The sequence below is a fragment of the Mesorhizobium sp. WSM4808 genome (genome assembly GCF_055811675.1).
On record NZ_JBVVQX010000026.1, the window covers coordinates 1 to 54,751 of the forward strand.

A 54,751-nucleotide genomic window follows, 5' to 3' on the forward strand; every position below is an offset into this window, starting at 1 on the left:
GGTCCTCCCGGCGGACAAGAAAACTGTCACCCATCTAATCAGTCCATTCTGTTACCTATCTATCCGGTTCGGACAACAACGTCTTTCTCCCCGTCACTATACGGGGAGAAATGCCCGGCAGGGCAATGAGGGGCGGCGCCGCGATTGACAATGAAGGCGCTTTCCATGGCGTATTGAGATCACGGTCAGGCCGAGTTTTGGTTCGTCCCACACTTTCGGGGCTTGCGCCGCCCCTCATCCGCCTGCCGGCACCTTCTCCCCGTATAGTGACGGGGAGAAGGGTCCTCAATTCCGGTAGGCCGGTTCCTGCTCGTCGAGGATCGCCTTCAACTCGCTGAGATGGCGTTCGGCCTGGCCGGGATAGTCGTCCATCTCGCTCGCGGCCTTTTCGGCGATCGCATCGGAAAGCGTGCGCAGCGGGCGGCCGGTCCACAGCGCCTTGATGTAGGTCTCGGCGGCGCGTTCGAAATAGAACATGCGGTTGAAGGCATCGGCGACCGTGTCGCCGATGACCAGCACGCCGTGATTGCCCATCACCATCACCTTGACCTTGGGATCGACGAGAAGCTGCGAGCAGCGCTCGCCCTCCTCCTCGAAGGCCAGCCCGCCATAATGCGCGTCCACGACATGGCGATTGAAGAACATCGCCGAATTCTGGTCGATCGGCGGCAGTGTCGAGTCAGCGAGCGATGCCAGCACCGTGGCGTGGATCGAATGGACATGCATGACACAGCGCGCGTGGCGCACATTGCGATGGATGGCGCCATGCAGTCCCCACGCCGTCGGGTCGGGCGCATTGGGGCCGGAGAGCGTTTCTGGGTCGTTGGCATCGATCATCAGAAGGTCGCTCGCCTTGATGCGCGAGAAATGCACCTGGTTGGGGTTCATCAGGAACTGTGTGCCGTCGTCATTGACGGCCAGCGAGAAATGATTGGCGACCGCCTCGTGCATATTGAGCCGTGCCGTCCAGCGGAAGGCGCAGGCGAGATCGACGCGCTCCTCATAGAAGGGCAGGTTGGTCAGCATTTCCTTTTGCAGGCGGGCGATGCTCATCCTAAAATCCTCCGGTTTCGGCAAGAATGCCGTGGCCAGTCGCTCCCCGCAACCGGTTTTGGTTGGTGCAGGGATAGCTGTCTCACGCCGCCGTGCTGGCAGCGGCAGCGCCGGTCCGCAGACCGCCATGCTCGATGATGAAATCGATCACCTCCTGCAGCCCCTTGCCGCGCGACAGGTCGGTGAAGCCAAACGGCCGTCTTCCGCGCATGCGGCCGGCGTCGCTCTCCATGACATCGAGGTTGACGTTCACGTAAGGAGCAAGATCGCTCTTGTTGATCACCAGGAAATCGGAGCGGGTGATCGCCGGCCCGCCCTTGCGCGGAATCTCCTCGCCCTGGCAAACCGAGATGACATAGAGCGTCAGGTCGGCGAGGTCGGGCGAGAAGGTCGCGGCAAGATTGTCGCCGCCGGATTCGATGAAGACGATGTCGAGATCCGGAAACTTTCGGTTCATCTCGGCGATTGCCTGCAGATTGATCGACGCATCCTCGCGGATGGCGGTGTGCGGGCAGCCGCCGGTCTCGACACCCATGATGCGGTCCTCGGGCAGTGCCTGCAGCCGCGCCAGCATCATGGCGTCTTCCTTGGTGTAGATGTCGTTGGTGACGACGGCGATGGAAAACTCGTCGCGCAACGCCTTGCACAGTTTTTCGGTCAGCGTCGTCTTGCCCGAACCGACCGGGCCGCCAATGCCGATGCGCAGCGGGCCATTTGTCTGTGTCATGTCGGAAACTCCGTGATGGCGAGGATGGCAAAGCCGAGCCCGATCAACAGGCAGAGCGGCGAATAATAGCGGACATCGAGCCGCGCGAAAGGCTGTTCCGGCGCCAGCCGCTGCCACCATGGCGTGAAGCCGGCTATGCCGCGACCCAGGAACACCAGGCCGATGAGCAGCGAAGTGGCGGCGAGCCCCTGCTTTGGGAAGGGTGAAGCAAAGACGCCTTCCAGCGCCAGCGGCCACAGTGTCGCCAGGCACAGGCACGCGGCAACGGCGAAACTGGCGAACGGCGTCGGCATATCATCGACGCCGCGAAAGCCGACCACGGCGCGAGCGCAGGAGGCCGCATCCTGGCCCGGCCAGATGCCGCCAAGGCCCCAATAGACATGCAGCGTGGTGATCAGCAGCAGAACAAGGGATAGCGAGAAGGCGAGAAAAATCATGAGCGGAACAGTCGCGAATACTGGGTTTCATGCTTCATCGCCATGATATCGGAGACGAAGGCGCAGCCGCCGAGATCATCCAGTGTCGCGCGCGCGGCGCGGCTTGCGGTCGCCAGGGCCAGCGGCTCGAAGCCGGCTAACAACTTGGTCGCGCCGCTCTGGCCGACGATGCCAAGCCGGATCGCGGCCTGCACAAGGTTGGAGAAGAAGGCCTGCAGGAAGGCGGACAGCGCGTCCTGAAGGGCGATTGAATTGCCGCCGGCAATGGCGCCGACGGCGACGCAATAGGCGCATTCGGCCGGCAGGCGCGCCAGCACCGGATTAGGCCAGGCCGCCGCCGCTTTGAGGAAGGCCGCACCCTGCAGCATGGTCTCGGTATGGCGTTCGCGCGAGCCGGCGAGCGCCTCGGCAAGTGCCGCTATTTCGTCGAGATCACCGGTGCCGCGTGCCCGGCGCCAGCTCTCGGCGAACAGCACGGCGTCGTTCCAGCCCGAACCGATCTCGACAAGCGTTTCCAGCCAGCCGGTCAGGCTCCCGGCATCGGCAACCAGCCCGTCATGCACCGCGCGCTCGAGACCATGGCTGTAGGAAAAGCCGCCGACCGGAAAGGCAGGCGACAGCCACGCCATCAGCCGCAGCAGGGCGATGTTCGAAGGCTGGTCAGTCATGATCGTGGTGATGGCCGGCGTGACTGTGCGAATGGGAATGCGCTTCGTCATGAGAATGGCTGTGCGCTTCGGCGTGGCTATGCGCATGCGCATGGCCGTGATCGTGGCTTGGCCCACCATGCCCGGAATAGGCGCCGCGCACCGGCTTGAACGGTTCGGAAACGTCGGCCACCGTGGCGCCCAGCCCCTCCAGCATCGCCTTGATAACATGGTCGCGCAGGATGAGGATGCGCCCGGCCTCGATGCTTGCTGCGAGATGGCGGTTGCCGATATGCCAGGCGAGCTCGGCCTGATGCACGGTATCACGAGCGCGGATGTCATAAACCTCTTCCGGCGCCGCGATGATCTCGACATGGCCGCCATCCTCCAGCACCAGCCGGTCGCCATCGTTCAAGGCGACGGGTTCGGGCAGGTCGACCAGCACCTTGCTGCCGTCGGCAAGCTCGATGGCGCGGCGGCGCAGATGCCGCTCGTCATGGGCGAGAATGGCCCGGCCCAACGGTAGGGTGGTTCCGGCATTGCCGGCGGACAGTACGGAGACGGCCCGCGGGAATTTGGTGAAGTCGGTGTTGAGGTTGAGCTTCATTTCATGGATCCCCCATTTGCTTGCGCCCGTGCACGGGCGGGCCGTGCCAGCACGCGGTCGAAATAGGCGTTGACGCGCGGCTGACCCGGGATCCGCGCGATCCGACGGCCTTGTACATGTCGAACCCTGCCTTTCCCCAACAGGCTAGACCATCGCGTTCGTTCAGACGATGGTGTCGAAGAGCCGCAGGATGAACGATATCTGGTAGATAAGCGCCGCCGTGACGAAGGCGATGTGGAAGCGGCGGTCGCGCACCAGGATCGCGACGATACACAGCGCAACGAAGACCGGCGTGCGGAACAGATACTCGCTGCCGAAGCGGGCGAAATGCTCCGGCCCTTTCAGCAGCGTGTCGATCACGTCGAGCAGGTAGGTCGCAGCCAGCAGACCGAAGAACCACGCACGGCGCGAATAGAAGAAATCCTCGTAGCTGGTGTAGTCCAGCATCGAATCGGGAAACAAAAGCGCGCACAGCAGGAACAGCGTGATCGCGTAGAAGATGATGAACAAATATTTGCCGAAGGTCCAGGTTTCGATGGCGTAGAGGCCGAACTCCCACCACCAGAAATGCACCAGCATCAGGAGCACCGAGACGACCCAGGCCAGATGCACGGGATAGAGCTTGTACTGGCCGGGATGCTGGACGATGCGCGCCACCCCCGACAGCAGGCGGGCGACGCCAAGCCCGATCACCATGCCCATGACGATGCGGATATGGGGGAAAATGTCGTGGGCGGAAGCGATTTCGGTGGCCATGCTCGATCACAATGCAACTGTTGGTCGGCCGCATATTGCTGCCTCCCACCAAGGGCTGCAACGGATAATACTCGCCCGGTCGAATCGCCGCTTCAGAACAGAAAGTATCTCTGCGCCATCGGCAGCACCGTCGCCGGCTCGCAGGTCAAAAGCTCGCCGTCGGCACGCACCTCGTAGGTTTCCGGATCGACCTCGACATGCGGCGTGGCGTCGTTGAGCACCATCGAATGCTTGCCGATGCCGCCGCGGGTGTTCTCGACGGCGACGAACTGCTTGTCGACGCCAAGCCTGCCATGCAGGCCTGACTCGAGCGCGGCTTTCGAAACGAAGGTCACCGACGAGTTTGTCCTGGCCTTGCCATAGGCGCCGAACATCGGCCGGTAGTGCATCGGCTGCGGCGTCGGGATCGAGGCGTTGGGGTCGCCCATGGGTGCTGCGGCGATCATGCCGCCGATCAGCACCATGTCCGGCTTGACGCCGAAGAAGGCCGGGTTCCACAGCACCAGGTCGGCGCGCTTGCCGACCGCGATCGAGCCGATGTCTTTCGACAGCCCATGCGCGATGGCCGGGTTGATCGTGTATTTGGCGATGTAGCGGCGGACGCGGAAATTGTCGTTGTTGCCGGTCTCCTGCGGCAGCGAGCCGCGCTGGCGCTTCATCTTGTCGGCGGTCTGCCAGGTGCGGATCGCGACTTCGCCGACGCGGCCCATGGCCTGGCTGTCCGACGAGATGATCGAGAAGGCGCCGATGTCGTGCAAGATGTCTTCGGCCGCGATGGTCTCCTTGCGGATGCGGCTTTCGGCAAAGGCGATGTCTTCGGGGATCGACGGCGACAAATGATGGCAGACCATCAGCATGTCCAGATGCTCGGCCAGGGTGTTGACCGTGTAGGGCCGCGTCGGGTTGGTCGAGGACGGGATGACGTTGGGCAGGCCGCAGACCTTGATGATGTCAGGCGCGTGGCCGCCGCCGGCGCCCTCGGTGTGGAAGGCGTGGATGGTGCGGCCCTTGATCGCCGCGACCGTGTTCTCGACAAAGCCGGATTCGTTCAGCGTGTCGGTGTGGATCATCACCTGCACGTCGTAGTCGTCGGCGACCGACAGGCAGCAGTCGATGGCCGCCGGCGTCGTGCCCCAGTCTTCGTGCAGCTTCAGCGAGCAAGCGCCGCCCAGCACCATCTCCTCGAGTGCTGCGGGCAGCGAAGCATTGCCCTTGCCCGACAGGCCGATGTTCATCGGGAAGGCATCGAAGGACTGGATCATGCGGGCCATGTGCCATGGCCCCGGCGTGCAGGTCGTCGCCAGCGTGCCATGCGCCGGGCCGGTACCGCCGCCGAGCATGGTGGTGATGCCTGACATCAGTGCCTCTTCGATCTGCTGCGGGCAGATGAAGTGGATATGCGCATCGAAGCCGCCTGCCGTCAGGATCTTGCCTTCGCCGGCGATGATCTCGGTGCCGGGACCGATGATGATGGTGACGCCATCCTGGGTGTCCGGATTGCCGGCCTTGCCGATGGCCGCGATACGGCCGTCGCGAAGCCCGATATCGGCCTTGAAGATGCCGGCGCTGGCATCGATCACCAGTGCGTTGGTGATCACCGTGTCGACGGCGCCCCGGGCTCTGGAAACCTGGCTCTGGCCCATGCCGTCGCGGATCACCTTGCCGCCGCCGAATTTCACCTCTTCGCCATGGGTGGTGAGATCCTTCTCGACCTCGATGAACAGTTCGGTGTCGGCAAGGCGCACTTTGTCGCCGACCGTCGGGCCATACATCTGCGCATAGGCGGCGCGGGTAATTCTGGCCATCAGCGATTGCTCCTGAAATGCGGTTGGATTGAAGCGGTGCTGCACATTGCTGCCATCCTATGGTCACGCAATGACCCGCTGGGCGACACCTTCTGATCCCATTTGGCGGTTGAGGTTAGGGGGTCACCCCAGACCGACCGTTTGCCAATCGATGGAAAGGAAAATCCATGCGCAAAACGATAATTCTTGCCGCCGCAGCCAGCCTGATGCTGGCGGGCGCCGCCAGTGCCCAGCAGCAACCCGCGCCACAGCCTGCTCCGGCGCCGGCAACGCCTGCTCCAGCCACGCCCCAGGCTCAGCCTGCGGTGCCGACGATCCAAAGCGTCAACATCGTCGACATCACCGAGTTGCCAAAGGACACCCAGACGCAGGTCAACCAGGTGATCGCCCAGCGCGGCGATGACGGCTTGAAGAAACTGCGCAGCTCGATCGATGCCACACCCAAGGTGAAGTCGGCGCTGGAGGCGAAGGGAATGACCTCTGCGCAGGTGGTCGCGGCCAGTATGGAACCCAATGGCGCACTGACCCTGATCACCAAGAAGGCGAGCTGACGCCACGGCACGGCGGGCCGGCATCCGGCCGGCCGGCCGCATCGGGAAAGGAACCTTCGCCGGGCGGCATTCGTTTTGTTCTTTTCGCGCTAACCCGCGTCCCGAAACGATTTCTCTCAGGAGCGAGCGATGGCGACCAATTCTTTCTCGACCGGAATGCGGGCAATCGCCGCCATGGCGTTCCTGGCGGTGGCCGGTCCTGTTGCCGGATTGAAGGCGCAAGGGCTCGAAAGCACGGAGACCGTCAACCGCATCGTCGGCTCGCAGGTCAAGCAGGAAGAGGCCAAGGCCACCGCTGAGGCCCGCAGCGTCAACACGGCGATCGACCGCACGCGTGAAAACATCGGTACGGTGCGCAAGACGTCCAAGCTCGACAAGGTCGACATCGTGTTCCTCACCGACGCCGCGCGCAGCGAAGGCGGCCCGCCGCCGGAGATCGAAAGCAAGGTCAAGCAGCATCAAGACGACATCACGGAGCTGCGCAAGGAGATCGAGGCCAACGCGCTGCTGTTCAACGCCATCGAATCGCGGCGCGTGCAGGCGCAGGATGTCCTCGCCGTCGAATTCGATGATCCCGGGAAGGTCGTCATCTACGCCGCGGCCAAGCCATCGAACTGAGCTGAGCGCGCTGGAAGATCTCACAGCTTGCCCATCACCTTCTGCTGAAATCCGTAGATCTCGCGCTTGCCGCCGAGCGGCACCAGCGTGACGTCGCGCTCCTGGCCCGGCTCGAAACGCGTGGCCGTGCCTGCGGCAATGTCGAGACGCATGCCCCTGGCGCGCTCGCGGTCGAATTTCAGCCCCTCATTGGTCTCGAAGAAATGGTAGTGGCTGCCGACCTGGACCGGCCGGTCGCCGCTGTTGGCGACTTTCAGGGTGACGGTCGGCAGGCCCTTGTTGAGCTCGATGTCGCCGCTCACCGTGATGATTTCACCGGGGATCATGGTCACCCTCACACGATGCCGAAGGCGAGACCGATGCCGATCGCCGCGCAGGCGGCACCGGCAGCACGGGCCACTCCACGGAACCGGATGCCGAGACTGAGACCGGCAGCGATGCCGGCGGCATGCAGCAACAGCGTGGCGATGGCAAAGCCGGCCATGTATTCAAGCCCGCCGGCATTCTCCGGCACCTCGGTGCCATGCGCGTGGCCGTGGAAAAGTGCGAACAGGCCGATGATGGCGACCCCGGCCGAGACCGGCAGATCGATCGCCAGCGCCACCAGCAGCCCGAGCGTCACGACCGATGCCAGTATGCCCGGTTCGACGAAGGGCAGCGGCATGTGCAGCATGCCCAGCGCGCCGCCGACCAGCATGACGCCGACAAAGGCCGCCGGCCAGGCAAGAACCGCCTTGCCGCCCTTGAGCGCCGCCCACAGCCCGACCGCGACCATCACCGTCATGTGATCGAGCCCGGAAAGCGGGTGCATGAAGCCGGCCGTGAAGGAGGAGGCCGTGCCGATGCCGACATGAGCATAGGCCGGCATGGCAGCGGCCAGCAGCAGGATCGCCGACAGGCAGAGGCGTTTGGCAGGGATCATTCTATTTGCCTTTCGTTTTGCTCGGTCTGGTGTTTACGCCGCCTTGCTGGGACCGCAGCCTTCAGCCTTGAGAACGCGTCTGCTCGACGCCGGATATTTCTTCAGCATCGCTGGCGGGCGGATCGGCCGCGCCGAAAAACCACCGCCGCAATTGGGGCAGATGCCGCCCAACACCTGTTCCACGCATCCGGCGCAAAAGGTGCACTCGAAGGTGCAGATCAGCGCATCCGTCGCCTCCGGCGGCAGGTCCTTGTCGCAGCATTCGCAGTTGGGACGCAGCTCCAGCATCCTGTCCTTCTCAACGGATCGGTTCGTGCACGGTCACCAGCTTGGTGCCGTCGGGAAAAGTCGCCTCGACCTGCACGTCATGGATCATCTCGGCGATGCCTTCCATGACTTGCACGCGGCTGACGACATGAGCGCCGGCTTCCATCAGTTCGGCGACCGGACGGCCGTCGCGGGCGCCTTCGACGACGAAGTCGGTGATCAGCGCGATCGCTTCCGGATGGTTGAGCTTGACGCCGCGTTCGAGCCGCTTGCGCGCCACGATCGCCGCCATGGCGATCAGCAGCTTGTCCTTTTCCCTCGGCGTCAGGTTCATGCGTTTCCCTGGATTGGTAGAGACAGGCCTATAGTGACCATAATTTGGGCAACCCCGCCCTTCCGTTAAGCAATTCGACGAGTGGAACCAGCCGCTGGCGCAGCCGGTAGCCGTCCCCGGCGTAGAGCCTCGCAAGAAGCTTGCCAGATTTCTTCACGCTCCAGACGCTGGCGCCGCCGTGGTCGCCGACGATCTCCAGAACCCGGTCGAGCAGGGCCTCGGCGCGTGGCGACACCAGAAGCAGCGTCGCCACCGCAATCGCGCCGCCGGCAACCGCCGGGCGGTCGAGCGTGGCGGCGATATCGGGTCCGATGCGGAAATCCTCGGCATGAATGAGGGCGCCATCCTGGCGCACACGCCAGCGGTCATGGAAGTCGCCCTGCGTGGCGCGTTCGCCCATCGCCAGGCGGCCGAAGACGGCGGCTTCCAGCACCAGCGCCTCGGCGCCGACGGCAAGCTCGACGTCGAGCGTGCGGGCAAAGGCCGCCCGGTCGAAGACGATGGTTTCTTGCGGCAGCCAGGCGATCCGGCCATTTTCGCCGACCGACAAATTGACTCGCACTTCGGCACGGTTGGATGCCGCCCGGTAGATCTTCTCGCAGGCCTGGGTGGTGATCGATGCCGAAGCGGCCGCGCCGACATCCACCTCCCAGGCGATACGGTCGCCGCCGGTCATCCCGCCGGCGGTGTTGATCAGTACCGCTTCGAGCGGATCGGTCGAGACGGCCGGCATTCTTATCTTGGCGGCGCCGTCCTGATAGAGGCGCCGCAGGCGCGTGCGGCCCTCACTGAGCGCGCAGGAAAGCCGCGCGACGCCTGCAACGCGCTGCGTCGAAATCCCGTCATGTTCGCCGCTAGGTTCGCCCATATCCATGCCTGCACGTTAAGCACTCCGTCGGCTTTGTCGATATGGAGTTCGATATAGCTTGTTGCTTGACAACGTTTCGGTTTCTATAGAGGGAACCACCTTGGTACGGTCATGCTGCGCTTGGCGGGGGTATTAAACGACGACGGCGGCTTGATACCAGGAGAAAAAGGGGCGCTGCTCAGTTGGCGTCGGGAAACGTCGAGATAGTGGGGAAGGAACCGAATGGCCGACCAGCTGGCAACGGATATCATCGCGAAGATCAAGGCTCATGCCGAGCCGGGCGGCGAAGAAATCACCACCACCACCGAATTGACCTCGCTTGGCATCCATTCGCTCGAGCTGACGGAGATTATCTTCGATCTTGAGGAAGAGTATGGCATCGAGATCGAGATGAACACGGTCGACGCCTGGAGCAATCTGAAGAACGTCGGCGACATGGTCGAAGCTGTGCGCGCGCTGATCGCGAAAAAAGCCTGAACTGAATGCGGCAGCGCGTTGTCATCACCGGCATGGGCGGCATTTGCGGGCTCGGCACCAGCGCGCCCGCGATCTGGAACGAGATGCGCGCCGGCCGCTCGGCCATCGGCCAGATCACAAGCCCCCAGTTGCATGATTTGAAGGTCAAGGTCGGCTGCGAAATCAAGGCGCTTCCCGATCACGGAATCGACCGCAAGCAGACCGTGTCGATGGACCGCTTCAGCCTGCTGGCGACCATCGCAGCCAGGGAAGCCATGCAGCAGTCCGGCCTGGTTTCGAACGAGAACACCACCACCTATCGGATGGGCACCGTCGTCGGTGTCGGCGTCTGCGGCTGGGAGGCGATCGAAGAGAGCTATCGCGCCATTTTGGTCGAGGGCAAGAACCGCGCCGGTATCTTCACCGTGCCAAAGGTCATGCCAAGCGCGGCCTCCGGCCATGTCAGCATGAATCTGGGCCTGCGCGGGCCGGTCTTCGGCGTCACCTCTGCCTGCTCCTCCTCCAACCACGCCATTGCCTCGGCCGTCGACCAGATCAGGCTTGGCCGGGCCGATGTGATGGTCGCCGGCGGCACCGATGCGCCGCTGGTCTGGGGCATCCTGAAGGGCTGGGAAGCATTGCGCGTGCTGGCGCCCGATACCTGCCGGCCATTCTCGGCGGATCGCCAGGGCCTGTCGCTCGGCGAGGGGGCCGGCATGGCGGTCCTGGAAACCTACGAGCATGCCATGGCGCGCGGCGCCACCATCCTTGCTGAGGTCGCCGGCGCCGGCCTCTCCGCCGATGCCTCCGACATTGTCGCGCCGACCGTCGAAGGGCCGACAGCGGCCATGCGCGCCTGCCTGGCCGATGCAGGCTTCAATCCCGAGGATGTCGACTACCTCAACGCCCATGGCACCGGCACCAAGGCCAACGACCAGATCGAGACGGCAGCGATCAAGCGCGTCTTCGGCGACCATGCCTACAAGCTTTCGGTGTCGTCGACCAAGTCGATGCACGCTCATTGCCTCGGAGCATCGGGGGCGCTGGAGATGATCGCCTGCGTGATGGCGATCCGCGAAGGCATCGTGCCGCCGACGGCCAATTTTCGAGAGGCCGATCCCGATTGCGACCTCGACGTCACGCCGAACGTGCCGCGCGAGCGCAAGGTGCGCGCCGCGATCAGCAACGGCTTCGCGTTCGGCGGCACCAATGCCGTGCTGGCCTTCAAGGCCGTCTGAACAAGGCCGTCTGATCTAAGGGCGCGCGATCTGCCCCAGGCAGACCATTTCGTTGACTGTTCGTGCACGACGAAACCCTTCACCGCCATATTGATCGTGCCGTGCGCCGCGTCTAATCCTTGGCCGACCCGCCAAAACCGCGCCGCTCGGCGCGAACCCCATTCAGGAGTTTCCATGGCAGACCTGTCCGCCTTTCCGATCGCAACGCGTTGGCCGGCCAAGCATCCGGACCAGGTCCAGCTCTATTCGGCGACAACGCCGAACGGCGTGAAGATATCGATCGCCCTGGAGGAGCTCGGCCTGCCCTATGAGCCGCATCTGGTCAACATCGGCAAGAACGAAAGCTGGACACCGGAATTCCTGTCGCTCAACCCCAACGGCAAGATACCGGCGATCATCGATCCGAACGGTCCGGACGGCAAGCCGATCGGCCTGTTCGAATCCGGCGCCATCCTGCTCTACCTCGCTGAAAAGACCGGCCTGCTTATGCCCGTGGACGCCGCGCGCCGCTACGAGACCATCCAGTGGGTGTTCTTCCAGATGGCTTCGGTCGGGCCGATGTTCGGCCAGGTCGGCTTCTTCCACAAATTCGCCGGTCGCGAGATCGCCGACAAACGCCCGCTGGAGCGTTATCGCGACGAGTCAAAGCGACTGCTCGGTGTGCTCGACGGCAGGCTGAAGGGGCGCAAGTGGATCATGGGCAATGACTACACCATCGCCGACATCTCGCTGCTCGGCTGGGTGCGCAACCTGATCGGCTTCTACGAAGCCCGCGAACTCGTCGGCTTTGACGATTTCGCCAATGTCTCGACCTGGCTGGAGCGCGGCCTGGCGCGGCCAGCGGTGCAGAAAGGCCTGACCATCCCGGCCAAGGGATAGCCAGCCTCCGAAGCGCGGCTATTTCGCCTTCGCTTTGGCCTTCGAACCGCCTTTGCCCATGACGGAAGCGGCGAGCGACGCAGCACCTCGGGCGGCGACCATGACCGCGCCGGCAGCGACGTTGGCCGTCGCCTTGGCCGTGCGCATCGCACTGCCGCTCAGGGAGTCGCTGGAACTCGCGGGCTTCTTCGGCTTTGCGGCTTTCGGCGCGGCTTTCGCTGCGGTCGGCACCACTTTCTTCGGCGCTGCCTTGCCGAAGGCCGGCTTGGCGTCCTTCGAACGGGCTGTCATCGCCGGGCCGGCGCCGGCCTTGGATTGGGTCGCCTTGCCCTTGGCGGGCGCGGGCTTTCTTGCCTTGGTTGCCATTGGACCGAATCCCTCTTCTGGCACAATTGCCGTGTCGGGATAACGGCCTGAAAGTCTTAAGGTTCCCCTTGCGCAATCCGTCGAATCAAGCGGAAAGGCCGATCACCAGATCGGCAGCCCGGCGCCGCGCCAGCACGCGCTCGATGTTGGGCAGGTCGTTGGACGCGATCCAGGCGCGCGCATCTTCATCGGAGCGGCCATGTCCGTGCCAGCGCTCCATCAGCCGGCGCTCAAGTTCGTTGCGCGGCACGTCGACGAAGATCGAGAAATCGAACAGCGGCGCCAGCCGCGACCACGGCTCTTCGTCGAGCAGCAGATAGTTGCCCTCGACCAGGATGAACTTGGTTTGCGTGGCGACGATCGAGGCGGCGGCGCGCGACAGTTCCATGCTGCGGTCGAAGACCGGGATGGCGATGTCGGGTTCGCCGGCCCGGATACGCTTCAGCAGGGCCTCAAACCCGGCAAAGTCGAAGGTTTCCGGCGCGCCCTTGCGCGCGCGCAGGCCGCGCCGCTCGAGCACGGCGTCGTCATAGTGGAAGCCGTCCATCGGCACGACCTCAGCCGCGCCTTCGGGCAGCAGTTCATGCAGCCTTGCCGACAGCGTCGACTTGCCGGAGCCTGGTGGACCGGCAATGGCGACGATGAAGCGGTTTGCCTTGCCGGCGCGTTTGAAGATGGTGGCGGCGAGATGGGCGATTTCGGACATGAGAGCCTCTCTGGCCTGGATGATCGGCACGATAATTTCCGCTGTATCTTGTCGGCAGTTGGCGGAAATTTCAAATCGGGATTTGAGCTATTGGAGGCGGTCTTTTGCCAAAGTTGGCGCCGCCCCTCATCGCCCTGCCGGGCACTTCTCCCCGTATAGTGACGGGGAGAAGGGGCCAGCCGCAATCTCGGCGCCTACTCTGTAACGCTGGTAGTTGGCGAAACCGGTGATGAGAGCACCCCTCTCCCCGTCACTATACGGGGAGAGGTGCCGGCAGGCAGGTGAGGGGCGGCGCCAACTTTGGCAATTGATGGGAACCCTTGAACGAACAGAAGTCAGCTGTGCTGTTCGTTCAGGCAGCCGCTGGCCGGCCAATACGCAGGAAATCGCTGTCGAAGGGAACCTCCCGCGCCGCGCCACTGGCCGTCAGCCGCATGCGGCCATCCGCCGTCGTGACCTCCTGCGGCGGCTCGCCGCCCGACAGCGGCATGACGCCGATGACATGGCGAAAGGAAACGCTTTGGCTTTCGCCCAGCGCAAAGGCGGTCGCTACCCCTTCGCGCTTCAGCCAGTTGTCGCCGATCGAAGCGGCATGGCCGACGGCGGCGCGGCCGTCCTCGATGCCGAGCACGCCCAGGTGGCGACCGCTCCAGGGCGCGTAGTCGCGCCCGCCATTGCTGAACCACAGCATGGTGATCGGCAGCTCGGCAGGGTTCTTCAGCACCAGCACCAGATCGTCCTCGGCCTGGCGCGCAAGCGCGGTCCAGCCCGGTCCGCCATGATCCGTCTCGACCAGCGTGAGGAAATCCTCGCGCAGGTCGCCCATGCGGTATTCCGTCAGGTCGAGCGTACCGCCGCCTGCGGCGGGAAAACGGCCGAGATCGGCGGATCGTGCCGGATAGGCCAGCAGGAAGCGGCCGCGTGCGGGATCCGGCTCCAGCGGGTCGTCCAGCGTCGCGGCAAACCGCTTCGGCGAAAAGGCCAGCCTGCCGCCGCCCGTCATTGCCGTCATCGGGTGATGCGCGACCGAAATCGCACCATGGCCGCCGGAAAACACATGTTCCTGGTAGAGGAAGGGATGGCCGTCGCGCAGCGTCAGGATCTTGTCGACGCTGGCGCCCATCACCTTGTGCCGCAGGCGATAGACCGCGCCCCAGCCATCGTCGGTCGCGACACTTTCGACCACATCCCAGGCGCTGTTGGCCGGCCAGCCATGCAGCGGCGCCTCCTCGACATCGCTGCGCGAAAACGGCGCGCAGAGAAAATCGCCGGACAGCCGAACCGTACCTTCCGGCAGATTGTCCGGCAGCGTCTCGCCCGCATCGACCCAGGGCGCGCGATGCAGCGGCTTCAGCTGTCGTCCGCCACCCTCGACGACCATGTCGGCGATATGGCCGACCGTGAGGTCGAGCGAAACCGAAATGCCCCGGGCCTTGATGGTGTGGATGGTCATTGTGCTCTCACCGATTCTGCAGGCGCAAACTGGCCTGTTCGGCGGCACTTGCGCAAGCATTGCGGCAGGCATTTTGCATCAGCGCCCTTTCACCCTCCCACAAGGGGGAGGGTGAGCGCAGCTACTGCCGCTTGTATTCCCGTATCGGCGACTTGGTGTCGTCGGTGTAGGTGACCTGCACCGACATCGATTTCACGCTGTCGGCGACCTTGAAATAGGGCTGGTAGTCGTAGGGGATGGCGTAAGGGTCCTTCTTGTCGCAGGGCGGCATCTTGATCTCCTTGTCGAGCGCCGCGCCGTTCAGGCTGTAATGCACCTGTTTGATGGCGCAGCGGTAGGACAGCATCTGGGTGAAATAGACCAGCCCATGATTGCCGCTGGCATCGAAGGCGATCCACGAGGTCCAGAACTGGTCGAGGATCTGCTTGTTGCCTTGCTGGAGTGCTGTCTCGGGGTCGAAGCGGATGTCGAACGGGCCGGTCTCACGGCCCCTGATATCGAGATATTTGATCGCGATGATCCCCGCCACGGTGCTGTCGGGCATCTCGAAGCTCGGATTGGCCATCGGCTTGCCGGTCGTCTGGTCGTTCATGGCCAGGAAACCGGTGTCGGTGAACGGACCGCTGTCGCCCATGCGCCAGGAGATGGCGGTCGCCGGCTCCGGCAGCGAGATGGTCATCGACCAGCCCTGGTTGGAGCGCATCGGCGTCAGCGAAGGCACGAAGCGGGCGGGATCGAGCACGTCGCCGAGTGCCGCCAGCCGGCTGCGGCTGCGGTCCAGCCAGTCGGCCAGCTGCGTCTGGTCGACGAAATATTTGAGCAGCCCGCCATCCTTTTCGTAGGACGTGAACTGGGTCAGTGCCTTGGCCTCGTTGCGCTTGTCGGCCAGCGTCTGGGCGCCGAGCCGGTCTTCGGAAAACTCCTGCGCCAGCAGGAAATAGGCCGGCGCGAAATCCGCATTGGCCGCGATGAAGGCGTTGAGCTTGTCGAGGCGCTGGGCGTCGTCGAACTGCTGGATATGCACGAGCTTGATCGACAGCGCCTTGCCCTTGTCGGCAAGCGCGCCGAACACTTCGCGGGCGCCGGCCTTGCCGTCCTGCACCCGAAGCAGCGTGGCAAAGCGGGTGTAGGGATCGATGGCGTCGACATCGAAACCGGCGAAGGCGAGGTAGGAGCGCCGTGCATTGAGCATGTCGCCGGACAACTCGTAGACGCGGGCATTGTGGTAGAATTCGTCCGGCCGCTTCGGCTCGGCAATCGCCCCGCCTTGCGCGGCCAAGGCGGCAAAGCCCTTGGCGATGGTGTCGATCGAGGCGGCGATCTGCTGCGTCGTTTCTTGCAGCTTCTCGGTCTGGGCCTGCTGCTGCGCCTGGCCGGCGGCCAGCGTCTCGGTCTGCTTCTTCACCTCTTCGGTGGTCTTCTGCACTTCCGCCGTCTGCTGCGTCTGCTGCTGCTGGGTCGAGGCGATCTCGTCGGCCTTTTTCGCCACCGTGTCGGTCGTCTGCTTGACCTGTTCGACCGTCTTTTGCGTTTGCGTGACGGTCTGCTCGATCCTGGCCACTTTTTCGGACACGATGCCCATCGACTGCTGCAGCCCGGCAATGGCCGGCACCAGGCTTGCGATCACCCCGTTCTGAGCGTTGGTCTGCTGCTGCAGGCCGTAGACGCCGCCGGCGACGGCCGCCGCTGTTGTGGCGAAGATCAAGGCCGGCAGTGCCTTGGCCGCCAGCACCAGCCTGAGCACGATGGCAATGGCGATGATAGCCGCAGCCACCGCGGCGATCAGCGCGATATAGGCGGCGAACGGCGCCAGCGGATTGAGGATGTCTGATACGGCACCCCCGATAAAGGCGACACTGCCGGCCCATTTGCCGGTGCGGCTGAGCGATGCCCTGATAAGCGAGGGCGCTGCGCCCCCGGCCCCGATATTCGTCATGCCAAGCCCCCAAGCCCTGAGATACCACGCCCCTTCCCACGGGAAACGCGGCCCTGGCAAGGAAAGACACGGGAAAACCGGCGTTTTCGGGGCAGATGCTCGGCGGGGCCGATAGCCGACGCCGGCGCTGCCCCTCATCCGCCTGCCGGCACCTTCTCCCCGTGAACGGGGAGAAGGGAGATGCCGCGGCGTTGGCGTTCACTCTGCGACGCCGGCGGTTGGCGAACCCGTCGAGGAGAGCGTCCTTCTCCCCGTTCACGGGGAGAAGATGGCGGCAGCCAGATGAGGGGTGGCGCCAAGCTCTGAAAATATGCGCAAACCTGGGCAAATGCCTTGCTGCCGCCATTAACCAAATGGACGCATCACATGCGTTACGTTAGCTTCGCCGCATCTCAGCAACAGCCGACCCCAGAACAGACTTGCCCTTGTACAACCCCCTTCCGCTCATCCAGAGATTTTTTGCGGCACTCGCCCTGCTGGTGCTGCTTGCCGGCTGCGCCACGACGCCGCCGGACTCGGTGCTGGCCGTGCCGGCGCCGGCGCAGAAATATGCGGCCATCGTCGTCGACGCCAGGACCGGCAAGCAGCTGTTCGAGGTCAGCTCGACGGCGCAGCGCTACCCGGCCTCGCTGACCAAGATGATGACGCTCTATCTGCTGTTCGAGGCGCTGGAGTCCGGCCGCGTCAGCAAGCAGACGCAGATCCCGGTGTCGGACCATGCCGCCTCGCAGCCGCCGACCAAGATGCGCTTCCGGCGCGGCGAAAGCATCGATGTCGATTCGGCGATCCGCGCCATCGTCGTCAAATCGGCCAACGACGTGGCGGTGGCGGTCGGCGAATATCTCGGCGGCTCGGAGGATCAGTTCGCCGCCATGATGACATCCAGGGCGCGCCAGCTCGGCATGACCAGCACCATTTTCCGCAACGCGTCGGGCCTGCCCGACGGTGGCCAGATGACCACGGCGCGCGACATGGCGGTGCTCGGCATGGCGCTGCGTCAGCGCTTTCCGCAGCAGTTCCACTATTTCTCCGAAAGCGACTTCATGTTCCGCGGCCGGCTGGTGCGCGGCCATAACGACATGCTCGGCCGCGTGCGCGGCGTCGACGGCATCAAGACCGGCTACATCAGGGCCTCGGGCTTTAACATCGTCACCTCCTACAACGCCGACGGCCGCAATTTGATCGTCGTGGTGATGGGCGCCGACTCAGCCCGCCAGCGCAACGACCATGTCGAGGCGCTGATCCAGCGCAGCCTGTCGCCGACCATGGACGGCGCCAAGACCAGGCTGATGTTCGCCGAGCAGTAGTGGGACGCGGGGCGGTTTGCGTCTGGGTGAGCACGGTGACGGATAGGAATTTTTTCTTGACCGATGAGGGCAGTTATGCTACTGTTTTGGGTATGGTGCTGAGTCGCGCCAATTGACCCACTGGAAACGTGACCCGCCCGCAAGGCGGGTTTTTTGTTGCCCGCCGCCGCGCCGCCTTCTCCCGCAGCCCTGGCGCCGTTTAGCGAAGACATCCATCGCTTCGTCATCCTAGGGCGGAGCAAGGAGCGAAGCGACGCGGCGCAGACCCTAGGATCCATGCCGCGACTTCAAAGCGCCGCAGCGGTGCCGAATTCTGCTCCGCTGCACCCTCCACAAACGTCCCGGCATGGATCCTCGGGTCTACGCGTCCGCTTCGCTCCCGCTCCGCCCGTGGATGACGAAGTTGGTGAGGCTTCGGCCAATCTCGAACGTCTCCACACGCCCTGAGGGCGAGCCGCCGCCAGCCACATCGCCTCCCCGATCAAAACCACTTGTCCGGCCCGCGAAATCCGCGCCCAGCGCTGGCTATGGGCCGCCACCTCTGTCTATCGTCGCCCAGCACCCTCAGGAGCCCACCATGAGCACCGTCCCCAAAACGCCCGAGCAACCGGAAGACAACCAGCAAGACAGCGGCGGCGAATATTTCGAGGCCCCGATTATTGGCGAGCTGGAGGCCGATCCGGTATCGGACGAGCACTTCGACACGCCCGAAGTGCCGGACTCCGAACCTGCGGGTCCCGGCGCCCACCGTGGCAAGCCGAAGAAAAAACCGTCGGCGATCTCGGGCCGCAAATTCCGCAAGCGCGACCTGGTGCGCATCGACACGCTGCGCCCGAGCCTCGCCGACCGCATCCGGTCGGACCATCCCGACCTGCCGGCCGGCGCCCGCATCAGCCGCGCCGAGCTCGGCCGCTACCGCATGCGCTACATGGAGGAGCTGCTGCAGCAGGAGCACGGCGAATTTTCCGAGCTCGACCGCCAGGTGGTCGAATCGATCGCCAGGCAGGACACGATTTCCGAAAACTCGGAAGAAGAATTCGAGGAGCACCGCACCTTTGCCGACCGCGTCTCCGACAACATGGCGGCCTTCGGCGGCAGCTGGTGGTTCCTGATCTCGTTCGGCAGCGTGCTGCTGGTGTGGATCGGCATCAACCTGCTCGAAGGCATGAGCGCCGCCTTCGATCCCTATCCCTTCATCCTGCTCAACCTGCTGCTCTCCTGCATCGCCGCCATCCAGGCGCCGATCATCATGATGAGCCAGCGGCGGCAGGAGTCCAAGGACCGCCTGCGCTCCTTCAACGACTACCGCGTCAACCTCAAGGCCGAGCTGGAAGTGCGCCATCTGCACGAAAAACTCGACTACCTCATCTCGCGCCAATGGACCCGCCTGGCCGAAATGCAGCAGATGCAGCTGGATGCGATGCACGAGCTGGCGGGCGCGAAGAAGCCGAAGCGGGCGGTGCGCGGACGGCGGACGGTGAAGGCGGGGGAGTGAAGTGGGCACAGTGCGGGGCTGAGCCCGCTCGATTTCCGCTAAGAAGCCGTGAGTTGCCGGTTCACCGGCTGGTTCGCAGCTTAATTGACCATTCCTACGAACGGTTGCGCAGCTCAATGAAGCTAGTTTAGGAGCAATATGTATGTCTGATAATTGATCCTGTCAGCGAGACAAATACAGCTGGATAATATGCTATTGGTGAACTAAGGCCCGTCCATGGCTGGCTAAGAGCGCATGTTTTGAGGGGATGCATGGGACCAAAAGCGACGACAACCACTGCGGCCTCACATAGTGGGCTTCGCATAGCGATTACTGCCGGAGCGCTTATTGCCATAGTGCTTCGCATAGCGTTCCCAGCACTTTTCGAGCGCATAGATTCGGTTAGCGTTGCTCTGATCATAGTGGCGATCGTCCCATGGCTCTCTCCGATCGTTTCCAAGATATCCATTCCAGGCTTGATTGAAACGGAGTTGCGTGAACTCAAGCAAGAGGTTCAAGAAGCGAAGGACGAGGTCGCGTCCGCGTCCAAGATTGCCCTTCGGTCGCAAGATATGGCGCTTCTTTCCGGAGCTGAACACGGTTTCGAAGCCACAAACCGAGGTGGGTCGGCCCAACGGTTAGTGGACTTGGCGAAGGACTATGCAGCAGTTAGAGGGAGTATGCCGAAAGGGCCGGCTCGGACTGCCGCCATGGACAAGTTGTTTGGTCAGATGCTGCAGGAAGCCAGCAGGCTTGGGAGAAACTGGCCGCAGCACAATGAAGCTCTACGAAGCAAGGAGGCTGGCGAGCAGCTGGGGGCTATTGCATATGCTTTTGCATTTCCAGAGGCGGTTGATATCAGCGGACTGATTGAGGCTGTCGAAATCGCGAAGCAACCTTTTGTCCAATACTGGGGGTTAAGAGCGATCCAGCGGGCCATGGATGTGGGTGTTGCTTACAGCGTTAAGGACGCAGGTCGTCTTCGAATACTTGCCTCCGCGTTTCAAGCTGAAACAGATCGATACTTAATCGCAAGTTCAATTTCCCGTGCTTTGGAAAAGAAGATCCTATAGGCGAGTTGATGCCCCAGTCAGGCTGAATGCGACGGGGTGATCGGAACGCGAACCTAATCAGCCTGTCCCGAGCCACCGATGCCGCCAATCTCCGATTGCCCGTTGAAGCCCGCCCCGGCTTCCGCTAAGAAGCCGTGACTTGCCGGTTCACCGGCTGGTTCGTTTTCCGGATCGTCGATCCTGAAAGCACCCGTAGCTCAGCTGGATAGAGCGCTGCCCTCCGAAGGCAGAGGTCACAGGTTCGAATCCTGTCGGGTGCGCCAGATTACTGACGCTTGCCATCCTTGCGAATGGCTTGGCATATGAACCATGCCGGCTTGGCATCCGCGTGAAATGGCCGCTCAGTGTCAATTTGGTTGCGGACGCTAGTTTCCATAACATCTAACGAAGTCAGTTAGTTGATGGATTTGTAGCTCTGGGGCGCTTTCGCGGCTGAGCTTTAATATTTTCGCGTGGCGACGTGAATTGAAACCTTCAGATCGCTTTGTGATCTCGCCGGTTCGCATGGCTCGCAAATATGTACTTTGTCGGCCTCAGATAAGAAATCTAGTGGAATTGCGGTGCGGGCGACCAAGTCTAACTGGAGGCGAAGCATCGCAATTTAAATGCCATGCTCGACGGTCTTTTTTTAGCGCGCCTATTGATCTGTCAGTCGTCCGAAAACGGGGGGCGCAAAAAAATCGCAGGATGCGCGTCGAATCCTGTGAAGTATCTGTGAAGAGCAAGGATTTGAGATGCTGTAAGTTGGCCAGAACCAGATACCTTGGTTGCAGTGATTCCCCTGCATCAATCTAGCGAGAATTGCATGGCCAAGGGCATGACAGGAAAGACCGGCGGAACCTCCAAGATACGCTTTATAATGGTCGAAGCGGAGATCGCCGACGGAGACATCGGACAGATCACCCAGGCGATCCAAAACGCCCTGAAGACATCCGCTCCCGTGACCACCCAGCGCATCGCCGGTCCGAGCGTCAAGGCGGTCGCCCGAGAGGCCGAGATCGACGCGGAGGACGATATGGAAGAAGCCGAGGTCGTGGAGATCGATACGCCTGTGCGAGCGCTGCGGCCGAAAGTGCAGCGCGCCGCCAAGCCTGCCCCGGAAGTCCTCGAACTCGACATGACATCCGCGACGTCTCTCGCAAGCTATGTGCATGGGGCGAATCCCAAGAGCAACGTTAAGCGTTACCTGCTCATAGCCGCCTGGTTCAAGGAACACCGGGAGACGCCGGCGGTGACGGCCGCACACATCTATACGGGATTTCGGACTCTTAAATGGTCGGTGAACATCCCTGATTTTTCGCAGCCGCTGCGCGATCTGAAGTTCGCGAAATTGATGACCTCGCCCGAGAAGGGACACTACGCCATCAACCATCTGGGCATCGCCGAGGTCGAAACGATGCTCTCGGGCGGCGATTGATGCTCCTTGCTGATTTCGTGCAGCAGGTCGATGGATTCGACGCGCTTTCGGCGAAGGACAAGATCAAGGTCTTCGGATGGTATCTCCACGTCCACAGGACGCTGGCGTCTTTCGACAACGAAGCCATCAGAGCCTGCTTCAAGCAGCTTCATCTGACGTCACCAGACGTTTCGGTGTACCTGCCGCGCATGGCCGCCACGAAGCCGCCGGAGCTCCTCAAGGAGCGAAGCAGATATCGGCTGGCGCGCAACGTGCGTTTCGATCTCGACAAGAAATACGGCGTGCATCAGACCGTCATACAGGTCGGCAAGCTTCTGTCCGATCTTCCTGACCGCTTACCGGATATCGCCGAACGGGCCTTCCTGCGGGAAGCGCTGGCCTGCTACCGAGCGGAGGCGTTCCGCGCCTGCATCGTCATGTCGTGGAACCTCGCGTTCGATCATCTCCTACGATGGATCCTTGCCAACGCGGCACGTCTTACGGACTTCAATGCTGCCATCACTCGGCGCTTCCCTAAGAAGACCGGCATCTCGATCTCATCCATCGAGCATTTCGAGGAGCTGAAGGAGGCAGAGGTTGTCGACATCTGTCAAACGGCCTCGCTGATATCCAAGAACACCACCGAAATCCTTCGAGAGAAGCTGAAGAAGAGGAACATGGCGGCCCACCCCTCACAGGTGACTATCCAGCAATCTCAGGCGGACGACGTCATCACTGATCTGGTCAACAACGTCGTGCTTACCTTGGTATGACAATGAGCGAAGACGCCAAAGTCAACTTCACGAAGGAAGGATTCGGGCAGCCGCCGGATCAGCTTACTGTAAAGCGCGTCGTCTGAATCCGTTTAGCCGCGACGCGCCTTAGAGTTATCTCTGGTGGGCGATAGCGGTCGGGGTTGGCAGTCACTCCCCCACCCCCCGCACACTCTCCCGCTCCACCAGCGGGCACTCCAGCTTCGTGATCGGATAGCGCCCCCGCCCAGCCACGACCGGCGCCTCCAACTGTTCGATCGCCCATTGGCCCATCGCCATGTGCGGCAGGATCGAGGTGGTCAGCGGCGGGAACAAATGCCGGGCGATTTCCTCGTCGTCGTAACCGACGACGGAAATGTCCCCCGGAATGTGCAGGCCGGCTTCCTTCAGCGCCTCGTAGCAGCCGATCGCGGTGCGGTCGTTCTGGCAGAAGATGGCGGTGGGCTTGTCCCTGAGCGCCAAGAGCTTGACGGTCGCGGCGTAGCCGGCGCTGGCCGACCAGTCGCCCTCGACCACCAATTCGCCGTCGAACGGGATGTCGGCGGTGGCGAGCGCGCGGCGGTAGCCCTTTAGCCGGTCCTGTGCCGCCTGCATCCACGGCTCGCCGGTGATGGTGGCGATGCGGCGGTGGCCGTGGCTGATCAGATGGCGGGTCGAACTCTGGCCGCCGGCGATCTCGCTCGGCACCACGGCAGGGAAGGCATAGTCCGCCGTATAGCAGTTGAGCAGGATCACCGGGATGTCGAGACCGTAGAGGTAGTCGGGCGCTGTGATCTCGCGGGTGAAGATGGTCATGTAGATCAGCGCCGAAATGCCCCGCTTGGTCAGCGCCGAAATGGCGCGCGGTTCCATGACGGCATCGCCCAGCGTCTGCGCCACCAGCAGCACGTTGCCGGCATTCCACGAGGCCTGGCGCGCGCCCTCGATGGCGACCACGGCTTCCGGGCTGGTGGCGAGCTGGTCGACGGCAAAGCCGATCACCCCGTCCAGCCCTTCGAAGGCGGGCCCCCCGAAGGCAGGCAACGTCGGGTGAAGGGCCTCGAAAGCGGGCGCGGCGTAGCCAAGCGTCCGCGCGGTTTCGATCACCCGTTCGCGGGTCTGCTGCGACAGCTTGATCCCTGGCGAGTTGTTGAGCACGAAGGAGACGGTCGCCTGCGAGCAGCCGGCCGCCCTGGCGATATCGATCATGGTGACGCGGCCCTTGGCGCCCTTGGCCGGCGCCTTGCGCCGCCTCGCCGTGTCGATTGCCGTATCCGTCGTCTCGCTCATGGCAAATCCCAGTCTGGCAGGCCGGTCAGGCCGGCAAGATGGCGTGACGCCGTCGATGCATAGAGATAACGTCCAGGCCGTTTATAACTATTAGCATTCTGGAGGTCCATCCGCCGTGGATCTCCATACAAGCCAAAACTCAAAGGGCGAAAGGCTTGGGCGGCGGGCTAGCGGTGACCACGGCTCGGCGGCGGGCGCACCGCGAAACCCCGGCATTGGCTCGGAACTAATACTGTTTACTAATACAAAAATGCGCTGTACCGTCAATCCGTCGCGTACGGCCCGGTGGGTTCGGGGCGGCGGGAGAGTGCGAAAAATGGCCCGGTGGCGAGCGGATCCTAGCTCCGCAAGCCTTGTCTCGGATATGTGATATGTCAGACAAATCGGACTATTTACGAACGAAGGATGAGTCTCTAAGGTCCATGATCGTGGCTGGAACGACGCCATTCCTTCGGTGCCGGGAACCCCTTTGAGGAGGAGGTCGTCCACGCTGCAAACGGCAAATCAGGTCAGTGCCAAAATCAGGTTAATGCAAGATCGGCCGGTCCAACGACTGAGCCAAACGGGAGGTTGAACATGAAATCCTTGATACGAACTGCATCCGTAGCCGCGACCGCGCTGCTGCTTGGCCTGTCGGCCACGGCCATCGCGCGCGCGCAAGACAAGCCGACCCTGGCCTTCGTCGTCAACGGCGCTTCCGATTTCTGGAAGGCCGCCGAAGCCGGCGTCAAGAAGGCGCAGGGCGAACTGCCCGACTACACGCTCGAGCTCAAATATCCCGAGCAGTCCTCGGTCGCCATCCAGCAGCGGCTGATGGACGATCTGGTGACCGCAGGCGTCAAGGGCATCATGGTCTCGGCCGTCGATCCCAAGACCTCGACCGATGGGTTGAACAAGATCGCCTCGGAAACGGCGCTGTTCACCACCGACTCGGACGCACCGCAGACCAAGCGCGTCGCCTATATCGGCTCGTCCAATGTCGATGCCGGCAAGCAGGCGGCCGAAATTGCCAAGAAGGCGATGCCCAATGGCGGAAAATGCCTCGGCTTCGTCGGCCTGCTCGGCGCCGACAACGCCAAGGAGCGCATCCAGGGCATGAAGGACGGCCTCGCCGGCACCAAGATCGAGCTGATCGACGTGCGCGGCGACGACATCGACCAGGCGCGCGCCAAGAAGAACGTCGAGGACGCGCTGGTCGCCAGCCCCGACGTCACCTGCATGGTCGGCTTCTACTCCTACAACACGCCGCGCATCTATGAAGCGCTGCGCGATGCCGGCAAGCTCGGCTCGATCACCGTCGTCGGCTTCGATGACGATCCGATCACGCTGGGCGGCGTCAAGGAAGGCACCGTTGCCGCAACCGTCGTTCAGCAGCCCTTCGAATGGGCCTATCAGGGCATGAAGCTGATGGCGGCCTATCTCAAGGGCGACAAGTCGGGCATCCCGGAAGGCAACCTCATCATCATCCCGACCAAGATCATCGGCAAGGATGACGTCGACGCCTACGCCGCCAATCTGAAGGCGATGTCTGGAAACTAAGACTTGAAGCAGTTCAGCCGGCTCAACTTCGCTTGGGCCGGCTGCTCGCATTGACGAACCGCGCGCGGATCGTCAGTCTGAAGATGGACCAAAAACGGCCCGCCGGCTGCTGTCAGGCATGATGAACTATTCCGACACATCCATCGCAGCAACTACGCCGTTCCTCAGCCTCGAGAACGTGCGCAAGACCTATCCCGGCGTCGTCGCGCTCGATGGCTTCTCCATGGAGGTCAGGCCGGGCGAGGTCATCGGCCTCGTCGGCGAAAACGGCGCCGGAAAATCGACCTTGATGAAGATCCTCGGCGGCGTCACCACGCCCGACAGCGGCACCATCACCGTCGACGGCACCGCGCATGACAGGCTCTCCGTCGAGGCCAGCCTGGGTTCGGGCATCGCCTTCGTCCACCAGGAACTCAACCTGTTCGAAAATCTCGACGTCGCCGCCAACATCTTCTTCGGCCGCGAGCCATTGCGCGCCGGGCCGCTGAAACTCGTCGACCGCGCCAGGCTGCGCACCATGGTGGCGCCGCTGTTGAAGCGCGTCGGCGCCAATTTTTCCGCCGACACGCCGGTTGCGACCCTGTCGCTGGCGCAGCAGCAGATGGTCGAGATCGCCAAGGCGCTGTCGATCGAGGCGCGGCTGGTCATCCTCGACGAGCCGACATCGAGCCTGCCGCTCGCCGAGACCGACAAATTGCTCGACGTCATCAAGGCGCTGAAGGCGGACGGCATCAGCGTCATCTTCATTTCGCACCGCCTGCACGAGGTCGAGCGCGTCGCCGACCGCGTCGTCGTGCTGCGCGACGGCATGCTGGCCGGTACGCTGGGCAAGCATGACATCGGCCACGACCAGATGGTCAAGCTGATGATTGGCCGCATGCTGAAGGAGCGCGAAAAGGCCTCGGAAGCGGCGCGGGCGCCCGGCGCCGTAGCGCTTGCGGCCAAAGCCATCCGCACACCGGCCTATCCCGGCCGGCCGGTCGACCTCGACGTCAGGCGCGGCGAAATCCTCGGTCTTGCCGGGCTTGTCGGTTCCGGCCGCACCGAACTGGCGCGGGTGTTCTTCGGCATCGACTCGAAGCTCGGCGGCGCGCTCGAACTCGACGGCAAGCCGCTTGCGCTGGCTTCCGCGGCCGACGCCGTCGCGCATGGCATCTTCCTGGTGCCGGAAGACCGCAAGCTCACCGGCATCCTGCTCGACCTGTCGATCGCCCAGAACATTTCCCTGCCCAATCTGCCGGCGCATGCGCGCCGATCGCTGGTGTCCTCAAGCGCCGAGACCGCCACCGCCGAGAAGCAGAAGAAAGATCTCGGCATCAAGGCGCCTTCGGTGCAGACGCGCACCGGCACGCTGTCGGGCGGCAACCAGCAGAAGGTCGTGCTCGGCAAGTGGCTGGCCATGAACCCCAAAGTGATGATCCTCGACGAGCCGACGCGCGGCATCGACATCGGCGCCAAGGCGGAAATCTACGGCCTGATGCGCGCATTGGCGGATGCCGGCGTCGCCGTGCTGATGATCTCGTCGGACATGGAAGAGGTGATCGGCGTGTCCGACCGCATCGCCGTCATGCATGAGGGCCAGATCTCGGGCATTCTCGACAAGGATCGGTTCAGCCAGGAAAACGTGCTGCTGCTGGCGGTGGGCAAGCAGCCGAAGTAGTTCTTGCCACGGGCCGCGCAAACGCGATCCGTTCAGGCAGGCATTGGGGAGAAGACGATGAGCAAAAAAGATCTCGGCCTGCTGATCCTGATCCTGGTGGTCGGGGCGATCGTGGCGATCATCAATCCGCGCTTCCTGCTGCCGATCAACCTCGCCAACACCTCCAACCTGATCGGCCTGTTCGGCATCCTGTCGATCGGCCAGGCCTTCGTCATCATCACCGGCGGCATCGAATTGTCGGTCGGCTCGGTGGTCGCGCTGCTGGGAACGCTGTTCATCGACTTCATCGCCGTGCGTGGCATGGAATGGCCGCTGGCCTTCGTGCTCATCCTGGTGCTTGGCGCCATCATCGGCCTGGCGCATGGCTGGCTGATCACAAGGCTCAAGCTGCAGCCCTTCGTCGTCACCCTGTGCGGCCTGTTGATCTATCGCGGCGTCGCCCGCTTCTACACCGCCGACGGCACGGCGGGTTTTGCCTTCGGCCAGAATTTCCCCGACCTCGAATTCCTGACCGCCGGGCGCTCTTATGGCGTGCCGAACAGCTTCATCGCCCTGATCGTCATCTCGATCGTCATGTGGGTGGTGCTGCACCGCTCGGTGTTCGGCCGCTACCTCTACGCCATCGGCAAGAACGAGGAGGCGGCGAAATATTCCGGGATCCGCACCGGCCGCGTCGTCATCGCCGCCTACGTCATCTGCGGCGTGCTGACGGCGCTGTCGGCGATCTATTTCGCCATGTACACGCGCTCGATCTCACCGGCCAGCCACGGCCAGTTCTACGAACTCTACGCCATCGCCGCAGCCGTGCTCGGCGGCTTTTCGCTGCGCGGCGGCGAAGGTTCGCTGATCGGCGTCATCCTCGGCACCGTGCTGCTGCAGGAGCTGCAGAACCTCGTCAACCTGCTCGGCATCCCGTCCTCGCTCAACTTCGCGGTGATGGGCGGCGTCATCCTCATCGGCGTGCTGGTCGACCAGCAATGGGGCGTGTTCCGGGAACGGCGGCTGATGGTCGACGCCACCCGCAAAAGCGCCGCCGGCGCGGCCGCGGAATAAGCGCCTCGCGGCGAATGGCGGCGATGGCTGCAATTCCCGAACCATTGACGCTCAGGGCCGGCGCGCTTGAGGTCGCACTGGTGCCGCGTATCGGCGGCAGCGTGAGCGCGCTGCGCTGGCGCGGCATCGATCTCATGCGCCGGATTTCCGATGACGATCGTGAAGCGGGCAACGTGCTTGGCGTCGCCATGTTCCCGATGATGCCCTACGCCAACCGCATCGCCGGAAACACCTTCGAGTTTCGAGCGAAGCGCTGGCGGGTCCAGCCCAACAATCCGCCCGAAACCATCAACGTGCATGGCAGCGGCTGGAAACACCCCTGGACTGTCACTGAGACGGGCGACGCCCAGGCAACGCTGTCGCTGGATATCGCAGCCAGCCTCGAACCCTACTCCTATCACGCGACGCAGGCTTTCGTGCTGTCCGAAGAAGGCCTGGGCGTGACCATGACACTGACCAACACGGGGCCGGTTTCCATGCCGTTTGGTTTCGGCCTGCATCCCTGGTTCGATCGCGACCCGGACGTCACGCTGCAATTCAACGCCACGCGGTTCTATCTGGAAGAGCCGCAAGGTATTTCGGGCGATCCGATCACGCTTGCCCCCGAACTCGACTTCGCCGATGGCCGGCCTTTACCCGCCGGCTGGCGCAACAATGATTATGGCGGCTGGACGGGTGAGGCGACGCTTCGCTTTCCGGCGCGCGGCGCGGGTTTGCGCATCAAGGCCGATCCGATCTTCAAGCACCTGATGCTGTACGCCGACCCGGCCAAGCCTTATTTTTGCGTCGAACCGCAGACCATGGCCTCCGGTGCTTTCAACCGGGGCGGATGGAGCGATCCGGACGAGGGCGCCATCGTGCTCGCCCCAGGTGAAAGTTCGGCCGGCACGGTGTCGCTGATGCCCTTTGCGCTTGGGGCTTAAAGCGCCCATCGCGTGAACGAGGCGTCAGGAGCCGACGATCTAGATCAGGCCCGACATGTCGGAAAAAGCCATCGCCTTGCGCAGCACCTCGGCGAAGCGTTCGCCGGCCGCTTCGCGCGGGCCGCTGTTGTCGATCGAGGTGACGCCGGGCCCGGACAGAGTGACATTGGCGCTGCGCGCCAGCCGCGCCAGCACTTCGCCGCGTGACTCGCGGCCGCGCATCGCCAGACGCTCGGCCAGCACTTCAGGCGAGGCGGTGATCTCGACGATAGCCAGATTGGCATAGCGTTCGCGCAAGGAGGGGATGATCGCGCGCGACACATTGGCGACAGCGACACGGCCATTGGCAACGGACCAGTCGACATCGGCGGGGATGCCGTAGCGCAAGCCGTGCGCTTCCCAGGAGATGGCGAAGGCGCCATCGGCTTCGGCCTCGACGAAGGCGGCATCGGCCAGCGTGTCGTGGTCCTCGCTGGCGACATCGCTCGGCCGCGTGATGACGCGGCGGACGAACTCCAGCCTTGTCTCATCGGCAAAGCGGGCGCGGGCGTAGCCGATCGCTGTGTCCTTGCCGGCGCCGCTAGGGCCGACGACGGCGACGAAAACGCCATCGCGGATCGGAAACGTCTCGGCCGACAATTCCCGCTCGATCGACGCCGACACCATCATGCGACCCGGCTTCCCTGCCGCCACACGGTGCGCACGACCGGGACATGGTCGTCGACGCGCACCCGCACCAGGTCGGCGCGGCGGCCCTGTCCGATGACGCCGCGATCGGTCAGGCCAATCGCATCGGCCGGGTTTTTCGAGACCATGGCGACGGCCTGCGGCAGGGAAATGCCTTCGACGACATCGCCGAGGAAGAACGCCGACTGGATCAGGCTGAAGGGAATGTAGTCGGACGACAAGATGTCGAGCAAGCCGTCGCTGGCCAGGGTACGGGCCGAGACATTGCCCGAATGCGAGGCGCCGCGCATAACGTTGGGCGCGCCCATCAGCACGCCCATCCCGGCCTCTTTCGAGGCCCTGGCGGCCTCTTCCGTGGTCGGGAATTCGGCGACGCGCACGCCCTGCTCGATCGCCTCGTCGACATGGCCTGACGTGGCGTCGTCGTGGCTGGCCAGCACGATGCCGCGCTCCTGGCAGGCGGCTGATATCACCGCCCGGTTCGGCGCCGAATTGCGCGCCGATTCGGCCATCCGCTTTTCGCAGAACAGCTTGAAGTCGCGATCGGTCAGCTTCAGCTTGCGCTGGTAATAGTAGGCATAGGTCTCGAGATCGACGAACTGGCGCTGGCCTGGCGCATGGTCCATCAACGACGCCAGCTTGATCCGCTCGTCGCCGTCGAAATTGGCGAAAGCCCTGAGGCAGTCCGGTGCCGAAACCTCGCAGCGCAGATGGATGAAATGGTCGGCGCGCAGACGGTCCTGCTTCACACTGTCCTCGATCGCGTCGGCCAGCTTGCGGATGTCGGCCGATGTCAGGTCGGCGTCTTCGTCCATGCCGACGCGCAAGGCGTCGAGCACGGTGGTGATGCCGGCGGTCGCCACCTGCGCGTCATGGGCGAGCACGGCGGCGATCGGGTTCCAGCGCACCTTGGGCCGCGGCGCGTAGTGGCCTTCGAGATGGTCGGTGTGCAATTCGACCAGCCCGGGAATGATATAGTCGCCGCCCATATCCTCGCCGATGCGGCTGATGCCGGATTCGATGCCGGCGATAAAGCCGTCGCGCAGCACCAGCGAACCTTCGACGATCTCGTCGGCAAGCACGATGCGGGCATTGTGGAGAACAGTCTCGGCGGTCATTTCAGGCAGTCCTTCAGGCGGTTTTTCTGGCCGGGCGGCGCCCGAGCGCGTGATGCGAGAGCACCATGAACGGTGCACCCGGTTCGGTTTCGACAAACAAGGTCAGCGCATCCACCAGTACCTTCTGTTGCAGCACTTCCGCGAACAGGCTGTCGATCGCTGCGCGCAAACGAGGGCTTTCCTGTGACCCCGCCCGGCCCGACAGCGTCATGTGGAAGCGAAAGGTTTCGAAGACATAGGGGTAACCCCATTGGCAGAGATTGCGGAACTCGGCCGGCTTCAGCGAATCCGGGCTGCGCCGCTCGATTTCCGCTTCGCTCAGCGGTGCGCGAAACCGGTCGAAATCACGCACCACGTCATCGGCGAACCGGTTGAGCGCAGGCACTGGCCCTTCCGGCACCAGTGCGAAGAAGCCGTCGATCTGGCTGACCACGAGACGCGGGATGGTCACCACCGGCGTCGCCTCGGCAAAATGGTCGAGTGCGGCGCGCAGCGAGGCTTCCGTCTCGTTGGCAGCCAGGCGGAAGGGGGCTTTCAGCGTTGCGTGAAAGCCATAGCGGCGCGCCGAAGCGGTGTGGAAAGCGACTTCCGCCGCCGACAGGTCCGCCACCGCTTCGACCGGCCTCGTCGCGGCGCCGAACGCGTCGCGGCCCAGCCAGTCGGCGGCGATCCGCGCCAGTGGCTCGTCCTGCCGGGGGGTGAAATAGAGGGCGTAGCGCATGGAAAGTCCTTGTCAGCTTCGCTGCCATAGGTGATTTCCATGACGAATTGACGAAGCCTTGCTGGCTTTCAGGTAACAAAACGCTGCGGCGGGGTCATTAGCCGACGATTTTTTCGTGCTGGACCAGGGAGCGAGTGCTCACGCAGCGACCGATCAGGCCTTCATCAACCACTCGTGCTCGGGCGCGTTGTGGAATTTCCACGTCCGCTTCGGCCCTGCCATGACGTTGAGATAATAGAGGTCGTAGCCGTGGCAGGCGGCGCAGGGGTGATAACCCCTGGGCACCAGCACGACATCGCCATCCTCGATCGCCATCGCTTCGTCGAGCGCGCGGTGGCCATTCTTGTCGGCGTCGGTATAGACGCGCTGGAAGGCAAAACCCTGCGCCGGGTTGAGGCGGTGATAGTAGGTTTCCTCGAGGTAGGATTCGGCGGGTAGATTGTCCTGGTCGTGCTTGTGCGGCGGATAGCTCGACGTATGCCCGCCGGGCGTGATGACCTCGACCACCAGCAGCGAATCGGCCGGCTCGCCCTCCGGCAATATGTTGGTGACGTAGCGCGTGTTGGTACCCTTGCCGCGCACCTCCTGGCCGAGATCGCCCGGTGCGATCACCCGCACCGGCAGGCCGCCGCCAAGGCCCGGCGCCGAGCAGACCGCGAGTTCCAGCCCGGTGTCCGCTGTCACCGACCAGTCCGAACCCTCAGGCACATACACCGACCACGGCTTGCCCTCGAAGGGCGACATGCGCTCGCCGAGCAGGCCGAGATCCTTGCCGCCGGCTGAAGCCTTGCCCTTGCCGGTAACGAACACCAGGCAGACTTCGCGATCCTCCGTCTTGCCGGAGACGCTCTCGCCCGGCTTCAGCCGATGCAGGTCGAAACCGACATAGGTCCAGCCGGCGCTTTTCGGCGTCACATGGGCGACGCGGCCAAGGCCTTTGTCGGCCTTCACCAACAGCTTCGACATTTTTGTCTCCTATTCCGTTGGCTTGAAGGACTCCGTGAAGCCAAGCCGCCTGTTTTGAAAGGGCCATCGCAAATCTTCGGCTGGCGCCCTTCCAACTTCGTCATCCTAGGGTCTGCGCCGCGTCGCTTCGCTCCTTGCTCCGCCCCAGGATGACGAAACGAGAAGCACTGCAAGATAGTCGCCAACGCATGCGATCAGTTACTCCTTCGGCTCGGGCTCGACCGAAGGCTTCGCCTCGTCAGCAGGCTTGTAGAGATAAAAAAACTGCCAGACGGCGTAGCCGGCGAAGCCGAGCGCGATCATGCCCCAGAACGGCGTGCCGGTGGCGAACTCGATGATCGACCAGATGACGCAGACCGCGACGATGGCGGCACGCCGCCACAAAGGCCGGAAGAAGGGGTGTTCGGAATCTTTCATAGGGCCAATCTACAGCAATCGGTCTCGCCGGGAACCCGTCGCACCAGCCATTGGGAAACTAGACATTTGGAAAGCCTTGCGTCTCGACCGTATAGCCGGCGGCGGTCATGACGCGCATCAATTCCTTGTAGCCAACCTGCGCCATCCTGAGTGGCGGGTTCTTCTTCGGGTCCTGCTCGGCCTCGACCACGAACCAGCCCTCATAGCCATGGTCGGCGAAGCGCTGCACGATGGCGCCGAAATCGAGTGAACCATCGCCCGGCACGGTGAAGGCGCCGAGCGCCACGGCGTCGAGGAAAGATTGCTTCGAGCGATCGAGCCTGTCGATCACCTCCATGCGAACGTCCTTCACATGCACATGGCTGATGCGGGTGTGATGGTTGTCGATTGCACGCAGCACGTCGCCGCCGGCAAAGGCCAGATGTCCGGCATCGAGCAGCAGCGGAATGCCGGCTCCGGAATAGCGCATGAAGGCATCGAGTTCCGGCTCGGTCTCGACCACCGCCGCCATGTGGTGATGATAGGACAGCGGCATGCCCTGTTCGGCGCACCATTCGCCAAATTCGGTCAGGCGCTTCGCATAGACCTTCATCTCGTCATCCGACAGCTTCGGCTTGGTGGCGAGCGGCTTGGAGCGGTCCCCCTGGATCGAGCGGCCGACTTCGCCATAAACGATGCAAGGCGCATTCACCGCCTTGAACAGGTCGATCATCGGCTGGATGCGATCCTTGTTGTCGGCCATCTCCCCATCGACCAGCGTGCCGGAGAACCAGCCGCCGCACAGCGTGACGTCGGCGGCCTTCAGGATCGGCAGCATGATTTCGGGGTCATTGGGAAAACGCCGGCCCATCTCCATGCCGGTGAAGCCGGCCGAGCGCGACTGGCGCAGGCATTCTTCCAGCGACACATCATCGCTGAGTTCCGCAAGATCGTCGTTCCACCACGCAATTGGGGACATGCCCAGTTTGGCTTTCAAGTCGTCACTCCGGTTTAGAACAGTTATCCTTTGGTTGCCGCCGCCCCTCATCCGCCTGCCGGCACCTTCTCCCCGTATAGTGACGGGGAGAAGGGGTCTAGCCGCGACCTCGGCGTCTTTCTTGCGACGGCGGTGATTGGCGAAACCGGTGATGACAGCGTCCCTCTCCCCGTCCCTATACGGGGAGAGGATGCCGGCAGGCAGGTGAGGGGCAGCGCCGACCTCAATCACCCACACTCTGCATCTTCCGCTTTTCGTCATACGCCTTGCGCGCCGCGTTGACCTGCGGCCGTGCCGACACTTCCGGCACCGCCACGTCCCACCAATGGCCGCCGGCATCCGTGGAAACCAGGGGGTCGGTGTCGATGACGAGCACCGTTGTGCGCGTATTCTTCCTGGCTTGTGCCAGCGCGTTTTCCAGCCCGGCGATCGACGGCACTTTCTCGGCAATCGCCCCCATGCTCGCCGCATGCGCGGCAAAGTCGATGTCGGGCAGGACCTCGTGGCGCGAGTCCTTCAGCAGATTGTTGAAGTTGGCGCCGCCGGTCGCCATCTGCAGCCGGTTGATGCAGCCATAGCCTCTGTTGTCGAGCAGCACGATAGTGAGCTTGAGGCCGAGCATCACCGAGGTGGCGATTTCGGAGTTCATCATCAGGTAGGAGCCGTCGCCGATCATGACGACGATCTCCTCGCCGGGCTTCGCCATCTTGGCTCCGAGCCCGCCGGCAATCTCGTAGCCCATGGTCGAGAAGCCATATTCGCCATGATACGATCCGGGCGCGCCCGCCTGCCATAATTTGTGCAATTCGCCCGGCAGGCCGCCGGAGGCATTCAGCAGCGTCACACCGGAGCCCATGGCGCGCTGCACGGCGCCGATCACCTGCGCGTCGGACGGGTAGGCGGCATTGGTCGACGCCGTCACCTTGGCCGCCTCGGCCTGCCAGGCCTTCTTGCCGGAGGACGCATTGTCGGTCCAGCTTGCCGGCGCCTTCCAGCCCTTCAGCGCAGCACCGAGTTCAGCCAGGCCCTCCGCCGCATCGGCGACCAGTGGCAGGGCGCGGTGCTTGCCGGCGTCGAAGGGCTGCACGTTGAGCCCGATGATGGTCTTGCCCGAATTCTTGAACAGCGCCCACGAACCGGTGGTGAAGTCCTGCAGGCGCGTGCCGATGGCCAGCACGACATCGGCTTCCTCAGCCAACCGGTTGGCGGCAGAAGTTCCGGTGACGCCGACCGCCGCCATGTTGAGCGGATGGTCGTCCGGCAACGAGGATTTGCCGCCTTGCGTCTCGCAGACCGGGATGCCGGCGCTTTCGGCGAATTTCGCCAGTTCGTCCGACGCCTGCGAATAGAGGACGCCGCCGCCGGCGATCACCAGCGGCTTTTTTGCACCCTTGAGCGCCGCGACTGCAGCGGCAAGCTCATGGCGATCAGCGCGCGGCCGGCGCTGGTGCCAGACCCTCGCGGCAAAGAAGCTCTCGGGATAATCATAGGCCTCGGCCTGCACGTCCTGGCACAGCGACAGCGTCACCGGGCCGCATTCGGCCGGATCGGTCAGCACAGCCATGGCGCGGCTGAGCGCCGGGATGATCTGCTCCGGCCGGGTGATGCGGTCGAAATAGCGTGAAACCGGACGGAAGCAGTCATTGACCGTCGCCGTGCCGTCGGAGAAATCCTCGGCCTGCTGCAGCACCGGGTCTGGGATGCGGTTGGCGAAGACGTCGCCCGGCAAAAACAGGACGGGCAACCTGTTTACGTGGGCGAGCGCCGCCGCCGTCACCATGTTGAGCGCGCCGGGGCCGATCGAAGAGGTCGCGGCCATGAAGCGGCGGCGGAAATTGGCCTTGGCGTAGGCAATCGCCGCATGCGCCATCGCCTGTTCATTGTGGGCGCGGAAGGTCGGCAGCTCGTCGCGCAGCTGATAAAGCGCCTCGCCGATGCCGGCGACATTGCCGTGGCCGAAGATCGCCCAGACGCCGCCGAAGATCGGGACTTTGCTCCCGTCGATCTCGGTCATCTGGCGTGACAGGAAGCGGGTCAGCGCCTGCGCCATCGTCAGGCGGATTGTCTTGCTCATGGTGTTTTCCTCCGCAGTCCTATTCCGCGCCTTCTTATGCCGCCTTGCGGCCGCGCGCGGCAAGCCACGCATCCGTCAACTGTTCGAAGCGCTGCGCCATGTCGGCGATCGCCTCGTTATCCGACATCTTGCCGGCCAGCCATTGCTCGGCCGCATGGACGAAGATGGTGCGGCCGACGGCAAAGCCCTTGACGATGGGCGCCTTGGCGGTGGCGGCGAACGCCGCTTCCAGCTCGTCCTGCGGCGCTTCCAGGCCCAGCAGCACGACGCCGCGGCACCAGGGGTCGTGCTTCAGGATGACGGCCTCGATCTTCGCCCAGGCGCCGCTCGACGCCTGCGGCTCGAGCTTCCACCAATCCGGCTTGATGCCGAGCGCATAGAGCTCTTCCAACGCGCGCGGGATCGTCGTGTCGTCGAGCTTGCCATGTTTGCCGGCAATGATCTCGATGAGAAGTTCCCTGCCGACCTTCCGCGCGCCTTCGAACAGGGCGCGCAACTTCTGCTGCTGTTCTTCCTTCAGCGCCGCCGGATCGTCGGGGTGATAGAAACACAGGCATTTGATGCAGTGGTCGACCGGCCATTCGACAAGCTGCGAGCCGATGTCCTGCGAGAATTCGAAGCGCAGCGGCCGCGAGCCCGGCAACTCCACCGGCCGCCCGAGCCAGGCGAAGGAATGCCTGGCGAATTCGAACATTGCCTTGCGGCCGTGTTTCTCGTCGATCAGCATGCCGTAGCCGTCGCGGCCGGCGGCGACCTTCGCAGCCGCCTTGACCGCCAGCATCTTGAATTCTTCGATCCGTGCCGGATCGGCGCTGGCCTTCGCCGCCACATCCTCGAGCTGCACGCGGTGGTCGCAGGCGAGCGCCATCAGCGAGGGGATGTCGCGCCGGCGCGTCGTCGCCCAATGGATGTGGTTGATCGCCTCGTCCTTGCGCAAGGCGAGATGCTTGCTGCCGTGTTTGAGGAAGAACCGCAGTTCTTCGAAGGTCGGATATTCCGGCGCGCAGAGCAGCCGCGACACGGCGAAGGCGCCGCAGGCATTGGCCCAGGTCGCCGCTGTCGCATGGTCTTCGCCACCCAGCCAGCCGCGCAGGAAACCGGACATGAAGGCGTCGCCGGCGCCCAGCACATTGTAGATCTCGATCGGGAATCCCTTGCCGACGACGCCGTCCTCGAGATCGTCGCTGATCGGTCCATCATAGACGATGCAGCCCATGGCGCCGCGCTTCAGGACGATGGTGGCGGACGACAGCGAGCGGATCGTCTTCAAGGCGCTCAGGCAATCGTCGGCGCCCGACGCGATCATGATCTCTTCCTCGGTGCCGACGATGAGGTCGCAATCGGGTAGCACCGTCTTCAACTGCGCCGAGACCCGGTCCGATTTCACATAGCGCTCGAACCCTTCGGCATGGCCGGCAAGGCCCCACAGGTTCGGCCGGTAGTCGATGTCGAACACCACCTTGCCGCCCTTGGCCTTCATGATGCGGATCGCCTTGCGCTGCGCGGCATCGCTGTTGGGCCTGGAAAAATGCGTGCCGGTAACGACGATCGAGCGCGCCGAGGCGATGAAGGCCTCATCGATGTCTTCCGGCGCCAGCGCCATGTCGGCGCAGTCCGAGCGGTAGAAGATCATCGGCGAAACGCCTTCGTCCTCGACCGACAGCAGCACCAAGGCGGTCAGCCGCTCCTTGTCGGTCTTCAGCCCGTCGACATTGACGCCTTCACGCGTCAGTTGCTCGCGGATGAAGCGGCCCATCTGCTCGTCGCCGACGCGGGTGAGCAGCGCCGAGCGCAGGCCGAGCCTGGCGGTGCCGACAGAGATATTGGCCGGGCAGCCGCCGACCGACTTGGCGAAGGAGGTGATATCCTCCAGCCGCGAACCGATCTGCTGGCCGTAAAGGTCGACGGAAGCGCGACCGATGGTGATGACGTCGAGCGGCGCGTATTCAGCGTCCACGGCTTCGCTCATTGGAACCTCCCGTCGGCCTTGTTGTGTTCACGCGCGAGCGGCAGCGTGGCGCCGGGAATATGAAATAATAATTCCAATCCATAGTCAATATGGAATGAGCGTTCCCTATCTTAAAAGTGGCGCCAGACGATGGCTGCAGGAGATTTAGGACGTAGACTCATTACCGCTTAGCCGGTGTGATCGAGACGAGTTAGGGGGGAAGCCGCCAGCCGACAAACGACCCGTTGCAGACATTCGGCTATGATAATGCAGTCCAAACCACGCTCTCAAGGTCGAGAGAGTAGCGGGCGATGATAGCCTCCTGATCATTTTCCTGCGTCAGAATTACCTGCTTCCCAGTAGCGTCACCGAGCAATCGCATAAAGCGGTCAAGCTGCTCAATTTCGGTTCCTCCGCTGACTTGCCTTGGATCGAAGTCGAACTCAATTTCGACAGCGCTGAAGAAGTGACATGCAAGCTGGATTGGACCGACATAAAAAGAAAGTAAGCTGCCTGTTTCGCTTTTCAGGGCGGCTTCGATCCCCAATGGCATCGATTCGATCTTGCCGGAGACACTGAAACTGGCAGGCGGGGTCCATTCGAGGAGGATGTCCCAGACGCCCTGCCAATCTGCCTCAGACGTGTTCAGAACGTAGATGTCCCGCCATGAGCCGTCCCAAGCGAAATCCGATGCGATCTGTTCCCAATTCATGCATGAACCATTCTCGATGAACTTCGGTTCTAGCATGGCATACGCCATGAGCGCTTTCCACAGATCCCAAGATCCGGTTGCTGGAGGCCCCGCCAGCTTCTGGCTGCCCAGCCAGGCAATGTTGCAAGCATCACCTTCGCCGTCGGCTACGAGAGCGCTTCCCAGTTCAGCCGGGAATATGCCCGCCAGTTCGGGTCGCCGCCCGCGCGCGACGCAGCCCGGCTGTTGGCGGCGGGCGAGGCTGTCGTGGAGGTGGTTTAGGCCTTGCGCTTGCGGCCCGTGTCGCGTCGCTTCTCGCCGACGCCGACGGTCAGCGCCATGGCCAGCGCCATTGTCGCCGACAGCGAGCGGAAGCCGGCGAAATCGGCCTCGGCAACCTCGAACCAGACCTTGGCGAACTGGGCGAGCGGCGAAAACGAGCTGTCGGTGATAGCGACGATCGGCACCCCCTGTTCCGAAATGCTGCGCGCTTCCTCGATCGTGGCCGGTGCGTAGGGCGAGAAAGAAATGGCGATGACGGCATCCGCCGGCGTGGCGAAGCCGATCATCTCGGCATTCAGCCCGGCCGCCGATTCGATCAGCTGGTTGCGGATCTTCAGCTTGCCCAGCGCATAGGCGATGTAGGAGGCCACCGGATAGGAGCGCCGCTTGGCCAGCACATAGATGGTCTCCGCCTTGGCCAGCAGGGAAATGGCCTCTTCCAGATGCGCGTCGTCCAGCGTGCGCGAAATGTCGTTGAGCGAGGTGCTGGCGGCGGCGACGAAGCCGTCGAAGATCGACCGATGGCCGGCACCCCCCTCGGCCTTGACGCGCAGCGCCTGCAGCCTTTCGTCATAAGATGAGTTGCGCTCGCGCAGCCGTTCGCGAAACACCTGCTGCAGGCTGGTGAAACCATCGAAGCCAAGCTGCTGGGCAAATCGGATCAGGGTCGAAGGCTGCACGCCGGCCGAAGCGGCGATGCTGGCGGCGGTGCCGAAGGCGATATCGTCGGGATTGTCGAGCGCATGGGCAGCGATCTGGGCGATGCGCTTCGGCAGGCTTTCGCGCCGCTCCAGGATGGTGGTGCGCAGCGTCTCGAAATCGCGAGGTACCCGTTCGTCCATCGTCGCTCTGTCCAGGCTCATGCGTGAAGCGTCCCTCTGTGCATCATCATAGCGAGCCTGCGCAAGAACACCATAAAAAATGAGGCAGACATTCCATTCCATGCGAAAATGGACTAATTCATCCACGCAGCGCTCAAAGCAGTGGAGAAACGGAAAATGGTCGGCGTCGGTCTCATCGGTACGGGTTTCATGGGCAAGTGTCACGCCATCGCATGGAGTGCCGTCGGCGCCGTCTTTCCGGACGTTGCCAAGCCACGGCTCGTCCATCTCGGCGAGGTCAATGAAGAGCTTGCCCTGCGCAAGGCGGGCGAGTTCGGTTTCGCCAAGGCGTCGGGCGACTGGCGTGCCGTCGTCAACGATCCCGAAGTCGATATCGTCTCGCTGACCACGCCCAACCAGTTCCACCCGGAAATGGCCATCGCCATCCTGGAAGCCGGCAAGCATCTGTGGTGCGAAAAGCCGATGGCGCCGAGCTTTGCCGAGGCCGAGGCGATGGCTGCGGCGGCGAGAAAGTCCGGCAAGGTCGCGGCGCTTGGCTACAACTACATCCAGAGCCCGGCCATCCGCCACATCGGCGCGTTGCTCGACGAGAAGATCATCGGCGAGGTCAACCATCTGCGCATCGAGATGGACGAGGACTTCATGGCCGATCCCGAAGCGCTGTTCTTCTGGAAGCACGAAGCAGCTTCAGGCTATGGCGCGCTCGACGATTTCGCCGTGCATCCGCTGTCGCTGGTCTCAGCCCTGTTCGGCCGCGTCGCCAGTGTCATCTGCGACATGGCCAAACCCTATGCCGACCGCAAGCTGGCCAGCGGCGGCCGTCGCGCGGTCGAAACCTACGACATCGCCAGCGTGCTGATGCATCTGGAAAATGGCATTGCCGGCACGCTGCTGGTCAACCGCTCGGCCTGGGGCCGCAAGGGCCGCATCGCCGTCCAGATCTTCGGCTCTAAAGGGTCGATCCTGTTCGACCAGGAGCGATCGAACGAATTCCAGCTCTATCTCACATCAGACCGTCCGACCGAACAGGGCTACCGCACCATCCTGGTGGCGCCGCACCACAAGCCCTATGACCTCTTCGTGCCGGCTCCCGGCCATGGCCTCGGCTTCAACGACCTCAAGATCATCGAATGCCACGAATTGCTGACGCGGCTTGCCGGCAAGCCGGCGCGGCTCATCGAGTTTGCCGAAGGGCTGGAGATCGAGCGCACCGTCCACGCAATGGCGCGCTCGTTTGAGGAAAAGCGCTGGGTGGACGTGCGGTGAGGCGGCGGCTCACCTTCTCCCCTTGCGGGAGAAGGTGAGCTCGCGAAGCGAGGTCGGATGAGGGGTGCTCCAGGGAACACCAACGTCTCACTCCGCTGGAACACCCCTCATCCGTCTCGGCGCTGCGCGCCGATCCACCTTTTCCCACAAGGGGGAGAAGGGAAATCGCGTCAGTCGCCAACCGCCGCATTGATCTCCCAACCGCTCACCCAGACCTGCCGCAACCGGTCGCCTTCGCCCTTGAAGCGCAGCCCCGTCTCCTGGCAATCCTCGATCCGGTCGCTGCGGAAATTGCGGATCGCCTGGCGCAGCTCGCACCAGGCGACGATGTTGGCGGTTTCGGCGTAGTAGATGAGCGCGATCGGGCGAATGAGACGCTCGGAGGCGCGGCCCATCTCGTCGCGATAAGAGAGATCGAGCTTCTCCTCGTCGCGGATGGCGCGGCGCACCAGCGCCAGATCGATCGCGCCGGTCGAAGGCGCGGCGAACCCCCATGCATGCAGCGCATTGGCGTCGAATGCCTGCCGCAAGGGTGGCGGCACCGCGCCGGCGATCTTGGCGCTGACGCGCTTGGCCGCCTGCTTGAGCTCGCTGTCTCCGGTGCGCTCCAGCAGCGCCAGCGACAGGACGATCGCCTCCATCTCCTCGATCGAGAACATCAGCGGCGGCAGGTCGAAGCCGGGGCGCAGGATATAGCCGATGCCGCGGCCCCCTTCGATCGGAACGCGCATCGCCTGCAACGCTGCGATGTCGCGATAGATCGAGCGCACCGTCACTTCCAGCCGCTCGGCAATCGTTGCCGCCGTCACCGGCTGCCGCGCCAGCCGCACGATCTGGATGATCTCGAACAGGCGTGACGCCTTGCGCATTTTTTACCCCAGGTTGCGCGCCCAACTGACACAGCATTGTCAGTTGGGCTGACCTATAGGAGCGCCTATCGAATTGAAAATCAACAGGTTCCGCTGCGGTTTGGCGGAGCGAGGCGGCAGGCAACTGACATGGGCTATGCGGAAAATCTCTGGCTTTTCTTTATCCTGCTGTTCGGCATCATCGCCGTTCCGGGCATGGACATGCTCTTCGTGCTTGCCAATGCACTGACCGGCGGGCGCGACAGGGCTCTCGCCGCGACCGGCGGCATCATCGTCGGCGGCATGGTGCACACGCTGAACGGCGCCATCGGCGTCGGCCTGCTGATGCATTTCGTGCCGATCCTGTTCAGGCCGCTGCTGCTTGCCGGCGCCGCCTACATGGCCTTTATCGGCATCACGCTGATGCGCAGTTCCATCACTGTCGGCCAGGACGGACCCACCGGCAGCCGTTCCGCATGGAAGGCTTTTCGCCAGGGTTTTGTGACCTGCCTGATCAACCCGAAGGCATACCTGTTCGTGCTTGCCGTCTACCCGCAGTTCCTGAAACCGGACTACGGTCCGATCTGGATGCAGGCGACGATCATGGGGCTGCTGACCGTGGTGACGCAGGCTGCGATCTATGGCGGGCTGGCGATCACGGCCGGCCGCAGCCGCTACCTTCTGATCGCCAATCCGCGGGCCACCATTTTTGCCGGCCGGGCGGCCGGACTGCTGCTCTTTGCCGTGTCGGTGTTTACCGCATGGGAAGGACTGAGAGCGGCGTAGGGATTTCTTGCGAAGAAGACCCCCACCCCTAACCCCTCCCCACAAGGGGGAGGGAGACTCCCGCCGGCGCTGACAATGGCAAACTGCCGAGGCTTTCAGACGTCAAGATTCGAGTAGGAGTGCGCGGCAGCGTTCCCTCCCCCTTGTGGGGAGGGTTAGGGTGGGGGTCGTGCCGGGCAAAGGCCGGCAATAGTGGCTCAAGCGGCTCCCTGCCGGTTGTCGATCATGGCGCGGCGTGCCGAGCGGCGCCACTCGACGGCGCCGGCAAGGCCGTGCAGCACCGTCTCGGTGGTCGCCCAGTCGATGCAGCCATCGGTGATGCTCTGGCCATAGAGCAGCGGCTTGCCCGGCACCACGTCCTGCCGGCCGGCGACGAGATTGCTCTCGATCATCAGGCCGATGATGCGCTCGTCGCCTGCCGCGACCTGGCCGGCGACATCTGCCGCGACCTTGGGCTGGTTCTCGGGCTTCTTGGCCGAGTTGGCGTGGCTGACATCGATCATCAGCCTGGGCGCAATGCCGATGCGGGCGAGTTCCACAGCGGCGGCTTCGACGCTCGCCGCGTCATAGTTGGGCTGAACGCCGCCGCGCAGGATGACGTGGCAGTCCTCATTGCCGGTGGTCGTGGCGATGCCGCTGCGTCCGCCCTTGGTCACCGCCATGAAATGATGCGGCTGGGCGGCCGATTTCACCGCCTCGGCGGCGATGCGCAGATTGCCGTCGGTGCCGTTCTTGAAGCCGACCGGGCAGGAGAGGCCCGAGGCGAGTTCGCGATGGATCTGGCTCTCGGTCGTGCGCGCGCCGATCGCGCCCCAGGCGACCAGGTCGGCAATGTATTGCGGCGTGGTCATGTCGAGGAATTCGGTCGCCGCCGGCAGGCCGAGATTGTTGACGGCCGACAGCACATTGCGCGCCATTCGCAGCCCCTTGTCGATGTTGAAGCTGCCGTCGAGGTCGGGATCGTTGATCAGGCCTTTCCAGCCGACCGTCGTGCGCGGTTTCTCGAAATAGACCCGCATCACGATCTCCAGCCGGTCCGACAGGCTCTCGCGCAGCGCCGCCAGACGGCTGGCATAGTCGACGGCCGCGACCGGATCGTGGATCGAACACGGGCCGACAATGACGAGCAGCCGGTCGTCGGTGCCGTTCAGGATGGCATGGGTTGCGTTGCGCGATGCGCTGACGGTGCGCGTCGCCGTCAAAGTGCGCGGGATCTCCCGCATCACCTCGTCCGGCGTACTCAGTTCTCGGATTTCCTTGACCCGGAGGTCGTCTGTGGTGGTCAACACGGCTTTCTGCTCCTGTCGAGAGCATGATGCCGAAAAGTGTGAAGCGGTTTCGGACGACATCATGCTCCTCTTTGATTTAGAGGGAACCTGCCGGCTGAAACAAAAAAGCCGCCAGGTATGGCGGCTGTTCGGATCTTGTTGCTGCAATCTTCAGATCGAGCGCAATCCTCCCGCCGCCAGCGAGCTCCTAAAGTACCAATATGTGGCGGTCAGGTTGATCATGAGGCTCATATAGTCGATGCGGAGGCGCTTGTCACGTGCCCTGATTGGAGACAATTCGGGATTGGCCGAAGCCTCCCCGCCTTCGTCATCCACGGGCGGAGCAGGAGCGTAGCTCCGTCGCGGAGACCCGAGGATCCATGCCGCGACCTTGACCATAGAGTGCAGCGGAGCAGAATTCTGCACCGTGGCGCGCACTCGGAAGTCGCGGCATGGATCCTCGGGTCTGCGCCGCGTCGCTACGCTCCTTGCTCCGCCCGTGGATGACGAAGTGATGGTGTTTCCGATGCAGACATACGCCGCCGAGCGCTTCATGCAGTCCAGGGATCAAAAAGTTCAATTCCAAAACCTTCGAAATCCTTCGTATTGCGTGTTGCCAAGGTAAGCTCCTGCGCAATCGCCGTGGCTGCGATCAGGCCGTCCATCGACGACAGGCCGCGACCGCTGCGTTTTGCAAGGCCCATCAAGTCGCCCCAGGCCAAGGCAACCGGTTCGTCCACCGGAAGAACCCTCTGCTCGAAGCGCTGCGGCAGGTCCCGAGCAAGCCACTCGGCCAGGGCCTCACGTTTCCGACCCTCATCCATGAGGGCGACTCCGCGCCGGATCTCGGCGATCGACACGACGCTGATGAAGGAGCGGTCCTCATCAAGCCGATCCAGCCAGTTCAGAACGCGTGCGTCCGGCGCCGGTCGTGTCACTTCAGACAGGACATTCGTATCGAGCAGAAGCCTCACAGCGGCAGATCACGCGGTTCGTCGCGCTGACGCTCAAGGTTGATATCGGCGCCGCGCAGCGGCGACTCCAGCAGGAACTCCGCAAGCGTACCCTTGCGCGCGGTCTTGCGCTGCCATTCCTCGGCCGAGACGACAACCACGCTTGGTTTGCCGTTTCTGGTGATCGTCTGCGGCGAAGACTGCGCGCGCTCGATAACCTCCGAGAGCCGGGCTTTTGCCCCGGCGACCGTCCAATTGGTATTCTCTTTGGGCGCAGACAGCATTGCGACCTCCATGACCAGTCTGACTATCTTGACTATATGGGAGTGGTGATGCGGCGGCAACAGGGGAAGGGAGGGCTTTCAGAGCTCGGGTCCCTTGGCGATTTTTGGTCTGGAGCCGGTCACGCTGGCGAGGGCAAGCTCGGCCAAGGCTTGGCCGAGCTGCTTCTGGACGAGAGGCTATTCGGCTGACCCTATTCCGGAGACGACCCCGCAATGCTCTGGTCATAGTCGACCAGCGATCCGGTCATGACGCCGGACTGCGGGCTGACCATGTAGCTGATCAGCCGCGCCAACTGGTCCGGCTTCACCAATTGCCCCATCGGCTGTGCGGCTTCGGCCTTTGCCAGCCAGTCGTCCGGCGCATCGTGCCATTTCTTCTGCACGATGTCCTCGCCCTCCGTGTCCATCCAGCCCGGCAGCACCGCATTGCAGCGGATGCGGTTGTGACGATAGGCGTTGGCGACGTTCTTGGTCAGCGTCATCAGCGCGCCCTTGCTGGTCGAATAGGGCGTCAGGAACGACTGGCCGGTATGCGCCGACATCGACAGCACGTTGACGATCGAGCCTGGTGCCTTCTTTTCCAGGAGATGCGCCACCACGCCTTGCATCAGGAAAAACGGGCCGCGCACATTGGTGTCGAAGATGGTGTCGAAAAGCTCCTCGGAGGTTTCGACCAGCGAACCGCGCGCCGATGTCGCGGCGGCGTTGACCAGGGCGTTGATGGTGCCGAAATGCGAGATCGCGGTGGCGACCGCCCGCTTGCAGTCGGCCACTTTAGAGACGTCGGCGCTGATGAAGATCGCGTCGACGCCGGCTCTCCTGAAATGGGCGACGGCCTTGTCGCCCTTCTCCTGCGAACGGCCGATGAGCGCCAGTGCCCGGCAACCTTCCTCGGCCAGAGCTTCGGCGACGGCAAAGCCGATCCCCTGGGCGCCACCTGTGACGATGGCGCGCGTCTTCGAATTGCGATCGGCGGATGTGCTCATCGCTCGGCTCCCTGTACCCTAGTTTCCGGTTCTTACTTGTCGAGACGGACGGTCTTGCCGGTCGTTGCTGATTTCAGCGCCGCGTCGGCCAGCTTCAGCGCCACCAGCCCATCCGCACCGCTCGGCGACGCTTTCTTGCCCGAGGTCGCGGCCGTGATGAACGCGGCGATCTCAATGGCGTAGGCGTCGAGATAGCGGGTCATGAAGAAGTCGTGCAGCGGCGGGCGGGTATAGCCCTTCTCGTTGGCCAGTTCGATCGACACCGGGCGCTGGTTCTCGGCCGCGACCATGCCTTTCGAGCCATGCACCTCGATGCGCTGGTCGTAGCCATAGGTGGCGCGGCGCGAGTTGGAGATGACCGCCTGCTTGCCGGAAGCGGTTTCCAGGATGACGCTGACGCTATCGAAATCGCCGGCAGCACCGATCTTCTTGTCGACCAGCACCGAGGCATGGGCGCTGACCGCCACGACCTCTTCGCCGAGCAGGAAGCGCGCCATGTCGAAATCATGGATGGTCATGTCGCGAAAAATGCCGCCCGAACGCTTGATGTAGTCGATCGGTGGCGCGCCGGGATCGCGCGAGGTGATGGTGACCATCTCGACGGTGCCGATGGCGCCGTCGTCAATCGCCTTGCGTACGGCGGCGAAATGCGGATCGAAGCGGCGGTTGAAGCCGACCATCAGCGTCGCCTTGGTCTTCTCGACCACGGCCAGGCACTTCTCGACGCGCTTGACGTTGAGGTCGATCGGCTTCTCGCAGAAGATCGCCTTGCCGGCCTTGGCGAAGCGCTCGATCAGATCGGCATGGGTGTCGGTCGGCGTGCAGATGACGACGGCGTCGATATCACCGGCTTTCTCGATATCCTCGATGCTGCGCACCTCGGCGCCATAGGCGCTCGCCAGCTCTTTGGCGGCCTTCTCGAACGCATCGGCAACGGCAACCAGTTTGGCCTGCGGGTTGGAGCCGACGGCGCGGGCGTGGACCTTGCCGATGCGGCCGGCACCGAGGAGAGCGAAGCGAACGGTCATGGGTATTTCCTCTAGGGGATGGGTTTGAGAGAGTTGTGTCCGCACCTTCCCTGAGGAAGGGGGCAAGATTACTTCACGCACGCATACCTTAAAACAGGGTGATCATCCTGTTTTAGGCCGCGAGTTCCGCCTCTCCGGTCTTGGCGCCGGTGATGTAGGAGACGATGTCGTTTCCGTCGGTGTTCTCCTTGCGCAGATTGGCGACGATGCGGCCGCGCCGGAACACGACGATACGGTCGCAGAGATCGAACACCTGGCGCATATTGTGGCTGATCAGGATCAGCGGCTCGCCATTGTCCTTGAGCGTACGGACGATGTTTTCGACCTGCGCGGTCTCCTGCACGCCAAGGGCGGCCGTTGGCTCGTCCATGATGATCAGCTTGGAGGCGAACGTTGCCGTCCGGGCGATCGCCACGCACTGGCGCTGGCCGCCCGACATGTGGCGGATGGTGTTGGACAAATTGGGGATCTTCACCGCCGTGCGGACGAGCGCCGCCTCGGTCGCCTTGCGCATGTACTTGCGGTCGAGGATCGAGAACGGGCCGAGGTTGAACAGCACCTTCTCGCGCCCGAGGAACAGGTTCGACGGCACGTCGAGATCGTCGGCCAGCGCCAGGTTCTGGAACACGGTCTCGATGCCCGCCGTGCGGGCCTCGATCGGCCCGGCAAAGTTCACTTCCTTGCCGTCGAACCAGATCTGGCCGCTGGTGCGCTGCTCGACGCCGGTGATCTGGCGCACGAAGGTCGACTTGCCGGCGCCGTTGTCGCCCATGATGGCGACATGCTCGCCCTTGCGCAGCTCGAAGTTCGCGCCTTCAAGCGCATGCACGCCGCCATAGCGCTTGGTCAGGTTTTCGGTCTTCAGGACGATGTCTGACATGGTCATGCCCTCATTGCCCGCAGGCGTTGGCGCCACTGGTCGAGAACCACCGCACCGACGATGATCACACCCTTGACCATCTCCTGGTAGTAGGCGTCGAGGCGCAGGAAGGTGAAGCCGGAGATGATGACGCCGAAGATCAGCGAGCCGATCACCGTGCCGATGATCGAGCCGCGGCCGCCCGACAGCGAGACGCCGCCGATGACCGCCATGGCGATGGCGTCGAGCTCGTACATCACGCCCATGCCGGACTGCGCGGTCAGGTTCTTGGAACTCAGCACCACGGCGGCGAGCGCGGCGAGAATGCCGGCGATGACGTAGACCAGGATCTTGTGGTTGGCGATCTTGATGCCGGACATGCGCGCGGCGTCCTCGTTGGAGCCGATCGCGTAACAGTGCTTGCCGTACCTGGTGTAGGTCATGATCAGCTGGAACAGGATGGCCAGCGACAGGAAGATGACGACGGGCATCAGGCCTTTGCCGATGCCGGCGAAACTCTCGGTGGGAAACGAGATCGGCTGGCCCTTGGACCACCATTTGGCGATGCCGCGCGCGGTCACCATCATGCCGAGCGTGGCGATGAACGGCGGAATGCGCGTGTAGGCGATCAGCGCGCCATTGACCAGGCCGGCAAACAGGCCGCAGGCGATCGCCACCAGCAGCGGCACGATGACAGGCAGGTCGGTCCAGCCTTGCGCCAGGAACATCGCCTTGGGATTGGGGTTGCCGTTGACCGTGGCCACCTGGGCGAAGCTCATGGCGATCATGGCGGTCGCGCCGACGATCGAGCCCGAGGACAGGTCGATGCCGCCGGTGATGATCACTTGCGTCACGCCGATGGCGATGATGCCGACGATCGACACCTGCAGGATGATGATCTGCAGGCGCGCTTCGTTGAAGATGCCGCCGACGTCGCTGCGTGTGTTGAACAGGAAGCTGTCGCCCAGAAAGATGCGGCCGATCAGTTCGAAGATGACGACGAGAATGACCAGTGCCAGGAAAACATTGAACTCGGCCGGCCATGTGCGCTTCCTCGCATCATAACCGACGCCGCCGACGCCATGAGATGTCTGTGCCACGTATTCTGTCCTCCATCAGCCGCGGTCGCCCTCGCGCCTGCGGCGCTGAGGGAGAGAGGGGAGCGGCGCTGTCTTGATCGAGAGCGCCGCTCCGTATCGAACCGTTGGCGGCTCAGTTCTTCTTCAGGAACTTGTCGATGTTGGCTGGCGTCACCAGCTGGAAGGGCACGTAGACCTTGTGCTCGACCTTCTCGCCTTTGGCGAGCTTGAGCGCCGCATCGAGAGCGCCGGCGCCCTGGCCGGCGGCGTCCTGGAACACGGTTACGTCGAGGTCGCCCGCCTGCATGGCCGCCAGCGCGTCCTGGGTGGCATCGACGCCGCCGACGACAACCGCCTTCATGTCGATGTTGCCGGCCTTCATCGCCTGGATGGCGCCGATGGCGCTTTCGTCATTGTTGGCGATGACGCCGTCGAACGGCTTGCCGGTCGACAGCCAGTTGGTCATCAGGTTCTGCGCCTCGTCGCGGTTCCAGTTCGACGTCTGCTTGTCGATGATCTTGATGAAGCTGCACTCCGGCGTCGCAATCACATCGTCGATGTCCTTGGTGCGCTGCACGGCGGCCTGGTTGGAAAGCTCGCCCATGATCACATAGACATTGGCTTCCTTCTTGCCGGCTTCCTTGAACAGGCGGCAGACTTCCTTGGTCTCGAGCGTGCCGGAATCGGCTTCGTTCGAGGCGACGAAGGCCTGGTTGTCAGGCAGCTTGTCGACATTGACCGGCTCGCGGTTGACATAGACCAGCGGGATCTTGGCTGCGGCGGCTGCATCCGACATCGCCTGCGTGGCCGAAGTGTCGACCGGGTTGACGATGATGGCATCGACGCCCGAGGCGGCGAAGTTCTTGATCTGGTCGAGCTGCTTGGCAACGTCGTTCTGTGCGTCCTCGACCTGCAGCTCGACGCCGCTCATGCCCTTGGCCTGTTCGATCATGCCGTTGCGCAGCACGGTCAGGAAGTTGTCGTCGAACTTGGCCATCGACACGCCAACCTTGGCGGCCATGGCGGATGAGCTCATCAGCGCCGCGAAGGCGACGCCCAAAATCAATTTCTTCATTGTGTTTCTCCTCCACATATTGGTGTCCGGTTTCACCGATTTATCCGGAATCCCCGATCTCCCCGGGGAATCTCTCCCTGATGTCTCTTCTGTTCCGGGTGACGCCTGCCTCCTGGCTGGAACGTCAAACCCTCCGTTTGAAACAGATATTCCGGAACGAAAGAACCAAAATACACAGATGATGAAATATTTATTCCATTTCACATCGGGGCGTCAAGGGCGATTCCGCGGCCTGCGGGGCGATTTACGCCTCGCTCTGATGGATTCTATCATTTGCCTCGGCGGCCTTGCGCGGCGGCGGGCTAGATGTTTTCCGGCAGATAGATGTCGAAGGGCAGGAAGCTCTGGCCCGGAGCGTTGGCGGCGCCGGTCTCGATGGCATGCGCCATCAGGTCGACAAGCTCACGGCACAAAGCGGAGAGCGGAGTCGAGATCACCATGGTGAGGATGTTGTCGGCGAGTGCCGCGCGCGATTCGGCGTTGATCTCGTTGCAGACGACCACCGGCATGGTCGCGGGCTTCGCTGCCCGCAGTGCCGAGACCGCGCCTTCCATGCCGCCGCCGGCGACGTAGCAGCCGGCAAGATCCGGATAACGCGCCAGAAGATCGATCATCGCGTCATGGGTCACCTGGTTGGCTTCCAGATTGACCAGCGTTTCAAGCACGCTGAACTCCGGCGCATGCTCGCGGAAGAAGGAGCGAAAGCCGATCTCGCGCAGCTCATGGCCATGGAAGCGGTGGCTGCCGACGAAGAGGGCGACCTTGCCGGGCCGCTTGGCTGCTTTGGAGATCATCCATGCGGCGGTGCGCCCGACCTTGCGGTTGTCGAGGCCGATATAGCCCTCCCGGATGCCGGCGGCAAAGTCGGACAGCACCGAAAAGACCGGCTGCCCTCTCGCCTTCAAGGTTTCCACGACCGCTGTCAGGGTCGGATGGTCCGGACCGACAACGGCGATGGCCCTCGATTTCGCCGCCAGCCTGCGCATCTGCGAGGCGATCTCGTCGGGAGCCAGGGAGCTGGCGAAATCGATGGTCGCAACGCCGCGGAAGCGCTGCGATCGCGAGATGGCCAGTTCGAGTTCCCGCGCGAAGTCGCCGTAGAAGGCATCATTGCCCCGCAGCAGCAGGAAGCCCAGCCGGTACTCCGGCAATTCCTGGCGCATGCGCTGCTTGATAAGGCCGGCGGCGTGGTAGCCGATATCGGTAGCGGTCTCGTAGACGCGGCGCGCTGTCTCCTCGCGCACCGGCAGCCGGTTGTTCAGCACGCGGTCGACGGTAGCGACACTGACGCCCGAGATGCGCGCCAGATCAGATATGGTCGGCCGCTTCACCATGCTTGCCCCGTCGGATTTGCTTGAGCCTTCGTACAGCATCCTGATGGGAAATGATAGAAACTATCTTTATGATGTTGAGTCCATCATCGGTCGGCGTTACTTTGACGCTAGAAGCCAAAGGAATTCATGGCATTCGCCTTGGCGGATGCCTTTGCCGAGGGAGGCAATCATGTCCACTGCGCCGTCCCGGCGTGACTACAGCCTGATCGGCCGCGATGCCAAGCTCGCCGTCGAGACCGGCCTGTCGGCGGCCGAGTGGTATCACACCGACATACCGCGCAAGCAGATGAAGGAGCTGATGCAGCGCTCCGACGGGCCGGCGATCCGCGATACGGCAATCTGGTTCGCCGCGCTGATCGTCAGCGGGGCCGGCGGCGCCTGGTTCTGGGGCACATGGTGGTGCGTGCCGTTCTTCTTCGTCTATGGCGTCCTCTACGGCTCCTCGACGGATTCGCGTTGGCACGAATGCGGCCACGGCACCGCTTTCCGGACGCAATGGATGAACGATGCGGTCTATCAGATCGCCTGCTTCATGATCATGCGCAATCCGGTGACCTGGCGCTGGAGCCACACGCGCCACCACACCGACACCGTCATCGTCGGCCGCGACCCGGAAATCTCGGTCATGCGGCCGCCCGATCTGGTTCGCGCCATGCTGGGCTTCGTTGGCGTGCTCGATGCCTGGCATGCGATGTCAGACATGCTGCGCAACGCCGCCGGCAACATCAGCGCCGCCGAAAAGACCTTCATTCCCGAACAGGAACAGCCCAAGGCGATCCGCGTCGCCCGCATCTGGACGGCGATCTATGCCGCCACCGTCGGGCTGGCGCTCTACACCGGTTCGTTCCTGCCGCTGATGCTGGTCGGCCTGCCCAGGCTCTACGGCGCCTGGCACCATGTCATGGTCGGGCTGCTGCAGCATGGCGGCCTGGCCGACAACGTCACCGACCACAGGCTGAACAGCCGCACCGTCTACATGAACCCGATCAGCCGCTTCATCTACTGGAACATGAACTACCATGTCGAGCATCACATGTTCCCGATGGTGCCCTACCATGCGCTGCCGAGGCTGCACGAATTGATCAAGCACGATCTGCCGGAACCGACACCGTCGATCCTGGCCGGCTATCGCGAAATGATCCCGGTCTTCCTGCGCCAGCTGCGCAACGAGGACTATTTCCTCAAGCGCGAGCTGCCGCCGACCGCACGGCCATATCGCGAAGAATTCCACAACGACACTATCGCCGCCGCGGCGGAATGATCGTGCTTCCATCCGATCTAGACTGTTTATTTTAACGCAATTCCGGGCGGAAAACCGCTGCGCACTTTTCCTGGATTTGCTTTTGGGAGGACTTGAATGAGCGACTGGGTCGAGGCCTGCGCCACCGGCGACATAGACGAGGAGGATGTGATGCGCTTCGACCATGGCGGCCGCACCTTCGCCATCTATCGCAGCCCCGACGACGAGTTCTTCGCCACCGACGGCCTCTGCACGCATGAAAAGGTGCACCTGGCCGACGGGCTGGTGATGGACGACATCATCGAATGCCCCAAGCACAATGGCCGCTTCAACTACAAGACGGGTGATGCCCGCGGTGCCCCGGTCTGCGTCAATCTGAAGACCTACCCGGTCAAGGTCGACGCCGGCAAAGTCCTGATCCAGATCGGATGACTGACATGGCGGGGGGGATGCTCATCATCGGCGCCGGCGAATGCGGCGGGCGGGCGGCATTGGCGCTGCGCGACCTCGATTATCGGGGGCCGGTGACGCTGGTCGGCGATGAGCCGCATCTGCCCTATGAGCGCCCGCCTCTGTCCAAGGAGGCGATGGCCAGCGATGCGCCCGAGATCAAGGCGATCGCCAGCGACGCCATTCTGGCCGAGAAATCGATCCGGCATATCCATTCCGTCCAGGCCGTGGCGATCGATCGGGCGGCGCATGCGGTGCGCCTGTCGGACGGATCGGTCCTGCCTTACGAAAAGCTCCTGCTGGCAACGGGTTCGATGCCGCGCAAGCTGCCGATGCCCGGCCTTGGCGCGCACTGCGTCTATCTCAGGACCTTCGCCGACGCGCTCGCGATTCGCGCGCATCTCACCCCCGGCAACCGTATCGCCATCATCGGCGGCGGTTTCATCGGCCTCGAACTTGCCGCCGCGGCACGCAAGCTAGGCGCTGCGGTCACCGTTATCGAGGCGCAGCCGCGCATCCTGATGCGCGGCGTGCCGGCGGAGATCGCCGAAATCATCCATGACGCGCATGTCGCCGAGGGCGTTGATATCCTGTGCGGGGATGGCATCGCGTCCATCGCCGACGACGGCAACAAGGTGCGCATAGCGCTTGCCGGCGGCCGGGAAATCGTCGCCGACCTCGCGATCATCGGCATCGGCGCCGTGCCGGTGACCGGGCTTGCGGCCGAAGCCGGCCTGGCGATCGACAACGGCATCGCTGTCGATGCGCAATTGCGCAGCAGCGATCCCGACATCTATGCCGCAGGCGATTGCTGCTCGTTTCCGCTCGCCGTCTATGGCGGCCGTCGGGTGCGGCTGGAAGCCTGGCGCAACGCCCAGGAACAGGGCGCGCTGGCGGCCAGGAACATGCTCGGTGCCGGCGAGGCGCATGCGGCGGTGCCGTGGTTCTGGTCGGATCAATATGGTCTGTCCCTGCAGATCGCCGGGCTGTCCGACGAAGGCAGCAGCACCGTGCGCCGCGACCTCGGCGATGGCGCCTTCATTCTCTTCCATTTGGCGCAAGACGGCAGGCTGGCGGCGGCCAGCGGCATCGGCCCCGGCAACGCGGTCGCCCGCGATATCAGGCTGGCCGAAATGCTGATCGGCAAGCACGCGAAACCGGCGCCGGAAGCGCTGGGATCACAGGCGGTCAAGCTGAAGTCGCTGCTGGCGGCTTGAGCCGTCACGCCAATTGCCGACGTCTGCGCCGCCCCTCATCTGCCTGCCGGCATCTTCTCCCCGTATAGTGACGGGGAGAAGGGCGCTTTCGCCGAGGATTTCGCCAATCGGCAACGTTACAGAGGGGGCGTGGCGGTCAACGATGGCCCCTTTCTCCCCGTCGCTATACGGGGAGAAATGCCCGGCTGTCCGAACCGGATAGATAGGTAACAGAATGGACTGATTAGATGGGTGACAGTTTTCTTGTCCGCCGGGAGGACCGG

General features: G+C 63.4%; 56 protein-coding genes, 1 tRNA gene and 1 pseudogene. 21 read left to right on the plus strand and 37 right to left on the minus strand.

Annotation, left to right across the window (positions count from 1 at the left end; genetic code table 11):
- Positions 1–285: 285 nt before the first annotated feature.
- From AC0L2U_RS30715 to ureC, 7 genes are all read right to left on the minus strand, one after another.
- A complete protein-coding gene (locus AC0L2U_RS30715) occupies positions 286–1,053 on the minus strand; it encodes a class II aldolase and adducin N-terminal domain-containing protein (protein ID WP_473603162.1) in 768 nt (255 codons plus the stop codon).
- Between the two features lie 82 nt (positions 1,054–1,135).
- Entirely contained in the window at positions 1,136–1,780 is a 645-nt protein-coding gene (ureG, locus tag AC0L2U_RS30720) for an urease accessory protein UreG (protein WP_473603163.1), read from the minus strand.
- On the minus strand, positions 1,777–2,217 hold the full coding sequence (locus tag AC0L2U_RS30725; protein ID WP_473603164.1) for a DUF3995 domain-containing protein: 441 nt from the start codon (positions 2,215–2,217) through the stop codon (positions 1,777–1,779). The genes ureG and AC0L2U_RS30725 overlap by 4 nt, the downstream gene beginning before the upstream one ends.
- Positions 2,214–2,885 carry an urease accessory protein UreF gene (locus AC0L2U_RS30730; protein ID WP_473603184.1) on the minus strand — a complete coding sequence of 224 codons (672 nt, stop codon included), beginning with the start codon at positions 2,883–2,885 and terminating at the stop codon, positions 2,214–2,216. Before AC0L2U_RS30730 ends, AC0L2U_RS30725 begins: the two co-directional genes overlap by 4 nt.
- Positions 2,878–3,471: an urease accessory protein UreE gene (gene ureE, locus AC0L2U_RS30735; protein WP_473603165.1), complete on the minus strand. Its 594-nt coding sequence runs from the start codon at positions 3,469–3,471 to the stop codon at positions 2,878–2,880. Before ureE ends, AC0L2U_RS30730 begins: the two co-directional genes overlap by 8 nt.
- A gap of 162 nt (positions 3,472–3,633) precedes the next feature.
- Positions 3,634–4,227: a hypothetical protein gene (locus AC0L2U_RS30740; RefSeq protein WP_127318240.1), complete on the minus strand. Its 594-nt coding sequence runs from the start codon at positions 4,225–4,227 to the stop codon at positions 3,634–3,636.
- Positions 4,228–4,319: 92 nt separating this feature from the next.
- The gene (ureC, locus tag AC0L2U_RS30745) at positions 4,320–6,032 is read right to left on the minus strand and encodes an urease subunit alpha (protein ID WP_473603166.1); all 1,713 of its coding nucleotides are present in this window, start codon (positions 6,030–6,032) and stop codon (positions 4,320–4,322) included.
- A 167-nt stretch (positions 6,033–6,199) separates the two neighbouring features.
- On the opposite strand from ureC, the gene AC0L2U_RS30750 reads away from it, so the two are divergent.
- Both AC0L2U_RS30750 and AC0L2U_RS30755 read left to right on the plus strand, forming a co-directional pair.
- A complete protein-coding gene (locus AC0L2U_RS30750; RefSeq protein WP_127383078.1) occupies positions 6,200–6,583 on the plus strand; it encodes a hypothetical protein in 384 nt (127 codons plus the stop codon).
- A 129-nt stretch (positions 6,584–6,712) separates the two neighbouring features.
- Positions 6,713–7,201 (plus strand): hypothetical protein, encoded by a 489-nt coding sequence (locus tag AC0L2U_RS30755; protein ID WP_473603167.1) that lies wholly within the window; start codon positions 6,713–6,715, stop codon positions 7,199–7,201.
- Positions 7,202–7,221: 20 nt separating this feature from the next.
- Here AC0L2U_RS30755 and AC0L2U_RS30760 read toward each other — a convergent pair whose 3' ends face one another.
- Genes AC0L2U_RS30760 through AC0L2U_RS30780 form a run of 5 tightly spaced genes read right to left on the minus strand, consistent with a single transcriptional unit; the run spans position 7,222 to position 9,592 of the window.
- The gene (locus AC0L2U_RS30760; RefSeq protein ID WP_128289906.1) at positions 7,222–7,527 is read right to left on the minus strand and encodes an urease subunit beta; all 306 of its coding nucleotides are present in this window, start codon (positions 7,525–7,527) and stop codon (positions 7,222–7,224) included.
- A gap of 8 nt (positions 7,528–7,535) precedes the next feature.
- Entirely contained in the window at positions 7,536–8,123 is a 588-nt protein-coding gene (locus AC0L2U_RS30765; RefSeq protein WP_127808315.1) for a HupE/UreJ family protein, read from the minus strand.
- Between the two features lie 33 nt (positions 8,124–8,156).
- On the minus strand, positions 8,157–8,411 hold the full coding sequence (locus AC0L2U_RS30770; RefSeq protein ID WP_127269527.1) for a DUF1272 domain-containing protein: 255 nt from the start codon (positions 8,409–8,411) through the stop codon (positions 8,157–8,159).
- A gap of 10 nt (positions 8,412–8,421) precedes the next feature.
- Complete coding sequence (locus AC0L2U_RS30775; RefSeq protein WP_473603168.1) at positions 8,422–8,724, minus strand: urease subunit gamma; 303 nt, start codon at positions 8,722–8,724, stop codon at positions 8,422–8,424.
- A 28-nt stretch (positions 8,725–8,752) separates the two neighbouring features.
- Positions 8,753–9,592 carry an urease accessory protein UreD gene (locus AC0L2U_RS30780; RefSeq protein ID WP_473603169.1) on the minus strand — a complete coding sequence of 280 codons (840 nt, stop codon included), beginning with the start codon at positions 9,590–9,592 and terminating at the stop codon, positions 8,753–8,755.
- 222 nt (positions 9,593–9,814) lie between these two features.
- Between AC0L2U_RS30780 and AC0L2U_RS30785 the strand changes: the two genes are divergently transcribed.
- The 3 genes from AC0L2U_RS30785 (at position 9,815) to AC0L2U_RS30795 (ending at position 12,165) form a co-directional block, all read left to right on the plus strand.
- The gene (locus AC0L2U_RS30785; RefSeq protein WP_013528393.1) at positions 9,815–10,069 is read left to right on the plus strand and encodes an acyl carrier protein; all 255 of its coding nucleotides are present in this window, start codon (positions 9,815–9,817) and stop codon (positions 10,067–10,069) included.
- Positions 10,070–10,074: 5 nt separating this feature from the next.
- Positions 10,075–11,286, plus strand: a complete 1,212-nt coding sequence (locus AC0L2U_RS30790) for a beta-ketoacyl-[acyl-carrier-protein] synthase family protein (RefSeq protein WP_473603170.1) — start codon at positions 10,075–10,077, stop codon at positions 11,284–11,286.
- A 174-nt stretch (positions 11,287–11,460) separates the two neighbouring features.
- Positions 11,461–12,165 (plus strand): glutathione S-transferase family protein, encoded by a 705-nt coding sequence (locus AC0L2U_RS30795; RefSeq protein ID WP_473603171.1) that lies wholly within the window; start codon positions 11,461–11,463, stop codon positions 12,163–12,165.
- Between the two features lie 18 nt (positions 12,166–12,183).
- Here AC0L2U_RS30795 and AC0L2U_RS30800 read toward each other — a convergent pair whose 3' ends face one another.
- From AC0L2U_RS30800 to AC0L2U_RS30815, 4 genes are all read right to left on the minus strand, one after another.
- Positions 12,184–12,531 (minus strand): hypothetical protein, encoded by a 348-nt coding sequence (locus AC0L2U_RS30800; RefSeq protein ID WP_127267260.1) that lies wholly within the window; start codon positions 12,529–12,531, stop codon positions 12,184–12,186.
- 85 nt (positions 12,532–12,616) lie between these two features.
- On the minus strand, positions 12,617–13,237 hold the full coding sequence (locus tag AC0L2U_RS30805; RefSeq protein ID WP_473603172.1) for a nucleoside triphosphate hydrolase: 621 nt from the start codon (positions 13,235–13,237) through the stop codon (positions 12,617–12,619).
- A gap of 352 nt (positions 13,238–13,589) precedes the next feature.
- A complete protein-coding gene (locus AC0L2U_RS30810; RefSeq protein ID WP_127808308.1) occupies positions 13,590–14,690 on the minus strand; it encodes a hypothetical protein in 1,101 nt (366 codons plus the stop codon).
- A gap of 121 nt (positions 14,691–14,811) precedes the next feature.
- Complete coding sequence (locus AC0L2U_RS30815) at positions 14,812–16,626, minus strand: methyl-accepting chemotaxis protein (RefSeq protein WP_473603173.1); 1,815 nt, start codon at positions 16,624–16,626, stop codon at positions 14,812–14,814.
- A gap of 425 nt (positions 16,627–17,051) precedes the next feature.
- Between AC0L2U_RS30815 and AC0L2U_RS30820 the strand changes: the two genes are divergently transcribed.
- From AC0L2U_RS30820 to AC0L2U_RS30845, 6 genes are all read left to right on the plus strand, one after another.
- Positions 17,052–17,933, plus strand: coding sequence for a D-alanyl-D-alanine carboxypeptidase family protein (locus AC0L2U_RS30820; protein WP_473603175.1), 882 nt, complete (start codon positions 17,052–17,054; stop codon positions 17,931–17,933).
- A gap of 577 nt (positions 17,934–18,510) precedes the next feature.
- Entirely contained in the window at positions 18,511–19,428 is a 918-nt protein-coding gene (locus AC0L2U_RS30825) for a DUF1003 domain-containing protein (RefSeq protein ID WP_473603176.1), read from the plus strand.
- A 251-nt stretch (positions 19,429–19,679) separates the two neighbouring features.
- The gene (locus tag AC0L2U_RS30830) at positions 19,680–20,480 is read left to right on the plus strand and encodes a hypothetical protein (RefSeq protein WP_292460494.1); all 801 of its coding nucleotides are present in this window, start codon (positions 19,680–19,682) and stop codon (positions 20,478–20,480) included.
- Positions 20,481–20,666: 186 nt separating this feature from the next.
- Positions 20,667–20,743, plus strand: a tRNA-Arg gene (locus tag AC0L2U_RS30835).
- Between the two features lie 542 nt (positions 20,744–21,285).
- Positions 21,286–21,897, plus strand: a complete 612-nt coding sequence (locus AC0L2U_RS30840; RefSeq protein ID WP_473603177.1) for a hypothetical protein — start codon at positions 21,286–21,288, stop codon at positions 21,895–21,897.
- A complete protein-coding gene (locus AC0L2U_RS30845; RefSeq protein ID WP_473603178.1) occupies positions 21,897–22,649 on the plus strand; it encodes a hypothetical protein in 753 nt (250 codons plus the stop codon). The genes AC0L2U_RS30840 and AC0L2U_RS30845 overlap by 1 nt, the downstream gene beginning before the upstream one ends.
- Before the next feature lie 150 nt (positions 22,650–22,799).
- Here AC0L2U_RS30845 and AC0L2U_RS30850 read toward each other — a convergent pair whose 3' ends face one another.
- Positions 22,800–23,918, minus strand: coding sequence for a LacI family DNA-binding transcriptional regulator (locus AC0L2U_RS30850; RefSeq protein WP_473603179.1), 1,119 nt, complete (start codon positions 23,916–23,918; stop codon positions 22,800–22,802).
- A 576-nt stretch (positions 23,919–24,494) separates the two neighbouring features.
- Here AC0L2U_RS30850 and AC0L2U_RS30855 point away from each other — a divergent pair.
- The 4 genes from AC0L2U_RS30855 (at position 24,495) to AC0L2U_RS30870 (ending at position 29,093) form a co-directional block, all read left to right on the plus strand.
- A complete protein-coding gene (locus AC0L2U_RS30855; RefSeq protein ID WP_292141238.1) occupies positions 24,495–25,457 on the plus strand; it encodes a sugar-binding protein in 963 nt (320 codons plus the stop codon).
- Positions 25,458–25,578: 121 nt separating this feature from the next.
- Entirely contained in the window at positions 25,579–27,117 is a 1,539-nt protein-coding gene (locus AC0L2U_RS30860) for a sugar ABC transporter ATP-binding protein (RefSeq protein ID WP_473603185.1), read from the plus strand.
- A 57-nt stretch (positions 27,118–27,174) separates the two neighbouring features.
- On the plus strand, positions 27,175–28,170 hold the full coding sequence (locus AC0L2U_RS30865) for an ABC transporter permease (protein WP_027040007.1): 996 nt from the start codon (positions 27,175–27,177) through the stop codon (positions 28,168–28,170).
- Positions 28,171–28,193: 23 nt separating this feature from the next.
- Positions 28,194–29,093, plus strand: a complete 900-nt coding sequence (locus tag AC0L2U_RS30870; protein WP_292635355.1) for an aldose 1-epimerase — start codon at positions 28,194–28,196, stop codon at positions 29,091–29,093.
- 39 nt (positions 29,094–29,132) lie between these two features.
- On the opposite strand, the gene phnN is transcribed toward AC0L2U_RS30870, so the two are convergent.
- The 9 genes from phnN to AC0L2U_RS30915 all read right to left on the minus strand — a co-directional run bounded on the left by phnN (position 29,133) and on the right by AC0L2U_RS30915 (position 38,760).
- Positions 29,133–29,762: a phosphonate metabolism protein/1,5-bisphosphokinase (PRPP-forming) PhnN gene (gene phnN, locus AC0L2U_RS30875; RefSeq protein ID WP_189526323.1), complete on the minus strand. Its 630-nt coding sequence runs from the start codon at positions 29,760–29,762 to the stop codon at positions 29,133–29,135.
- Entirely contained in the window at positions 29,759–30,898 is a 1,140-nt protein-coding gene (locus AC0L2U_RS30880; RefSeq protein ID WP_127808299.1) for an alpha-D-ribose 1-methylphosphonate 5-triphosphate diphosphatase, read from the minus strand. The genes phnN and AC0L2U_RS30880 overlap by 4 nt, the downstream gene beginning before the upstream one ends.
- Positions 30,899–30,911: 13 nt before the next feature.
- Positions 30,912–31,619 (minus strand): DUF1045 domain-containing protein, encoded by a 708-nt coding sequence (locus AC0L2U_RS30885; RefSeq protein ID WP_127398904.1) that lies wholly within the window; start codon positions 31,617–31,619, stop codon positions 30,912–30,914.
- A gap of 153 nt (positions 31,620–31,772) precedes the next feature.
- Positions 31,773–32,585 carry a 5-deoxy-glucuronate isomerase gene (iolB, locus tag AC0L2U_RS30890; protein WP_127398903.1) on the minus strand — a complete coding sequence of 271 codons (813 nt, stop codon included), beginning with the start codon at positions 32,583–32,585 and terminating at the stop codon, positions 31,773–31,775.
- Between the two features lie 198 nt (positions 32,586–32,783).
- Positions 32,784–33,002 (minus strand): DUF3329 domain-containing protein, encoded by a 219-nt coding sequence (locus AC0L2U_RS30895; protein ID WP_127398902.1) that lies wholly within the window; start codon positions 33,000–33,002, stop codon positions 32,784–32,786.
- 58 nt (positions 33,003–33,060) lie between these two features.
- Positions 33,061–33,978: a myo-inosose-2 dehydratase gene (gene iolE / locus AC0L2U_RS30900; protein ID WP_292661209.1), complete on the minus strand. Its 918-nt coding sequence runs from the start codon at positions 33,976–33,978 to the stop codon at positions 33,061–33,063.
- Positions 33,979–34,201: 223 nt separating this feature from the next.
- A complete protein-coding gene (gene iolD, locus AC0L2U_RS30905; protein WP_292661205.1) occupies positions 34,202–36,052 on the minus strand; it encodes a 3D-(3,5/4)-trihydroxycyclohexane-1,2-dione acylhydrolase (decyclizing) in 1,851 nt (616 codons plus the stop codon).
- Positions 36,053–36,086: 34 nt separating this feature from the next.
- Positions 36,087–38,021 carry a bifunctional 5-dehydro-2-deoxygluconokinase/5-dehydro-2-deoxyphosphogluconate aldolase gene (locus tag AC0L2U_RS30910; protein WP_473603180.1) on the minus strand — a complete coding sequence of 645 codons (1,935 nt, stop codon included), beginning with the start codon at positions 38,019–38,021 and terminating at the stop codon, positions 36,087–36,089.
- A 238-nt stretch (positions 38,022–38,259) separates the two neighbouring features.
- Entirely contained in the window at positions 38,260–38,760 is a 501-nt protein-coding gene (locus AC0L2U_RS30915) for a hypothetical protein (RefSeq protein ID WP_127320403.1), read from the minus strand.
- A gap of 90 nt (positions 38,761–38,850) precedes the next feature.
- Between AC0L2U_RS30915 and AC0L2U_RS30920 the strand changes: the two are divergent.
- Positions 38,851–38,973: pseudogene (locus AC0L2U_RS30920) on the plus strand (AraC family transcriptional regulator); the annotation flags it as partial.
- Here the strand turns inward: AC0L2U_RS30920 and AC0L2U_RS30925 are convergent.
- Complete coding sequence (locus AC0L2U_RS30925) at positions 38,970–39,815, minus strand: MurR/RpiR family transcriptional regulator (RefSeq protein WP_189367379.1); 846 nt, start codon at positions 39,813–39,815, stop codon at positions 38,970–38,972. The pseudogene AC0L2U_RS30920 and the gene AC0L2U_RS30925 sit on opposite strands and share 4 nt — an antisense overlap.
- A gap of 156 nt (positions 39,816–39,971) precedes the next feature.
- Between AC0L2U_RS30925 and AC0L2U_RS30930 the strand changes: the two genes are divergently transcribed.
- Positions 39,972–41,081 (plus strand): Gfo/Idh/MocA family protein, encoded by a 1,110-nt coding sequence (locus AC0L2U_RS30930; RefSeq protein WP_292140444.1) that lies wholly within the window; start codon positions 39,972–39,974, stop codon positions 41,079–41,081.
- Between the two features lie 170 nt (positions 41,082–41,251).
- On the opposite strand, the gene AC0L2U_RS30935 is transcribed toward AC0L2U_RS30930, so the two are convergent.
- Positions 41,252–41,950, minus strand: a complete 699-nt coding sequence (locus tag AC0L2U_RS30935; protein WP_127808291.1) for a helix-turn-helix transcriptional regulator — start codon at positions 41,948–41,950, stop codon at positions 41,252–41,254.
- Between the two features lie 129 nt (positions 41,951–42,079).
- Between AC0L2U_RS30935 and AC0L2U_RS30940 the strand changes: the two genes are divergently transcribed.
- Positions 42,080–42,715: a LysE family translocator gene (locus AC0L2U_RS30940; RefSeq protein ID WP_127808290.1), complete on the plus strand. Its 636-nt coding sequence runs from the start codon at positions 42,080–42,082 to the stop codon at positions 42,713–42,715.
- Positions 42,716–42,912: 197 nt separating this feature from the next.
- Here AC0L2U_RS30940 and AC0L2U_RS30945 read toward each other — a convergent pair whose 3' ends face one another.
- The 9 genes from AC0L2U_RS30945 to AC0L2U_RS30985 form a co-directional block, all read right to left on the minus strand.
- On the minus strand, positions 42,913–44,004 hold the full coding sequence (locus AC0L2U_RS30945) for a 3-deoxy-7-phosphoheptulonate synthase (protein ID WP_473603181.1): 1,092 nt from the start codon (positions 44,002–44,004) through the stop codon (positions 42,913–42,915).
- 530 nt (positions 44,005–44,534) lie between these two features.
- Positions 44,535–44,957: a type II toxin-antitoxin system VapC family toxin gene (locus AC0L2U_RS30950; protein WP_127808288.1), complete on the minus strand. Its 423-nt coding sequence runs from the start codon at positions 44,955–44,957 to the stop codon at positions 44,535–44,537.
- A complete protein-coding gene (locus tag AC0L2U_RS30955) occupies positions 44,954–45,220 on the minus strand; it encodes a type II toxin-antitoxin system Phd/YefM family antitoxin (protein ID WP_127808287.1) in 267 nt (88 codons plus the stop codon). Before AC0L2U_RS30955 ends, AC0L2U_RS30950 begins: the two co-directional genes overlap by 4 nt.
- Positions 45,221–45,411: 191 nt before the next feature.
- Positions 45,412–46,206 carry an SDR family oxidoreductase gene (locus AC0L2U_RS30960; protein WP_127382806.1) on the minus strand — a complete coding sequence of 265 codons (795 nt, stop codon included), beginning with the start codon at positions 46,204–46,206 and terminating at the stop codon, positions 45,412–45,414.
- A 32-nt stretch (positions 46,207–46,238) separates the two neighbouring features.
- Positions 46,239–47,234, minus strand: a complete 996-nt coding sequence (gene iolG, locus AC0L2U_RS30965; RefSeq protein ID WP_027039991.1) for an inositol 2-dehydrogenase — start codon at positions 47,232–47,234, stop codon at positions 46,239–46,241.
- Between the two features lie 112 nt (positions 47,235–47,346).
- Positions 47,347–48,114: an ATP-binding cassette domain-containing protein gene (locus AC0L2U_RS30970; RefSeq protein WP_023810655.1), complete on the minus strand. Its 768-nt coding sequence runs from the start codon at positions 48,112–48,114 to the stop codon at positions 47,347–47,349.
- Between the two features lie 2 nt (positions 48,115–48,116).
- Complete coding sequence (locus AC0L2U_RS30975) at positions 48,117–49,193, minus strand: ABC transporter permease (RefSeq protein WP_027039989.1); 1,077 nt, start codon at positions 49,191–49,193, stop codon at positions 48,117–48,119.
- Positions 49,194–49,305: 112 nt separating this feature from the next.
- The gene (locus tag AC0L2U_RS30980; protein ID WP_473603182.1) at positions 49,306–50,247 is read right to left on the minus strand and encodes a sugar ABC transporter substrate-binding protein; all 942 of its coding nucleotides are present in this window, start codon (positions 50,245–50,247) and stop codon (positions 49,306–49,308) included.
- Positions 50,248–50,549: 302 nt separating this feature from the next.
- A complete protein-coding gene (locus tag AC0L2U_RS30985; protein WP_473603183.1) occupies positions 50,550–51,581 on the minus strand; it encodes a LacI family DNA-binding transcriptional regulator in 1,032 nt (343 codons plus the stop codon).
- 169 nt (positions 51,582–51,750) lie between these two features.
- Between AC0L2U_RS30985 and AC0L2U_RS30990 the strand changes: the two genes are divergently transcribed.
- The 3 genes from AC0L2U_RS30990 to AC0L2U_RS31000 all read left to right on the plus strand — a co-directional run bounded on the left by AC0L2U_RS30990 (position 51,751) and on the right by AC0L2U_RS31000 (position 54,488).
- A complete protein-coding gene (locus tag AC0L2U_RS30990) occupies positions 51,751–52,842 on the plus strand; it encodes a fatty acid desaturase family protein (RefSeq protein WP_256746584.1) in 1,092 nt (363 codons plus the stop codon).
- A gap of 96 nt (positions 52,843–52,938) precedes the next feature.
- Positions 52,939–53,253 (plus strand): Rieske (2Fe-2S) protein, encoded by a 315-nt coding sequence (locus AC0L2U_RS30995; protein ID WP_027161041.1) that lies wholly within the window; start codon positions 52,939–52,941, stop codon positions 53,251–53,253.
- Positions 53,250–54,488: an NAD(P)/FAD-dependent oxidoreductase gene (locus AC0L2U_RS31000; RefSeq protein WP_189367528.1), complete on the plus strand. Its 1,239-nt coding sequence runs from the start codon at positions 53,250–53,252 to the stop codon at positions 54,486–54,488. The genes AC0L2U_RS30995 and AC0L2U_RS31000 overlap by 4 nt, the downstream gene beginning before the upstream one ends.
- Positions 54,489–54,751 lie beyond the last annotated feature (263 nt).

Excerpts from the sequence above, each read along its gene's own strand:
- AC0L2U_RS30940 (WP_127808290.1), top strand. The coding sequence starts at position 42,080 with ATGGGCTATGCGGAAAATCTCTGGCTTTTCTTTATCCTGCTGTTCGGC.
- AC0L2U_RS30935 (WP_127808291.1), bottom strand. The coding sequence starts at position 41,950 with ATGCGCAAGGCGTCACGCCTGTTCGAGATCATCCAGATCGTGCGGCTG.
- iolB (WP_127398903.1), bottom strand. The coding sequence starts at position 32,585 with ATGTCGAAGCTGTTGGTGAAGGCCGACAAAGGCCTTGGCCGCGTCGCC.
- AC0L2U_RS30985 (WP_473603183.1), bottom strand. The coding sequence starts at position 51,581 with ATGGTGAAGCGGCCGACCATATCTGATCTGGCGCGCATCTCGGGCGTC.
- AC0L2U_RS30995 (WP_027161041.1), top strand. The coding sequence starts at position 52,939 with ATGAGCGACTGGGTCGAGGCCTGCGCCACCGGCGACATAGACGAGGAG.
- AC0L2U_RS30795 (WP_473603171.1), top strand. The coding sequence starts at position 11,461 with ATGGCAGACCTGTCCGCCTTTCCGATCGCAACGCGTTGGCCGGCCAAG.
- AC0L2U_RS30755 (WP_473603167.1), top strand. The coding sequence starts at position 6,713 with ATGGCGACCAATTCTTTCTCGACCGGAATGCGGGCAATCGCCGCCATG.
- AC0L2U_RS30915 (WP_127320403.1), bottom strand. The coding sequence starts at position 38,760 with ATGGCGTATGCCATGCTAGAACCGAAGTTCATCGAGAATGGTTCATGC.
- AC0L2U_RS30730 (WP_473603184.1), bottom strand. The coding sequence starts at position 2,885 with ATGACTGACCAGCCTTCGAACATCGCCCTGCTGCGGCTGATGGCGTGG.
- AC0L2U_RS30970 (WP_023810655.1), bottom strand. The coding sequence starts at position 48,114 with ATGTCAGACATCGTCCTGAAGACCGAAAACCTGACCAAGCGCTATGGC.
- AC0L2U_RS30895 (WP_127398902.1), bottom strand. The coding sequence starts at position 33,002 with ATGAAAGATTCCGAACACCCCTTCTTCCGGCCTTTGTGGCGGCGTGCC.
- AC0L2U_RS30715 (WP_473603162.1), bottom strand. The coding sequence starts at position 1,053 with ATGAGCATCGCCCGCCTGCAAAAGGAAATGCTGACCAACCTGCCCTTC.
- AC0L2U_RS30725 (WP_473603164.1), bottom strand. The coding sequence starts at position 2,217 with ATGATTTTTCTCGCCTTCTCGCTATCCCTTGTTCTGCTGCTGATCACC.
- ureG (WP_473603163.1), bottom strand. The coding sequence starts at position 1,780 with ATGACACAGACAAATGGCCCGCTGCGCATCGGCATTGGCGGCCCGGTC.
- AC0L2U_RS30850 (WP_473603179.1), bottom strand. The coding sequence starts at position 23,918 with ATGAGCGAGACGACGGATACGGCAATCGACACGGCGAGGCGGCGCAAG.
- AC0L2U_RS30980 (WP_473603182.1), bottom strand. The coding sequence starts at position 50,247 with ATGAAGAAATTGATTTTGGGCGTCGCCTTCGCGGCGCTGATGAGCTCA.
- AC0L2U_RS30955 (WP_127808287.1), bottom strand. The coding sequence starts at position 45,220 with ATGCTGTCTGCGCCCAAAGAGAATACCAATTGGACGGTCGCCGGGGCA.
- AC0L2U_RS30930 (WP_292140444.1), top strand. The coding sequence starts at position 39,972 with ATGGTCGGCGTCGGTCTCATCGGTACGGGTTTCATGGGCAAGTGTCAC.
- AC0L2U_RS30815 (WP_473603173.1), bottom strand. The coding sequence starts at position 16,626 with ATGACGAATATCGGGGCCGGGGGCGCAGCGCCCTCGCTTATCAGGGCA.
- AC0L2U_RS30925 (WP_189367379.1), bottom strand. The coding sequence starts at position 39,815 with ATGGACGAACGGGTACCTCGCGATTTCGAGACGCTGCGCACCACCATC.
- AC0L2U_RS30825 (WP_473603176.1), top strand. The coding sequence starts at position 18,511 with ATGAGCACCGTCCCCAAAACGCCCGAGCAACCGGAAGACAACCAGCAA.
- AC0L2U_RS30775 (WP_473603168.1), bottom strand. The coding sequence starts at position 8,724 with ATGAACCTGACGCCGAGGGAAAAGGACAAGCTGCTGATCGCCATGGCG.
- iolG (WP_027039991.1), bottom strand. The coding sequence starts at position 47,234 with ATGACCGTTCGCTTCGCTCTCCTCGGTGCCGGCCGCATCGGCAAGGTC.
- AC0L2U_RS30865 (WP_027040007.1), top strand. The coding sequence starts at position 27,175 with ATGAGCAAAAAAGATCTCGGCCTGCTGATCCTGATCCTGGTGGTCGGG.
- AC0L2U_RS30810 (WP_127808308.1), bottom strand. The coding sequence starts at position 14,690 with ATGACCATCCACACCATCAAGGCCCGGGGCATTTCGGTTTCGCTCGAC.
- AC0L2U_RS30960 (WP_127382806.1), bottom strand. The coding sequence starts at position 46,206 with ATGAGCACATCCGCCGATCGCAATTCGAAGACGCGCGCCATCGTCACA.
- AC0L2U_RS30990 (WP_256746584.1), top strand. The coding sequence starts at position 51,751 with ATGTCCACTGCGCCGTCCCGGCGTGACTACAGCCTGATCGGCCGCGAT.
- AC0L2U_RS30910 (WP_473603180.1), bottom strand. The coding sequence starts at position 38,021 with ATGAGCGAAGCCGTGGACGCTGAATACGCGCCGCTCGACGTCATCACC.
- AC0L2U_RS30790 (WP_473603170.1), top strand. The coding sequence starts at position 10,075 with ATGCGGCAGCGCGTTGTCATCACCGGCATGGGCGGCATTTGCGGGCTC.
- ureE (WP_473603165.1), bottom strand. The coding sequence starts at position 3,471 with ATGAAGCTCAACCTCAACACCGACTTCACCAAATTCCCGCGGGCCGTC.
- AC0L2U_RS30805 (WP_473603172.1), bottom strand. The coding sequence starts at position 13,237 with ATGTCCGAAATCGCCCATCTCGCCGCCACCATCTTCAAACGCGCCGGC.
- ureC (WP_473603166.1), bottom strand. The coding sequence starts at position 6,032 with ATGGCCAGAATTACCCGCGCCGCCTATGCGCAGATGTATGGCCCGACG.
- AC0L2U_RS30845 (WP_473603178.1), top strand. The coding sequence starts at position 21,897 with ATGCTCCTTGCTGATTTCGTGCAGCAGGTCGATGGATTCGACGCGCTT.
- AC0L2U_RS30760 (WP_128289906.1), bottom strand. The coding sequence starts at position 7,527 with ATGATCCCCGGTGAAATCATCACGGTGAGCGGCGACATCGAGCTCAAC.
- AC0L2U_RS30870 (WP_292635355.1), top strand. The coding sequence starts at position 28,194 with ATGGCTGCAATTCCCGAACCATTGACGCTCAGGGCCGGCGCGCTTGAG.
- AC0L2U_RS30770 (WP_127269527.1), bottom strand. The coding sequence starts at position 8,411 with ATGCTGGAGCTGCGTCCCAACTGCGAATGCTGCGACAAGGACCTGCCG.
- AC0L2U_RS30765 (WP_127808315.1), bottom strand. The coding sequence starts at position 8,123 with ATGATCCCTGCCAAACGCCTCTGCCTGTCGGCGATCCTGCTGCTGGCC.
- iolD (WP_292661205.1), bottom strand. The coding sequence starts at position 36,052 with ATGAGCAAGACAATCCGCCTGACGATGGCGCAGGCGCTGACCCGCTTC.
- AC0L2U_RS30750 (WP_127383078.1), top strand. The coding sequence starts at position 6,200 with ATGCGCAAAACGATAATTCTTGCCGCCGCAGCCAGCCTGATGCTGGCG.
- AC0L2U_RS30830 (WP_292460494.1), top strand. The coding sequence starts at position 19,680 with ATGGGACCAAAAGCGACGACAACCACTGCGGCCTCACATAGTGGGCTT.
- AC0L2U_RS30885 (WP_127398904.1), bottom strand. The coding sequence starts at position 31,619 with ATGCGCTACGCCCTCTATTTCACCCCCCGGCAGGACGAGCCACTGGCG.
- AC0L2U_RS30860 (WP_473603185.1), top strand. The coding sequence starts at position 25,579 with ATGAACTATTCCGACACATCCATCGCAGCAACTACGCCGTTCCTCAGC.
- AC0L2U_RS30740 (WP_127318240.1), bottom strand. The coding sequence starts at position 4,227 with ATGGCCACCGAAATCGCTTCCGCCCACGACATTTTCCCCCATATCCGC.
- phnN (WP_189526323.1), bottom strand. The coding sequence starts at position 29,762 with ATGATGGTGTCGGCGTCGATCGAGCGGGAATTGTCGGCCGAGACGTTT.
- AC0L2U_RS30800 (WP_127267260.1), bottom strand. The coding sequence starts at position 12,531 with ATGGCAACCAAGGCAAGAAAGCCCGCGCCCGCCAAGGGCAAGGCGACC.
- AC0L2U_RS30855 (WP_292141238.1), top strand. The coding sequence starts at position 24,495 with ATGAAATCCTTGATACGAACTGCATCCGTAGCCGCGACCGCGCTGCTG.
- AC0L2U_RS30880 (WP_127808299.1), bottom strand. The coding sequence starts at position 30,898 with ATGACCGCCGAGACTGTTCTCCACAATGCCCGCATCGTGCTTGCCGAC.
- AC0L2U_RS30780 (WP_473603169.1), bottom strand. The coding sequence starts at position 9,592 with ATGGGCGAACCTAGCGGCGAACATGACGGGATTTCGACGCAGCGCGTT.
- AC0L2U_RS30785 (WP_013528393.1), top strand. The coding sequence starts at position 9,815 with ATGGCCGACCAGCTGGCAACGGATATCATCGCGAAGATCAAGGCTCAT.
- AC0L2U_RS31000 (WP_189367528.1), top strand. The coding sequence starts at position 53,250 with ATGACTGACATGGCGGGGGGGATGCTCATCATCGGCGCCGGCGAATGC.
- AC0L2U_RS30840 (WP_473603177.1), top strand. The coding sequence starts at position 21,286 with ATGGCCAAGGGCATGACAGGAAAGACCGGCGGAACCTCCAAGATACGC.